At 67.5% G+C, this 57,483-nt stretch carries 52 protein-coding genes (2 of these 52 running past the window's edge); 28 read left to right on the forward strand and 24 right to left on the reverse strand.

The features are described 5' to 3' along the window. Positions 1–108, reverse strand: the 5' end (the start) of a protein-coding gene (locus tag GPY60_RS09565) for a cytochrome P450 (RefSeq protein ID WP_156687419.1). It extends 1,152 nt beyond the left edge of the window; 108 of the gene's 1,260 nt are visible here — the first part of the coding sequence; it begins with the start codon at positions 106–108; the stop codon falls past the left edge of the window. A gap of 179 nt (positions 109–287) precedes the next feature. Between GPY60_RS09565 and GPY60_RS09570 the strand changes: the two genes are divergently transcribed. The 4 genes from GPY60_RS09570 to GPY60_RS09585 all read left to right on the forward strand — a co-directional run bounded on the left by GPY60_RS09570 (position 288) and on the right by GPY60_RS09585 (position 3,499). Continuing rightward, on the forward strand, positions 288–1,070 hold the full coding sequence (locus tag GPY60_RS09570; protein WP_156687420.1) for an SDR family NAD(P)-dependent oxidoreductase: 783 nt from the start codon (positions 288–290) through the stop codon (positions 1,068–1,070). Further along, positions 1,067–1,798: a hypothetical protein gene (locus GPY60_RS09575; RefSeq protein ID WP_156687421.1), complete on the forward strand. Its 732-nt coding sequence runs from the start codon at positions 1,067–1,069 to the stop codon at positions 1,796–1,798. The genes GPY60_RS09570 and GPY60_RS09575 overlap by 4 nt, the downstream gene beginning before the upstream one ends. Before the next feature lie 90 nt (positions 1,799–1,888). Continuing rightward, the gene (locus GPY60_RS09580) at positions 1,889–2,380 is read left to right on the forward strand and encodes a lipoprotein LpqH (protein ID WP_156687422.1); all 492 of its coding nucleotides are present in this window, start codon (positions 1,889–1,891) and stop codon (positions 2,378–2,380) included. A 132-nt stretch (positions 2,381–2,512) separates the two neighbouring features. Beyond that, the gene (locus tag GPY60_RS09585; protein WP_156687423.1) at positions 2,513–3,499 is read left to right on the forward strand and encodes an alpha/beta fold hydrolase; all 987 of its coding nucleotides are present in this window, start codon (positions 2,513–2,515) and stop codon (positions 3,497–3,499) included. Here GPY60_RS09585 and GPY60_RS09590 read toward each other — a convergent pair. Continuing rightward, positions 3,496–4,143, reverse strand: a complete 648-nt coding sequence (locus GPY60_RS09590; RefSeq protein WP_156687424.1) for a TetR/AcrR family transcriptional regulator — start codon at positions 4,141–4,143, stop codon at positions 3,496–3,498. The two genes, GPY60_RS09585 and GPY60_RS09590, sit on opposite strands and share 4 nt — an antisense overlap. 160 nt (positions 4,144–4,303) lie before the next feature. Between GPY60_RS09590 and GPY60_RS09595 the strand changes: the two genes are divergently transcribed. Beyond that, positions 4,304–5,089 carry a spirocyclase AveC family protein gene (locus tag GPY60_RS09595; RefSeq protein WP_156687425.1) on the forward strand — a complete coding sequence of 262 codons (786 nt, stop codon included), beginning with the start codon at positions 4,304–4,306 and terminating at the stop codon, positions 5,087–5,089. A 71-nt stretch (positions 5,090–5,160) separates the two neighbouring features. Here the strand turns inward: GPY60_RS09595 and GPY60_RS09600 are convergent, their stop codons facing one another. Further along, positions 5,161–6,354, reverse strand: coding sequence for a cytochrome P450 (locus GPY60_RS09600; protein WP_156687426.1), 1,194 nt, complete (start codon positions 6,352–6,354; stop codon positions 5,161–5,163). 249 nt (positions 6,355–6,603) lie between these two features. On the opposite strand from GPY60_RS09600, the gene GPY60_RS09605 reads away from it, so the two are divergent. Together GPY60_RS09605 and GPY60_RS09610 are read left to right on the forward strand one after the other, a co-directional pair. Then, the gene (locus GPY60_RS09605) at positions 6,604–7,698 is read left to right on the forward strand and encodes an NAD(P)H-dependent amine dehydrogenase family protein (RefSeq protein ID WP_156687427.1); all 1,095 of its coding nucleotides are present in this window, start codon (positions 6,604–6,606) and stop codon (positions 7,696–7,698) included. Positions 7,699–7,774: 76 nt separating this feature from the next. Next, the gene (locus GPY60_RS09610; RefSeq protein ID WP_370462683.1) at positions 7,775–8,917 is read left to right on the forward strand and encodes a MalY/PatB family protein; all 1,143 of its coding nucleotides are present in this window, start codon (positions 7,775–7,777) and stop codon (positions 8,915–8,917) included. Between the two features lie 5 nt (positions 8,918–8,922). Here the strand turns inward: GPY60_RS09610 and GPY60_RS09615 are convergent, their stop codons facing one another. Beyond that, positions 8,923–9,648, reverse strand: a complete 726-nt coding sequence (locus GPY60_RS09615; RefSeq protein WP_156687429.1) for a DUF2652 domain-containing protein — start codon at positions 9,646–9,648, stop codon at positions 8,923–8,925. 115 nt (positions 9,649–9,763) lie between these two features. On the opposite strand from GPY60_RS09615, the gene GPY60_RS09620 reads away from it, so the two are divergent. Further along, entirely contained in the window at positions 9,764–10,672 is a 909-nt protein-coding gene (locus GPY60_RS09620) for a haloalkane dehalogenase (RefSeq protein ID WP_156687430.1), read from the forward strand. Between the two features lie 6 nt (positions 10,673–10,678). Here GPY60_RS09620 and GPY60_RS09625 read toward each other — a convergent pair whose 3' ends face one another. Beyond that, complete coding sequence (locus GPY60_RS09625) at positions 10,679–11,707, reverse strand: amidohydrolase family protein (protein ID WP_231639527.1); 1,029 nt, start codon at positions 11,705–11,707, stop codon at positions 10,679–10,681. A gap of 76 nt (positions 11,708–11,783) precedes the next feature. Between GPY60_RS09625 and GPY60_RS09630 the strand changes: the two genes are divergently transcribed. Further along, positions 11,784–12,236: a hypothetical protein gene (locus GPY60_RS09630; RefSeq protein ID WP_156687432.1), complete on the forward strand. Its 453-nt coding sequence runs from the start codon at positions 11,784–11,786 to the stop codon at positions 12,234–12,236. 73 nt (positions 12,237–12,309) lie between these two features. Here GPY60_RS09630 and GPY60_RS09635 read toward each other — a convergent pair whose 3' ends face one another. Continuing rightward, entirely contained in the window at positions 12,310–13,041 is a 732-nt protein-coding gene (locus tag GPY60_RS09635; protein WP_156687433.1) for a 3'(2'),5'-bisphosphate nucleotidase CysQ, read from the reverse strand. Between the two features lie 196 nt (positions 13,042–13,237). Here GPY60_RS09635 and GPY60_RS09640 point away from each other — a divergent pair, with 196 nt between their 5' ends. Continuing rightward, positions 13,238–13,789, forward strand: a complete 552-nt coding sequence (locus GPY60_RS09640) for a hypothetical protein (protein ID WP_156687470.1) — start codon at positions 13,238–13,240, stop codon at positions 13,787–13,789. Here the strand turns inward: GPY60_RS09640 and GPY60_RS09645 are convergent. Continuing rightward, entirely contained in the window at positions 13,786–14,961 is a 1,176-nt protein-coding gene (locus GPY60_RS09645) for a thiolase family protein (protein WP_156687434.1), read from the reverse strand. The genes GPY60_RS09640 and GPY60_RS09645 overlap by 4 nt on opposite strands. 126 nt (positions 14,962–15,087) lie before the next feature. Here GPY60_RS09645 and GPY60_RS09650 point away from each other — a divergent pair, with 126 nt between their 5' ends. From GPY60_RS09650 to GPY60_RS09660, 3 genes are all read left to right on the forward strand, one after another. Next, positions 15,088–15,480 (forward strand): DoxX family protein, encoded by a 393-nt coding sequence (locus GPY60_RS09650; protein ID WP_156687435.1) that lies wholly within the window; start codon positions 15,088–15,090, stop codon positions 15,478–15,480. A 16-nt stretch (positions 15,481–15,496) separates the two neighbouring features. After that, positions 15,497–15,955, forward strand: coding sequence for a nuclear transport factor 2 family protein (locus GPY60_RS09655; RefSeq protein WP_156687436.1), 459 nt, complete (start codon positions 15,497–15,499; stop codon positions 15,953–15,955). A gap of 132 nt (positions 15,956–16,087) precedes the next feature. After that, positions 16,088–17,014 (forward strand): DMT family transporter, encoded by a 927-nt coding sequence (locus GPY60_RS09660; protein ID WP_156687437.1) that lies wholly within the window; start codon positions 16,088–16,090, stop codon positions 17,012–17,014. Here GPY60_RS09660 and GPY60_RS09665 read toward each other — a convergent pair. After that, on the reverse strand, positions 16,949–17,308 hold the full coding sequence (locus GPY60_RS09665) for a bleomycin resistance protein (protein ID WP_156687471.1): 360 nt from the start codon (positions 17,306–17,308) through the stop codon (positions 16,949–16,951). The genes GPY60_RS09660 and GPY60_RS09665 overlap by 66 nt on opposite strands. A gap of 206 nt (positions 17,309–17,514) precedes the next feature. On the opposite strand from GPY60_RS09665, the gene GPY60_RS09670 reads away from it, so the two are divergent. Genes GPY60_RS09670 through GPY60_RS09680 form a run of 3 tightly spaced genes read left to right on the forward strand, consistent with a single transcriptional unit; the run spans position 17,515 to position 20,886 of the window. Continuing rightward, positions 17,515–18,795, forward strand: coding sequence for a magnesium transporter MgtE N-terminal domain-containing protein (locus GPY60_RS09670; RefSeq protein ID WP_156687472.1), 1,281 nt, complete (start codon positions 17,515–17,517; stop codon positions 18,793–18,795). After that, on the forward strand, positions 18,792–20,444 hold the full coding sequence (locus GPY60_RS09675; protein WP_156687438.1) for an NRAMP family divalent metal transporter: 1,653 nt from the start codon (positions 18,792–18,794) through the stop codon (positions 20,442–20,444). Before GPY60_RS09670 ends, GPY60_RS09675 begins: the two co-directional genes overlap by 4 nt. A 16-nt stretch (positions 20,445–20,460) precedes the next feature. Then, the gene (locus tag GPY60_RS09680) at positions 20,461–20,886 is read left to right on the forward strand and encodes a hypothetical protein (RefSeq protein WP_156687473.1); all 426 of its coding nucleotides are present in this window, start codon (positions 20,461–20,463) and stop codon (positions 20,884–20,886) included. Between the two features lie 6 nt (positions 20,887–20,892). Here the strand turns inward: GPY60_RS09680 and GPY60_RS09685 are convergent, their stop codons facing one another. Together GPY60_RS09685 and htpG are read right to left on the reverse strand one after the other, a co-directional pair. Further along, the gene (locus GPY60_RS09685) at positions 20,893–21,108 is read right to left on the reverse strand and encodes a hypothetical protein (RefSeq protein WP_156687439.1); all 216 of its coding nucleotides are present in this window, start codon (positions 21,106–21,108) and stop codon (positions 20,893–20,895) included. A gap of 48 nt (positions 21,109–21,156) precedes the next feature. Next, positions 21,157–23,091: a molecular chaperone HtpG gene (htpG, locus tag GPY60_RS09690; RefSeq protein WP_156687440.1), complete on the reverse strand. Its 1,935-nt coding sequence runs from the start codon at positions 23,089–23,091 to the stop codon at positions 21,157–21,159. 178 nt (positions 23,092–23,269) lie between these two features. Between htpG and GPY60_RS09695 the strand changes: the two genes are divergently transcribed. Continuing rightward, a complete protein-coding gene (locus GPY60_RS09695; protein ID WP_156687441.1) occupies positions 23,270–23,890 on the forward strand; it encodes a TIGR03085 family metal-binding protein in 621 nt (206 codons plus the stop codon). 120 nt (positions 23,891–24,010) lie between these two features. On the opposite strand, the gene GPY60_RS09700 is transcribed toward GPY60_RS09695, so the two are convergent. From GPY60_RS09700 to GPY60_RS09710, 3 genes are all read right to left on the reverse strand, one after another. Continuing rightward, the gene (locus GPY60_RS09700; protein WP_156687442.1) at positions 24,011–25,555 is read right to left on the reverse strand and encodes a class I adenylate-forming enzyme family protein; all 1,545 of its coding nucleotides are present in this window, start codon (positions 25,553–25,555) and stop codon (positions 24,011–24,013) included. 6 nt (positions 25,556–25,561) lie between these two features. Then, positions 25,562–26,350, reverse strand: coding sequence for a thioesterase family protein (locus GPY60_RS09705; RefSeq protein ID WP_156687474.1), 789 nt, complete (start codon positions 26,348–26,350; stop codon positions 25,562–25,564). A gap of 141 nt (positions 26,351–26,491) precedes the next feature. After that, positions 26,492–27,205: a VIT1/CCC1 transporter family protein gene (locus tag GPY60_RS09710; protein ID WP_156687443.1), complete on the reverse strand. Its 714-nt coding sequence runs from the start codon at positions 27,203–27,205 to the stop codon at positions 26,492–26,494. Positions 27,206–27,580: 375 nt separating this feature from the next. On the opposite strand from GPY60_RS09710, the gene GPY60_RS09715 reads away from it, so the two are divergent. Further along, positions 27,581–28,177, forward strand: coding sequence for a chitin-binding protein (locus tag GPY60_RS09715; protein WP_156687444.1), 597 nt, complete (start codon positions 27,581–27,583; stop codon positions 28,175–28,177). A gap of 81 nt (positions 28,178–28,258) precedes the next feature. On the opposite strand, the gene GPY60_RS09720 is transcribed toward GPY60_RS09715, so the two are convergent. The 4 genes from GPY60_RS09720 to GPY60_RS09735 form a co-directional block, all read right to left on the reverse strand. Then, positions 28,259–28,894, reverse strand: a complete 636-nt coding sequence (locus GPY60_RS09720) for a class I SAM-dependent methyltransferase (RefSeq protein WP_156687445.1) — start codon at positions 28,892–28,894, stop codon at positions 28,259–28,261. After that, on the reverse strand, positions 28,891–29,823 hold the full coding sequence (locus GPY60_RS09725) for an SAM-dependent methyltransferase (RefSeq protein WP_156687446.1): 933 nt from the start codon (positions 29,821–29,823) through the stop codon (positions 28,891–28,893). Before GPY60_RS09725 ends, GPY60_RS09720 begins: the two co-directional genes overlap by 4 nt. A 149-nt stretch (positions 29,824–29,972) precedes the next feature. Further along, positions 29,973–30,233, reverse strand: coding sequence for a hypothetical protein (locus GPY60_RS26580; protein WP_197283614.1), 261 nt, complete (start codon positions 30,231–30,233; stop codon positions 29,973–29,975). Positions 30,234–30,329: 96 nt separating this feature from the next. Next, positions 30,330–30,761, reverse strand: a complete 432-nt coding sequence (locus GPY60_RS09735) for a nitroreductase family deazaflavin-dependent oxidoreductase (RefSeq protein WP_156687448.1) — start codon at positions 30,759–30,761, stop codon at positions 30,330–30,332. A gap of 229 nt (positions 30,762–30,990) precedes the next feature. Between GPY60_RS09735 and GPY60_RS09740 the strand changes: the two genes are divergently transcribed. Both GPY60_RS09740 and GPY60_RS09745 read left to right on the forward strand, forming a co-directional pair. Continuing rightward, entirely contained in the window at positions 30,991–32,220 is a 1,230-nt protein-coding gene (locus GPY60_RS09740) for a mechanosensitive ion channel family protein (protein WP_156687449.1), read from the forward strand. A gap of 99 nt (positions 32,221–32,319) precedes the next feature. Then, positions 32,320–33,327, forward strand: coding sequence for a YihY/virulence factor BrkB family protein (locus GPY60_RS09745; protein ID WP_156687450.1), 1,008 nt, complete (start codon positions 32,320–32,322; stop codon positions 33,325–33,327). On the opposite strand, the gene GPY60_RS09750 is transcribed toward GPY60_RS09745, so the two are convergent. Both GPY60_RS09750 and GPY60_RS09755 read right to left on the reverse strand, forming a co-directional pair. Continuing rightward, a complete protein-coding gene (locus GPY60_RS09750) occupies positions 33,328–33,540 on the reverse strand; it encodes a DUF3072 domain-containing protein (RefSeq protein WP_156687451.1) in 213 nt (70 codons plus the stop codon). Positions 33,541–33,726: 186 nt separating this feature from the next. Beyond that, complete coding sequence (locus tag GPY60_RS09755) at positions 33,727–34,905, reverse strand: PE family protein (protein ID WP_156687452.1); 1,179 nt, start codon at positions 34,903–34,905, stop codon at positions 33,727–33,729. Positions 34,906–35,150: 245 nt separating this feature from the next. Between GPY60_RS09755 and GPY60_RS09760 the strand changes: the two genes are divergently transcribed. After that, the gene (locus GPY60_RS09760) at positions 35,151–35,540 is read left to right on the forward strand and encodes a heme-binding protein (protein ID WP_156687453.1); all 390 of its coding nucleotides are present in this window, start codon (positions 35,151–35,153) and stop codon (positions 35,538–35,540) included. An 8-nt stretch (positions 35,541–35,548) separates the two neighbouring features. Here the strand turns inward: GPY60_RS09760 and GPY60_RS09765 are convergent, their stop codons facing one another. After that, positions 35,549–35,749, reverse strand: a complete 201-nt coding sequence (locus tag GPY60_RS09765) for a hypothetical protein (protein WP_156687454.1) — start codon at positions 35,747–35,749, stop codon at positions 35,549–35,551. Between GPY60_RS09765 and GPY60_RS27020 the strand changes: the two genes are divergently transcribed. Both GPY60_RS27020 and GPY60_RS09770 read left to right on the forward strand, forming a co-directional pair. Beyond that, positions 35,658–35,882 carry a hypothetical protein gene (locus GPY60_RS27020; protein ID WP_231639537.1) on the forward strand — a complete coding sequence of 75 codons (225 nt, stop codon included), beginning with the start codon at positions 35,658–35,660 and terminating at the stop codon, positions 35,880–35,882. The two genes, GPY60_RS09765 and GPY60_RS27020, sit on opposite strands and share 92 nt — an antisense overlap. A gap of 100 nt (positions 35,883–35,982) precedes the next feature. Then, positions 35,983–48,792, forward strand: coding sequence for a BTAD domain-containing putative transcriptional regulator (locus GPY60_RS09770; protein ID WP_156687475.1), 12,810 nt, complete (start codon positions 35,983–35,985; stop codon positions 48,790–48,792). On the opposite strand, the gene GPY60_RS09775 is transcribed toward GPY60_RS09770, so the two are convergent. Continuing rightward, on the reverse strand, positions 48,789–51,731 hold the full coding sequence (locus GPY60_RS09775) for a DUF4349 domain-containing protein (protein ID WP_156687455.1): 2,943 nt from the start codon (positions 51,729–51,731) through the stop codon (positions 48,789–48,791). The genes GPY60_RS09770 and GPY60_RS09775 overlap by 4 nt on opposite strands. Then, entirely contained in the window at positions 51,728–52,363 is a 636-nt protein-coding gene (locus GPY60_RS09780; RefSeq protein WP_156687456.1) for a MerR family transcriptional regulator, read from the reverse strand. Before GPY60_RS09780 ends, GPY60_RS09775 begins: the two co-directional genes overlap by 4 nt. A gap of 143 nt (positions 52,364–52,506) precedes the next feature. Here GPY60_RS09780 and GPY60_RS26585 point away from each other — a divergent pair, with 143 nt between their 5' ends. The 4 genes from GPY60_RS26585 (at position 52,507) to GPY60_RS09800 (ending at position 55,074) form a co-directional block, all read left to right on the forward strand. Continuing rightward, positions 52,507–53,139, forward strand: coding sequence for a hypothetical protein (locus tag GPY60_RS26585; RefSeq protein ID WP_197283618.1), 633 nt, complete (start codon positions 52,507–52,509; stop codon positions 53,137–53,139). A gap of 97 nt (positions 53,140–53,236) precedes the next feature. After that, positions 53,237–54,001: a PE family protein gene (locus GPY60_RS27525; protein ID WP_156687457.1), complete on the forward strand. Its 765-nt coding sequence runs from the start codon at positions 53,237–53,239 to the stop codon at positions 53,999–54,001. 9 nt (positions 54,002–54,010) lie between these two features. After that, positions 54,011–54,214: a hypothetical protein gene (locus GPY60_RS09795; RefSeq protein ID WP_156687458.1), complete on the forward strand. Its 204-nt coding sequence runs from the start codon at positions 54,011–54,013 to the stop codon at positions 54,212–54,214. A gap of 41 nt (positions 54,215–54,255) precedes the next feature. Beyond that, positions 54,256–55,074 carry a hypothetical protein gene (locus GPY60_RS09800; RefSeq protein ID WP_156687459.1) on the forward strand — a complete coding sequence of 273 codons (819 nt, stop codon included), beginning with the start codon at positions 54,256–54,258 and terminating at the stop codon, positions 55,072–55,074. Here GPY60_RS09800 and GPY60_RS09805 read toward each other — a convergent pair whose 3' ends face one another. Both GPY60_RS09805 and GPY60_RS09810 read right to left on the reverse strand, forming a co-directional pair. Further along, positions 55,075–55,311: a hypothetical protein gene (locus tag GPY60_RS09805; protein WP_197283615.1), complete on the reverse strand. Its 237-nt coding sequence runs from the start codon at positions 55,309–55,311 to the stop codon at positions 55,075–55,077. 13 nt (positions 55,312–55,324) lie between these two features. Next, positions 55,325–55,975, reverse strand: a complete 651-nt coding sequence (locus GPY60_RS09810) for a TetR/AcrR family transcriptional regulator (protein ID WP_156687476.1) — start codon at positions 55,973–55,975, stop codon at positions 55,325–55,327. A 233-nt stretch (positions 55,976–56,208) separates the two neighbouring features. On the opposite strand from GPY60_RS09810, the gene GPY60_RS09815 reads away from it, so the two are divergent. Continuing rightward, positions 56,209–57,483 carry the 5' portion of an MMPL/RND family transporter gene (locus tag GPY60_RS09815; RefSeq protein WP_231639539.1) on the forward strand. Its footprint extends 1,641 nt past the window's final position, so only the first 1,275 of its 2,916 coding nucleotides appear in the window; its start codon is at positions 56,209–56,211; the stop codon falls past the right edge of the window.

A 57,483-nucleotide genomic window follows, 5' to 3' on the forward strand; every position in this document is an offset into this window, starting at 1 on the left:
GGCGACGAAGGTGTCGGGGTCAAGGACGGCGGCGGCGTCGCGGTCGGCCTCGCTCGCCTGGTTCTCGACAACCAGGGACCCCACCAACGTCGGCTTCGGGATGTTCATCGGCCCTCCCCGAACAGGGGCAGGCCCACGCGGAAGTGATTCCGCCCGTGCGCGTTTCCCGGCGCGGCGAGTCCCCTGCTTCCGGCGGTCATGTGCACTCCTGTGGGTTCGAGCGTCGTTCGAATCTACTCCGTCGCCGTTCCCCGGAAGTTTGCGGGCCTGCCGGTAACATTGCCGCAATGACAGGCCGGCTGGACGGCAAGGTCGCCATCATCACGGGCGCCAGTACGGGCCTGGGTCCGGTATTGGCGTCGCTGTTCGTCCGGGAAGGCGCCAGGGTGGTGCTGGCGGCCCGGCGCGAACAGCTGGTTCGGGACGCCGCCGCGGCGGCGGGCCCCGGCGCCATCGGGATGCGCGCCGACGTGACGGACGAGAAGGACGTCGCCGCCATGGTGGCGCGGGCGGTCGACGAGTTCGGTCAGGTCGACATCCTGTGCAACAACGCGGCGGCGCCCGGCCAGGACCGGTGGGTGTGGGAGCAGACGCTGGACAACTGGAACGCCACGTTCGCGATCGACGTCACCGCGGCCATGCTGTGCACCCGGGAGGTGCTCAACCGGTCGATGCTGCAGCGCCGGCGGGGCGTCATCCTGAACTTCTCGTCGACGGTGAGCTACACGGGCATGGTCCGCAAGACGCACTACGTCGCCGCGAAGGCTTCGCTGCGCGCGTTCACCAAGGCGGTCGCGCTCGAGGTCGGCCCGTACGGAATCCGCTGCAACTGCATCGTGCCCGGGGCCATCGACACCGACCTGTTTCGGCAGTGGGTGCAACGCACCGCCGACGAACAGGGTGTCGACGTCGCCACCGTACGCGCCCGGATGCTCAAAGGCATTGCCCTGCAGGATATCTCGTCGCCAGACGACGTCGCGAACCTCGCGCTGTTCCTCGCAAGCGACGAGAGCCGCACCATCACAGGCCAATCCATCCCCGTCGACGCCGGGGGGTACATGCAGGGATGAGCGCATTTCGGGTGAAGGCGGGCTTCTTCAGCCTCACGCCGCCGGCCGAGGCCGACGACGGCTACCTGCGCTGGCACCTGCTGGACCACATGCCCGAGCAGTACCAGCTGCCGGGCATCGTCTACGGGCTGCGCTGGATCGCCGACGGCGACTACCTGGACCGCCGCCTAGCGGCCGACGGGCCGCTGGGACGGATCGGGAACGTGGTGCACTACCTCATCGCCGATCCGGTCGAGGAGACCTTCTCCGATTTCGTCGCGCTCGGCCGCACGCTGCGGGAGAACGGCCGCTTCCCCATCACCCGGCCGTCACTGCAGGTGGCCGGGCTGCGCCTGTTGCAGTGGCACGCGTCGCCGCGCGCGCTCGTCTCGGCCGAGGCGGTGCCGTTCCGGCCGCACCGCGGCGTCCTGCTGCTCGTGGAGCGGCCGACCGGCGGGCGCCCCGACGCGTGGCTACAGTGGCTGCACGCCGAGCACTACCCCGCGCTGCTCGCTGTCCCCGGCACCGCCGGCGCGTGGACCTTCGGGTCCAGCACCGGATGGAGCCGCCTGCCCCCGGGATGGAGCACCGAGCACCAGTACGTCACCGTCGTGTACCTCGACGAGGATCCCCTGGCCACCACGGACGCGCTGGGCCCGCTGGTCGAGGAGCGGTGGCGCTCCGGCGCCGTGCGCCCCGTCTTCGCCGGACCGCTGCGCAGCATGGTCAGCTGGGAGGCGTGGCCGTGAACTCCTGGTTGACTCGTCGCCAGAAGAATGAGACCTTCCCGAAACGAACGGGACCTAGAGTCCCCCCGGCGTTCGAATGGCGGAGGTGAGATGACGAACCGGACGATTGTCGCGGCCGTCGGCATCGCGGTGCTGGCGTTGAGCGCTTGCTCGGGCAAATCCGCGCAGCCGGCCTCGCCGCCGAGTTCGAGTCCGGCGCCGGTCAGCACGACCGTCATGATCGAGGGCAACAAGCACACGATGATCGCCAACGTCGAGTGCACCAGCGCGGCGGCGCAACCGACCGCGACGCCGCCCGAGTCGGGCGACCTCACCACCCGCATCAGGGTCCAGGACGACACCGCGTCGGTGTCCCTGGCGGTGTCGGACGAGACGCCGCCCAGTGTGGACGGGTTCGCCATCGCCCTCAAGGTCGGCGGCGGCCAGTTCCAGCTGCCCTACCAGGCGCCGCAGTCCGCGACCCAGGTGCGGACCACCAAGGAGGGCAAGAGCTACACGGTGACGGGAACGGGCCAGGCGATCACGCCGGGACAGAGCGAGATGCGTCAGGTCACCTTCGGCATCCACGTCACCTGCCCCTGAACGAAAGCGCTTATGGCGCAACATCGGTCGTCGGCGGTTTTCGGGCAGCGATGCCGACGGTCCAGTGACTCGCATGGCGGGCGGCCGTCGCCGGTCGTTGTCTAACCCGGCCGCCTCTGCGATGCTGGCGGCTTGGACATCTTCGCGGAGTGGCAGCAAGGCGGGACCGAACTCCGGTGGCGGTCGACGACCGCCGCCAACGACGGCCGCGAAGTGGCGGTGTTCAGCCGCCGCTGCGGCACCCCCGGGGCACCGCCACTGGTGCTCGTGCACGGGTTTCCGACGTCGAGCATCGATTATTTCGCCCTGGCGAACGAGCTCGGCCCGGACTTCGACATCTACGTCCTGGACTTCCCGGGTTATGGGCTGTCCGACAAGCCGCCCGAGCCGTACGTGTACTCGCTCTACGACGACGCCCGCCTGCTGGTGTACGCCATCACGCAGGTGTGGAAGCTGACGGGCTACCGGATGCTCACCCACGACCGCGGCAGCAGCGTCGGCATGATCGCCCTGGGCATGCTCTCGGCTCTGGACCCACCCGCGGCGCCCCTGGACCTGATCCTGACCAACGCCAACATCTACCTGCCGCTGTCGAACCTCACCGCATTCCAGACCGCGCTGCTGGACCCCGCGACCGCGCGGCCGACGGCGGCGGCGACGACGCCGGAGCTGCTGGCGGCCGGCATGGGCGCCAGCACCTTCATGCCGCGGCGCACGCTCGAGGACCCGGAGATCGCCGCGCTGGCACAATGCTTCGCCCACAACGACGGGACCCGGGTGCTGCCGGACACGATCCAGTACCTGCATGAGCGCGCCGCCGACGAAACCGGTTGGCTGGAAGCGCTTTCCGAGAGCCACGTCAACACCACGGTGGTGTGGGGGCTGCACGACAACGTTTCGCCGTTGCGGGTCCCGAATCACGTGTGGCAGACGTACCTGAAGACCAAGCCCGGCACGAACCGCTACTGGGTGGTGCCGAACGCCGACCACTACCTCCAATGCGACGCCCCGGGGCAGTTGGCCCAGATCGTGCGCCTGACGGCCGGTGGTGGAGACCTCCCGTTACAGACGCTCGGCAACCAGCCTGACGGCGCCGTTCTGGTGGACCACAGCGCCTAATCGTTGCGGTGCAAGAACCCGTGCAGCACCGCCTGCACGAGTTCGTCGACGATGACGTCGCGCGGCGGCGGCTTCGAGCCGAAGTACGTGGAGCGCAACGCCGCCATGCCAGCGATCATCGCCACGGTCGAATCCGCCGGCAGGTCCGGGTGATCGGAGCGCAGCCCGCGCAGGTGCATTCCCTCGGCGCTGATCTGACGCAGCACCGTGAGTGCCCGCCTGACATCGGCGATCCCGGCGTCCGCCTTCTCCTCGTCGGTGAGGGAGTCGGACGCCATCAGGGTGAACAACAAACCCTGATTTTCGACGAACAGGTCGTAGAGCCGGCCGACGAACAGCCGCGCCAGTTCCTGCTCGTCGGTTTCCTCGGGCACGACCGACTGCCAGGTCTGGGCGAACTCGTCGACGAATTCCGTGAAGGGCGCAACGAGCGCCTCACGGAAAAGGGCTGCCTTGGAACCGAAGTGGCGGAACAGCAGGTGCTCCGTGACGCCCGCGGCCTGGGCGATCTCCCGGGTCGTGGTGCTGCGATAGTCCCGGCGGGCGAAGAGCGCCCGGCCGGCATCGAGCAGCAGCCCGCGCGGCGCGCCGCGGGGCCGCCGCCCCGCGACGGGCTTGTCTGCGGCGCTCTGCTTCGCGATCATCTTAGGATAGTATCCACTACCTCAATGATTGCTGAGCCGAAAGGGGTGCCGACGTGGGCGCGGTGATCATGCTGGGCACTCTATTCGGGCTCATCGTCCTGATCTTCGGGTTGGTGCTGCGCTTCGACCCGCAGGCACGCCGGAGCCCGGGAGAGCGCCGGTGAGCTCCCAGATGACGCCCGTGATGCGGGCGGCCAGCGACTTCGCGCTCATCGGGGGGATCGGGTTCACCGCCCTGGGCGTGTACCTGAGCGTTCGCCGGCGCCACCTGCATCCCCTGCTGCTGCTGTGCATCTCGGCGATGTCGTTCTCGTGGATCGAGGCGCCCTACGACTGGGCGATGTACGCGCAGTTTCCGCCGGCCATTCCCCGCATGCCGTCGTGGTGGCCCCTGAACGTGACCTGGGGCGGGCTCCCCTTGTTCGTTCCCGTCGGCTACATCTCCTACTTCGTGCTGCCGGCGGTGACGGGAACAGCGCTCGGAAGATGGCTGAGCGCGCGGTTCGGGTGGCGCAGCCCCCCGACGTTGTTGGTGGTCGGTCTCATCGTCGGCTTCTGCTGGGCACTCTTCTTCAACGGGTTCCTGGGCGCGAAGCTGGGCGTCTTCTATTACGGCCGGGTGATCCCCGGGCTCGCGATCCGCGAGGGGACCGTGCACCAGTACCCGCTTTACGACTCCCTCGCGATGGCCATCCAGATGATGGTCTTCACGTACCTGCTCGGCCGGACCGACGCGCAGGGACGCAATGTCATCGAGATGTTGGCGGACAGGAGGGCCAGGACACCGCTGCAATCCTCAGTACTGTCGGTCATCGCGGTCGTCGTCGTCGGAAACGTGCTCTATGCCTCGGTTTTCGCGCCCCACCTGGTTACGAAGCTCGGCGGGTGGGTGACCGCGGGGCCGACGCAACAACTGTTCCCCGGCGTACCCAACCAGCCACCGTAGGCGCCGAACGTCGAGCTGTTGCGCTCAAATCGCGGGTCTGGCGCAACAACTCGACGCTCGGCCGCAGAAAATCACGTGAAGACGGGGAGCTTCGCCCAGCCGCGCACGCTCGAGGTGTGCGCCTTGCGCGCGTTGGCGTAGTCGACCTCCCAGTCCGGCCAACGCTTGAGCACTTCCTCGAGCGCCACCCGTGCCTGCATGCGCGCCAGGGCGGAACCCATGCAGAAGTGCAGCCCGTGGCCGAAGCTTAGGTGCGTGTCGCCGCGGCGGATGTCGAACTTCTCGCCGTCGGGATAGCGACGCTCGTCGCGATTGGCGGACCCGTTGAGCAGCAACATGATCGAGCCCTCGGGAACCGTGGCCCCTCGGCACTGGACGTCCCGCGCGACGTAGCGTGCCTGCACCGGCGAGGGCGCCTCGTAGCGCAACACCTCCTCGATGGCGGCCGGAATCAACGAGGGATCGGCCACAACCTGCCGCCGCTGATCGGGATGCTCGGCCAACAGCTGACCGATGAAACCGATCAGGCGCGTGGTCGTCTCGTTACCCGCGCCGGCGATCATGCTGGTGTACATGAGCACCTCGGTGCGCTCCAGGCGCCGCGTCGACCCGCCCTCTTCGACCTCGGCGTTGAGCAGCTGGGTCATCAGGTCGTCCGCCGGATGGTCCACCCGCCAATCGATGTAGTCCGCGAACACCTCATAGCTCCGCTCGAACAGGTCCTCCGCGACCGGCCGGAACGCACCTTCGGAGAGGGTGAGGTGGCGGCCGCCGCGGTCGCGGATCGCCTCTTGGCCGTCCTCGGGGATTCCCAGCAAATAACCGATGGTGCGCATCGGAACCATTGCCCCGAGGTTCTCGATGAAGTCGAACCTGCCCGAGCCGACCAGGGGGTCGAGCGCACGCACGCAGAACGCCCGGGTCAGCGGCTCGATCGCCTCCATGCGCCGCGGGGTGAAAACCCTTGACAGCAAACGGCGGTGCAGGTCGTGTATCGGCGGGTCCTCGAAAAGAATGACCCCGGGCGGAACCTCGATACCGCTCATGATGATGTCCATGGTCGTGCCGCGGCCCGACCTGAAGTCGTCGAAGTTCATCAACCCCGGCGACACGTCCTCGTAGCGGCTCAGCGCGTAGAAGTTGTACTTCTCGTTGTGATACAGCGGCGCCTCGTCGCGCAGCCTCTTCCAGATGGGATACGGATCGTCGTCGATGTCGAAATCGAACGGGTCGTAGTAGACATCGGCCGCATTCGCACTCGTCATGGAGGCGCCTTCCTTCCCGATCCCGTCGCCGGCCACACCCGCGGCCCGAGCGCGCCACGGGTGCCCGTCAGCCTAACCTAAGATTTGTTCGCCAAGATAGTGCGCGCTTTCTTAAACCCTTGACCGCGCGCCGTCGCGGCTGTAGCTTCCGAATCGACCGTCAAGCCGCGACCAGATTCGTCCGGCGACGGAAGGGCAACGGCCGGATCGGCTTTCATGGTGTTCGCGACCTACCCGAGGAGAAGCACGATGACGACTCATCGCGTGGTGGTGTGGGCGACGGGCGGCATCGGGTCGATCGCCATCCGCACTATTGCGCACCGACCCGACCTGGAACTGGTCGGCGTGTGGGTGCACTCCCCCGAAAAGGATGGCAAGGACGCAGGCGAGCTAGCCAACGGCGAGCCCATCGGCCTGGCCGCCACCACCGATGCGGACGCGCTGGTCGCCCTGAAACCCGACTGCGTCGTCTACGCCGCAAGCGGTCCGGAGCGCGACGCACTGGCCATCCCCGACTACGTCCGACTGCTCGAGGCGGGCATCAACGTCGTCACGACGAGCACGACTCGGTTGGTCAATCCGCACGCCTACGAACCCGCGGAATGGCGCGATCAACTCGTCGCCGCGGCCAAGCAGGGGCAGGCATCGCTGTATGCATCCGGGATCGAACCGGGCTTCGCCGCCGACTACCTACCGCTCGTGCTGTCCACCCAGTCGTCGTCGATCGAAAAGATCCATTCGTTCGAGATCGGGCTGTACGACGATTACGGCGTCCCGGACATCATGAGCGACGCGTTGGGCTTCGGCCGTCCGCTCGAATATCAACCCTGGATCGGCTTTCCCGGGGCGATCGCCGGGGAGTGGCAGGGACAGCTCCGGCTGATCGCCGACGCGCTCGGAGTGGAGATCCAAGAGGTCCGCGAGAGCTTCGACCGCGCGGTCACCAACCGCACGTTGAACGTCGCGATGGGCACGGTCGAGGCCGGAACCTGCGGCGCGCTGCGCATGAAGGCGATCGGTGTGGTCGACGGACGGGAGGCCATCGTGATCGAACACGTCACCCGGCTCGCGCACGACGTCGCGCCCGACTGGCCGATGGGGGTCGGCGACCTGTCCTACCGCGTGGTGATCACCGGCGACCCCGACATCGACTGCACGCTGGCGGCGACGCTGAAGGACCCGCGGAAGGCCGGGGTCGCGGGGATGACCTCCGGCGCGGGCGCGATGGTTGCGACCGCGATGCGCGTCGTCAACGCCGTGCCGTATGTCGTTGCCGCCGAATCGGGACTGCTGAGTTCCGTTGATCTCCCGCTGACGATCCCGAAGCACGCGTTCGCCACGTGATGTCCCCTAATCTGCTCAGGTGACGTTTAATCCCCTCGAGGAACTGTCGCTGCAGCAACTCCGGCAGCGCACCAGCATGAAGTGGCGCGCCCATCCCGACGACGTGTTGCCGCTGTGGGTGGCCGAGATGGACGTCATGCTCGCCCCCACGATCGCCGAATGCCTGCGCAGGGCAATCGATCTGGGCGACACCGGCTACCCGTGCGGCACCGCTTTGGCCGAGGCGGTCGCCGGGTTCGCGTCCCGGCGGTGGCAGTGGCACGACCTCGAAGTGGCCCGCACCGCGATCGTCCCGGACGTCATGCTCGGTGTCGTCGAGACGCTGCGGCTGGTGACCGACCGCGGTGACGCCGTCGTCGTCAACCCGCCCGTCTACGCGCCGTTTTACGCGTTCGTGTCGCACGACGGCCGCCGCGTGGTCGAGGCGCCGCTCAGCGCGGACGGTCGCATCGACCTGGACGCCCTCGAGGAGGCCTTCACGCGGGCCAGTGCGTCGGCCGCCAAGGTGGCCTACCTGTTGTGCAATCCGCACAACCCCACCGGGTCGGTGCACACCGTCGACGAGTTGCGCGCCGTCGCGGCGCTGGCCCGCCGCTTCGGTGTGCGGGTGGTCTCCGACGAGATCCACGCGCCGGTCGTCCTGCCCGGGGCGCGGTTCGTCCCCTACCTGACCGTGCCCGGCGGGGAGGATGCCTTCGCGCTGATGTCGGCCTCCAAGGCGTGGAACCTCTCGGGCATCAAGGCGGCGCTCGCCATCGCCGGGCCGGAGGCGGCCGCCGACCTGCGCCGGATGCCCGAGGAGGTGAGCCACGGCCCGAGCCACCTCGGCATCATCGCGCACGCCGAGGCGTTCACGACCGGCGACGACTGGCTCGACGCGCTGCTACACGGGCTCGACGAGAATCGAACTCTACTGGGCGACCTGGTCGACCGGCACCTGCCCGGGGTGAAATGTCAACGGCCGCAGGGCACCTATCTCGCGTGGCTGGACTGCCGGGACCTGGGCATCGCGGAGGACGCCGCGGACGGCCTCGCCGTGGTCGCCGACCTCTCGGGGCCGGCGCGCTGGTTCCTGGACCACGCCCGCGTCGCGCTGAGTTCCGGCCACGTGTTCGGGGCCGGCGGGGCCGGCCATGTCCGGCTGAACTTCGCGACCTCCCGCGCGATTCTGGACGAGGCCGTCTCGCGCATGGGCCGGGCGCTCGCGCGGGCGCGGTAGGGACGTCAGCCGCCGACCTCGGCGCGACGCCCGAGGTTGCGGAATCCCTCGGCCGGTTCCTTGATGCGCATCAGGTAGGGCAGAGTGTTCAGCTCCAGCTTGGTCGTCATGCCCAGCCGGCGCAGGAAGCTGGGCGCGGGCGGAGCCGCCGGAATTTCGGATAACGAGAGGTCGATGTAGTGCGTCGACGTTTCCCCGATGCCCTCGAAGTGGTGGACCAGCGGCATGCACTGGCCGCGCATCGATTCCTCCAGGCAGGCAACCACGGGGTCGGTCATGAGCACGTATTCGACCACCGGAACGGTGTTTTTCAGCATGCGGTGCACCAAAATGACGTCGACACCGGCGAGTTCGACGTGGCGCTTCACCCGTTGCTCGGCCACCTCGCCCTGGTGCACGACGAATTTCAGCGAGAGGCTGTCCAGCTGCGAGCAACTCGCGCATTCGCACGCGATGTCTGTCTTGAAGCGTTCCCTCCGCTTGAGGAAGGACTGCCGCATCCGCGACAGCCGCTCGCAGACCAGCACTTTCGCATCGCCGTCGGGTGCCCAGAAGAACGCCGCGTCGCCCTCCAGCTTGGCGAGCTTGAGACCTTTCGCGCTGTCGATGACGGCCTCCAGCAACCCCGCCACCGTCATCTGCGCGTGGGCCAGGTGCGTCCGGTTCCAGCTCATGTAGTGCGTGTATCCACTGATGTCGGCTATGAGCAGGACAGCGCGGCGAATCGCCATGAGTAAACGAGTTTAACGGCGGCTCAAAATCTCCCACAAGACGAAATCTCCCACTAGACGAAATGCCCGCGGGGAGAGAGGCTTGCAGAGGCGCCCGCTCGTCGAAGGAGCTGATATGGATGTGCTGCGAACTCCAGACTCCCGGTTCGAAAACCTCGAGGACTACCCGTTCGTAGCGAACTATGTTGACGTGTCGGCGAGCGACACCCGGCCCCTGCGCATGCACTACCTCGACGAGGGGCCGATCGAAGGGCCGCCGATCGTGCTGCTGCACGGCGAGCCGACGTGGAGCTATCTGTACCGCACGATGATCCCGCCCCTAGCCGACGCGGGAAACCGCGTGCTCGCGCCCGACCTCATCGGCTTCGGGCGCTCCGACAAGCCGACGCGCATCCAGGACTACACCTACCTGCGGCACGTCGAGTGGGTGACGTCGTGGTTCGAGCGCCTCAACCTCAGGGACGTCACGCTGTTCGTGCAGGACTGGGGATCCCTCATCGGCCTGCGCATCGCCGCCGAACAGGGTGATCGCATCGCGCGGCTGGTGGTGGCCAACGGCGCGCTGCCCACGGCGCACCGCCCCATGTCCCCCGCCTTCTACGTGTGGCGGGCGTTCGCGCGCTATTCCCCGGTGCTGCCCGCCGGCCGCCTCGTGGCCACGGCCACCGTTCACCGCGTCCCGCCGAAGATCCGGGCCGGCTACGACGCGCCGTTTCCCGACAAGACTTACCAGGCCGGAGCGCGGGCGTTCCCGATGCTGGTGCCGACCTCGCCGGACGACCCGGCCGTCCCCGCCAACCGGGCCGCGTGGAAAGCCCTCGCCGAGTGGGACAAGCCCTTTCTGACCATTTTCGGCTACCGCGACCCGATCCTCGGCAAGGCCGACCGCTCCCTGATCCGGCACATCCCCGGCGCGGCGGGCCAACCGCACGCGCGCATCAACGCCGGTCACTTCATCCAGGAGGACGCCGGGCCCGAACTGGCCAAGCGCGTCGTGGCGTGGCAACAGGCGCGGCGGCGCTGACCCCGGTCAGCGCGTGTTGATCAGCCGTACGACGCCGCGCATGACGGCCCGGCTGATCGTGTGCCGTGCCCAGTCGACCCCCGAGGCCGAGGCCGGGCCCGGGGCCGCCCCGAGGCGGGGAAACAGCGCGAGCGCGTTGGAGCGCTCGATGCCCGCGCGTTGGTCGTCGTCAAGCCCCGCGTAAGCCTCGAGGCCGGCGGCGAAGAGTTTGCCGGCGGCGATCGGCGCGAAGGGCCAGTCGGAACCGAAGGTGACGTGTCCGGGCTTGGCGAAGGCAAGCAGGCTGGGCAGCGCCGCGGCGCTCGAGGACAACGCGGTGTCGAAGTAGAAGCCCGCAAAATCATCGAGGCTGTCGACCAGGCTGCGGCCCGTGTCGCCCATGATGGCGACCGCCATGCGGTGCGAGGCATACGGCACGAAGCCGCCGGCATGACTGAGGATGAACTTGATGTTCGGATAGGCGCGGCAAACGCCATTGCGCACAAGCAGATACGCGGCGCGGGTGGTGTCGAGCAGGAAGTCGGCGGCGAAGGGCGGTACGCCGTCGGCCGGGGGCCCGGGCAGTTCGGCGGGATGGATGAACGCCACCGCCGAGCGGGCGTCCAGCGCGGCGAACAGGTCGTCCTGTCCGGGCTGGCCGAGGTAGGTGCCGGCGCTGTTGGCGAACAGCACCACGCCGTCCGCCTGCAGGTCGTCGAGGGACCTGGCGACTTCGTCGACGGACGCCGCGACATGCGGCATGGGGATCGTTGCGAAGAACCCGAACCGTCCTGCTTGGCGCGACACCAGTGTCGCGAGGTAGTCGTTCACGTCGCGTGCGAGCGCGACGGCGTCGGCGCGCTCGGACAAGAAGGCGGTGCCAGGAGTCGACACCGACAGGATGGCGGTGTCGACGTCCAGCTGGCCCATAGCCGCCAGTGACGCCTCTGGGCTCCACTCCGGCAACTTTCGGCCGCCGCCCTCCTCAATCCCACTCTTGCGCAACGCGTCCCGGTAGAAGCCCGGGATGGCGTGATGGTGAGTGTCAATGCGCACGGGTCGCTCTCCTTTCGTCGGGCCCGGTAACTTCCCTCTCTGGCCACCGGCCGCTTCGGGATGCGACGATCGGGGCATGAACGGTGCGATGATGGGCCTCGCCGGCATGGTGGTGGGCGCGTCGGCCGTCGGCGTTGCCGGTGTGGCGCGTTCGATCACCGACACGGTGCTGCCACGGATGATGGGCAGCACCGACCACAAGCATCAGGTCAGTATGAGCCTGCAGGCTCAACGCTACGAAACCATCCAGCGCTGGCGGGCGGGCCTGGCCAACGCCCGGGACGCCTACCAGCAGTGGGCCCAGGGGTCGCGCCAGGGCGACCCGCCCAACGTGGTCGGCGACGAGTGGTTCGAGGGGCTACGCCCCCACCTGCCCACCACCGGCGAGGCTGCGGAGTATCGCACCGCGTGTGAATTGCATTGCGAAAACACGACACTCGTTCTGCTTTCGCTCGAGATCGGGCGAATCGAGAGGGAGTGGAACGAGGAGGCGATGGGCGGTGGGCGGCGGCGGGGCCGGCGAAACTAGTGCCCTGAGGTCGAGCGTCGAGTCGTTGCGGGATTCCGTCGCGAATGGCGCATCAACTCGACGTTCGGCGCGGTCAGCGGGCAGTGACGGCCAGCACCGCCTCCGCCAGCTCGGGCCGGCAGACCACCAGGTCCGGCAACTTCGGGTCCGGCTGGTTGTAGAGCAGGTCGGACCCGTCGATGCGCGACGTGTGCAGGCCCGCGGCGCGGGCCACCGCGACGGGTGCGGCCGAATCCCACTCGTACTGGCCGCCGGCATGCACGTAGACATCCGAGCGGCCCTGGACGATCGACGCCACCTTGGCTCCGGCCGAACCCAATTCCACCAGGATGCCGTCCAGCGCGTCTCGCACGGACAGCGCGATCGCGGGCGGGCGGGTCCGGGAGACCACGATCCGCGGCTTGTCGGGCGCTACAGGGGGCGGCGCGACGCGCGGGGTGGCCAGCGTGACGCCCTGCGCGGGCAGCGCGACGGCGCCCGCCACCAGCTCCCCCGCCTGCCACAGGGCGACGTGCACCGCCCAGTCCTCGCGGCCGAGCTCGGAGAACTCCCTCGTCCCGTCCAGCGGATCGACGATCCAGACCCGCTCCGAGCGCAGGCGCACGGGATCGTCGGCGCCCTCCTCGGACAACACCGCGTCGTCGGGCCGCTCGGCGCCCAGCGCCTCCATGAGGAAGTCATGGGATCGCTTGTCCCCCGCCGCTTTCCGCTCACTCGCGTCGGAGTCGGCGAACTCCGCGCGCACCCCGAGCAGCAATTGGCCCGCCTCGGTGGCCAACCGCGCGGCCAGTTCGTCATCGTTCATCGCATGTCCCAATCCCGGATATCTTGGTAGTTTGGCCAACTTACCTTCCCATCACGGGCCGTCAGATGCCACCCCCGCAGGTGAATTCTCGCGACAACAGGTAAACCTGTTGGATGTGAGTGGGGGCGACGGCGACATCCTTTCCAGGAACTCGGTGAGCCGGTTCCGGCATCTTCCCCGCGGGCGCCTGCTCGCGATCAGCGCCCTTCTGGCGGTGGTCGTGATTGGCGGGATCACGGTCTTGGCCGTCAAGCTGGTGCACGGCCACGGCGGCGCTCCGACGGCCGCCCAGCCACCCCCGCCGCCGCCGAGCTACGCCATCCCCGGCTGTTACAACCCCTCGGTCCCGCCGATCGAACGCCCGAAGCGCCTGAACGTCCTCGGCTGCGCCAGCGTTGCCGTTGCGCTGCAAGACATGTCGTGGAGTTCGTGGGGACCGCAGGGGGCGGACGGGACGGGCAACGCCGTATTCAAGATCTGCGACCCGAACTGCGCGGCGGGCTACCAACTGACCAGCCCCGTCGTGGTGCACGCGTGGAACGCCCAGCCGCCGCGGGCCGACGCGATCTGCCAGCCCGGACTGAAGATCTTCGCCGACATGATCCTGGCGTTCCCCAAGGGCCCGCCCCCGCCCACGGCCCAGAAGATGAACACGCAGTACAACGGGATGCCGGCCGTGCACTTCGCCAATTACTCGGGCGGCAACGCCCGTGACGCCCAGTTCATCGGCTACACGTTCTGCAACTAGACCTCGACGACTACCGCGCCGCCCTGGCCGCCGCCGGCGCACATGGCCGCGACGCCGATGCCGCCACCGCGCCTAGCCAGCTCGTAAACCAGAGTGGTGACCATGCGCGCGCCCGAGGCGGCGATCGGATGCCCGAGGCTGCAACCGCTCCCGGAGAAGTTGACCCTCTCCTCGTCGAGCGCGTACTCCCGGCAGGCCGCGATCGGCACCGAGGCGAACGCCTCGTTGATCTCCCACAGCGCAACGTCCTGAGGCGACAGGCCCGCCCGCTGAAGCACCTTGCCGATGACCTTGACCGCGCCCAGACCACAGTCGCGCGCCGGGACGCCCGCCGCCGCCCACGCCCTGACCGTGCCCATCACGTTGAGCTTCTCGGCGTCGGCGTATTCGCGGTCGACGAGCGCGACCGCCGCCGCGGCGTCGTTGGTGCCGCTGCTGTTGCCCGCCGTGATGGAGAAGCCCTCGATCTCGGGATGCAGCACCTTGAGACCGGCAAGTTTCTCCACGGTGGTGTCGCGGCGCGGATGCTCGTCGACCGAGAACTCGGTCACCGAGCCGTCGAGCTGGGTGATCTTCAGCGGGAGGATCTCGTCGACGAACTTGCCCGCATCCATGGCGGCGATCGCCCGCTGATGCGACCGCGCCGCCCAGGCGTCCATCTCTTCGCGCGTGATGCCGACGGCCTGCGCGGTGTTCCAGCCCACCGTGATCGACATGTCCCGCGCCGGGGCGTCGGGGGTCTCGACGTGAGTCGGTGGCATCCACTGCTCCTGGAACTTCAGCTCGGGGCCCGGGATGCGCCAGTTGGTCAGCGGCGTCATCGACAGCGACTGCACGCCGCCGGCGATCAGCACGCGCTCCATCCCGGATCCGATCTGCGCCGCCGCGTTGCCGATGGCGGTGAGGCTCCCGGCGCAGTGGCGGTTCACCGACTGACCGGGGATGTCCTCCAGGCCGGTGGCGGTCGCCGCGTAACGCGCCAGATCGCCTCCGCCGTAATGTGATTCGGCGAAGATGATGTCGTCGATGGCGGACGGATCCACGCCCGACCTACGCACCACCTCCGGAAGCACGGCGGTGATCAGCGTCTCGGGCGGGGTGTTGACCAGCGTCCCCTTGAACGAGCGGCCGATCGCCGTGCGGACGGCTCCGACGATCACGGGTGTAGCCATGTGTGTACCTCGAACTGTCGTGTGGGCTGTGCGCGATTTGACGGCCTGAGTTTACACGAAACGCCTCGAGCGTAACGCCGTGGCACCACATCCGACGGGCTGGCGCCGCGGCGTTACGCTCGCGCAATGACCACCACCCCCCTCGTGCAGCCTGACACCACCCAGACAGCCGCGTACCGGGTCGCGGCGATGCTGGTGGGCATCGGCACCGTGCACTTCCTGGCACCTAAGCCCTTCGACACGATCGTCCCCGCCGAACTGCCCGGAAGTCCGCGGTTCTACACCTACGCCTCCGGGGTCGCCGAGGTGGCGATCGGGGCGCTGCTGGTGCCCCGCCCCACGCGGCGCCTGGCCGCGCTGGCCGCCGTCGCGCTGTTCGTCGGCGTCTTCCCGGCGAACGTGAACATGGTGCGGCTGTGGTGGGACAAGCCCTGGCCGATGCGCATCGCCGCGCTGGCGCGGCTGCCGCTGCAGATTCCGATGATCACGACCGCGCTCAAGATCCGGCGCAACAGCTGACCGGTCGGGAACCGGCATGGACGCGGCACGGGCCAACATCGAACTGATCCAAGCGTGGTTGGACGCCCACAACCGCCAGGACATGGGCGCGCTCGACTTCATGGCCGACGACGTCGAGATCGTCGAAATGCCCACCGGCGTCACATGGCACGGCCGTGAGGACATGGAAAACCTTGCTCGCCTGGCCTATTCCCGCAACAGTCACAAGAGGCTCACGCACCTTTTCGCCACGGACACCCAGGCCTGCGTGGAGTATGTGACCACGGTCCCGACGGCCGGCGAGGTGACGACGTTCGAAAAGGACTGGGGCCTGCACGGCATCGACATCTCCGGCGCCGAGCCCACCACGGCCATGTTCGAGCTCGCGGTGTGCTTCGTGTGCGAGATCGAGGACGGCAAGATCCGGCGCGCTCGCGAGTACTGGGACGCGGCGAGCGTGGCGCGTCAACTGGGAGTTTCCGAACAACCGCGCTGACGTCCCGGCGCGAAATGGCACCACCTCCCGGGGTTGAGTACGCTTCGAGCGCCACCTTTCGGTCGCGCGCCCCCAATGCTGCAGCGTCGCAAGCCCAGAACGCCGCCGCGGCGGATCGCACAGGAGGTCCACGTGGGAAAGACCGGCCTTGCCGCAGTCCTCGCGGTGGCCGCCGCCCTGATGGTCGGCATCGGAGACGTCCTGCAACAGCGGTCGGCCCAGCAGGTGACCGACAAACCGGTCGGCACCCTCGGGTTGTTCCGCCGGCTACTGCACGACCGCCGGTGGTGGGTCGGCACCCTCGTGGCCGGCGCCGGGTTCGGGCTGCAGGCCGCCGCCCTCGGGCTCGGTTCGGTCGTGCTCGTCCAGGCGCTGCTGGTGACGTCGTTGCTGTTCGCGTTGGTGATCAACGCGAAGGTCAACCACCGCGGAATCACTCGCGCGCAAGCGATTTGGGCCGTCTTGCTGGCGGCGGCCGTCACGGTGGTGGTCACGGTCGGTGACCCGCAGGCCGGGAGTCCCCGCGCCTCACTCAAGACCTGGACCGTCGTCGCCGTCATCATGGTTCCGGCCTTGATCCTCTGCGTCATCGGCTCGCGCGTCTTCTCGGGTGCGGTCAGCGCGATGTTGCTCGGCCTGGTGTCCGGTTCGTTGTGGGGCCTGTTCTCCGTCTTGACCAAGGGGGTGGTCGACCAGCTCGGCCGCGGACTGCCGGCGCTGCTGCGGGCCCCGGAGGTGTATGTGTGGATTGCGCTGGCGCTCGCCGCGACCGCCTGGGAGCAGTCGGCGTTCCGTGCCGGTCCCCTCACCGCGTCGCTGCCCGCGACCACCGTCGCCGAACCGATCGTCGGGTCGGTGCTCGGCGTCGCGGTGCTCGGCGAGACGCTCAACACCAACGCCGTCGGGATCGTCGCGCTGAGTGTGTCGGTCGCCGTGATGATCGCCGCCACCGTGGCGCTCGCTCACAGCCAGGCCGCGGCGGGCCCGTCCCCCTCAGCTCGCCGGGGAGCCGACACGGTGGAGGGTGCCGTCGGGATCGACGTAGGCGAACTCCCTTAGGCCGTACGGTGTGTCGCACGGCGGGATGAGCCGCCCTTCCAGGCCGTCCAACGCCGCCCACTCCGCGTGCAGCGCATCGGCGTCGCTGACGTAGAGGTAGACGCTGGAGGCGGTGCTCAGCGGGTCGTGTTCGGCCCATTCCGTGAGGTGGATGGACACGGACCCGCGATCGACAAAACCGTAACGCTCCGGGCCTTCGTAGGCGCGGGCGTCGAATCCCATTCTGCGGTAACGGCTGAGGGCTGCATCCAGGTCGAGGACGGGGACGATCGGTGATACCGAGGTGAATTCGATTGCCGTCACGCGTCGAGTCTCTCACCTCGCGTCGCGCCGGGGCGCCTGTCGTGAATCGCCGCTCGCCGTTTACCTTCTAGGAGTGGCTAGCCGCGACGAGCGTGGCGTACGCTCTTGCGGCCGATCCGGGTCCCTGCCGCGCGGTGTGAGGAGGACAAGTGAGCCCACCAGAGACGGCGGCGAAAGTTGCCGGCGAACTTCCGGTGATACACCTTTCGCAGCTGCTCCGCGCTCAGGTGCTGGCCCGCTCGGGCGAGGCCATCGGACGGGTCGAGGACGTGATCGCGCGCCTGGGCGGCGCCGACGACTACCCGGCGGTCACGGGGATTGTGGCGGGGGTCGGCGGACGCCGTGTGTTCGTCGGCAGCAAGTCCATCGACCAGCTGGGTGCCGACCGAGTCCTGTTGGGCAAGAACAAGGTTGACCTCCGACGTTTCGAGCGCCGCGACGGAGAGGTGCTGCTGCGCACCGACGTGCTGGGGCACCGGCTGATCGACGTCGCCGCCGTGGAGCTGGTTCGCGCCTACGACGTCGAGCTCGAAGACACCGGCGCCGGCTGGGTGGTCGCGCGGCTGGACACCCGCCGTCCGCCGAGCTTGTTCGGGTTGATCAAGCACTCCGGCGGCCACGCCGCGCGCGACTGGAAGTCGTTCGAGCCGCTCATCGGTCACGCGCGCTCCGACGCGGTGCGACGCCTCTCGGACCGCTTCGGCGAGTTCAAGGCCGCCGAGATCGCCGACCTGCTCGAGGAGGCGGACAAGGCCGAAGGCGGCGAGATCCTCGATCGCGTGCACAGCGACCCGGAACTGGAAGCCGACGTTTTCGAGGAGCTGGACCCCGAGAAGGCGAGCCGGCTGCTCGACGGCATGCCCGATGCGGAGGTCGCGGCGCTGCTGGGCCGGATGCGCGCCGACGATGCCGCCGACGCTATCGCCGACCTGCGCCAGTCCCGCCGCCGCCCGGTGCTGGACCTGATGCCCGCGCCGCAGCGGACCAAGGTGATCACGCTGATGGGCTTCAACCCCGAAAGCGCCGGGGGGCTGATGAACGTCGACTTCGTCGCCTGCCCCGCCACCAGCACCGCGGCCGAGGCGCTCGGGTTGATCGCCTCCTCGCGCAGCATCCAGCCCGAGGCCCTCATCAAGGTCCATGTCGTCGACGCGGACAAACGACTCGACGGCGTGGTCTCCGTCATCGCCCTGCTGCAGGCCGATCCGGCGGAACGCCTTGAATCACTGATGGATTCGGACCCCGTGCGGGTCAGCGCCAGCGCCGACCTGACGGACATCGCGCTCTTGATGGCGGACTTCAACCTCTACTCCATCCCCGTCGTCGACGACCAGGACCGCGTGCTCGGTGTGGTCACCGTCGACGACGTGCTGGAGGCGACCATCCCCGAGGACTGGCGCCGCCGCGAACCCGCTCCGCGTCCGGTCCGCGAGGTGCCCCCGTCCGACGGTGACCGCACCGCGCCGGAGCCCTCGTGACGACGGGCGACGAAACCGCCACCACCCCCGCCCCCGAACGACGCTCGGCGGTGCTCGACACCGCGCACCTCGGCGACATCGAGGGGGCATTCGGGCGGATCAGCGTCGGCGAGACGGACCACCCCACGACGTGGAAGCGCCGGCTTTTGACGCTGCTGGCCATCGTCGGTCCCGGGATCATCGTGATGGTCGGCGACAACGACGCCGGCGGCGTGGCCACGTACGCCCAGGCCGGCCAGAACTACGGCTACTCCCTGCTGTGGGTGCTGCTGCTGCTCATTCCCGTGCTCATCGTCAACCAGGAAATGGTGGTCAGGCTCGGCGCCGTCACGGGCGTCGGCCACGCCCGGTTGATCAACGAACGCTTCGGGCGCGGGTGGGGCTGGTTCTCCGTCGGCGATCTGTTCCTCCTGAACTTCTTGACGATCGTCACCGAGTTCATCGGCATCAGCCTGGCCGCCGAGTACATCGGGATCTCCAAATACGTGGTGGTGCCCACCTCGGCGGTGGCGCTGATCGCGATCATGGCCAGCGGCAGCTTCCGGCGCTGGGAACGCGCGATGTTCGTCTTCATCGCCGTGACCCTGCTGCAGATCCCGATGCTGCTGATGTCGCACCCGGAGTGGGCGCACGCCGCGAAGTCGTTTGTGGTGCCCGGCATCTCGGGGGGCATCAGCTCGGATGCGGTGCTGTTGATCATCGCCATCGTCGGCACCACGGTCGCACCCTGGCAGCTGTTCTTCCAGCAATCCAACGTCGTCGACAAACGCATCACGCCCCGGTTCATGGCCTACGAGCGCGCCGACACCGTGCTGGGGGCGTTCGTTGTCGTCGTCGGCGCCGCGGCGCTGGTGATGACCGGCGAATGGGCGGCGCGCTCCACCAACACCGTCGGCGGATTCTCCGACGCCGGCTCCGTCGCGCACCTGCTCGGGCAGCACCGCCATGCGCTCGGCTGGATCTTCGCCATCGTGCTCATGGACGCCTCGATCATCGGCGCGGCCGCGGTGACGCTGGCCACCAGCTACGCCTTCGGCGACGTGTTCGGGCTCAAGCACTCGCTGCACCGCGGCTTCGCCGACGCCAAGCAGTTCTATTTCAGCTACACGGCGATGGTGGTGCTGGCGGCGGGAATCGTGCTGATTCCCGGCGCCCCGCTGGGTTTGATCACCACGGCCGTCCAGGCCCTCGCGGGCCTCCTGCTGCCCAGCGCAAGCGTCTTCCTGCTGTTGCTCTGCAACGATCGGGAAGTGTTGGGGCCCTGGGTCAATCGGCCCTGGCTCAACTGGGTCGCCGGGCTGATCGTCGGCGTCCTGCTGCTGTTGTCGGGAATCTTGATGGCCACCACCCTGTTTCCGGGCCTCAACGTCGTCGCCGTCGCCGGCTACCTGACCCTGACGCTGGTGCTCCTCGGTGCCGCCGCCCCGCCGATCCTGCGCTGGTTGAGCCGACGTCAGGTGGCACCGGCCGCACCGCCCCCACCGGCGCGGGATGTCGACCGCAATAGCTGGCGCATGCCGCCGCTGACCCTGCTCGAGCCGGTCACTTGGTCACCGGGCACCCGCCTCGCCATGATCGCCCTCCGCAGCTACCTGGTGATCGGCGCGCTGCTGCTCGTGGTCAAAGCCGTCCAGATCGGCCACGGATAGCGGGGGGGTGACGGCGATGGTCCGCAACGTGCTGATCGCATCGGCGGCGGCTTTGGCGCTTGCCGGTGCACCACCGGTCGGGGCCGCGCCGTCGACAACCGCTCCGGCGCCCACGCCGTGCGTCGGCTTGTCGATCTGTCCGCCGCCGCCACCGGATGCCGAGGGCAATCCGGGGTGCTACTACGCCGACGGCTGGCGGGCCACCACGTCGGGAGCCGGGATCGAGGTCTGGTACTTCCACGAGCCGCAGAACGTGGCGAAACCCGACAAGGTCACCGTCGCGGTGCGCACCAAAGACGGGACCAGCCCGTCCCAGACCGCCGACATCGCCGCCGGCCAGCAGGCCCATCGCTTCGAGTTTCCCGACGTCGCGGCGTCGTCGGTGAACGAAGTCCTGCTGACCAGCAGCACCGGGCGCTGCTTCGTGATCGGGCCGGGTTGACCCAGCTCACCTGCGGGTCTGTCGCCGGCTGACGGGAGCCGTGAATCCTTCGGTGTCGTCGAAGAAGGCCCACTGCCCCTCGTCGTTGACCTCCATCCGCCAGCCCAGTTCCGAGCTGCCGGCGATGTAGTCGACGAACCAGGCATACGCGGCCTCCGCGTCGGCAAAGTCCTTCGCCCCCACGACGAGGCCGCGTGGATCGATCACCCGAAACTCCGCCATGGGATGTGATTATCCCTGCTGAGCGGCTTTCAATCCACGAAATGCGTGCTAGATCGAGCGGGCCAGGCGGTCGGCGAGCAATTCGGCGAACCGCGCCGGGTCGTCGAGCGCCCCGCCCTCGGCGAGCAGCGCTGTGCCATAGAGCAATTCCGCGGTCTCGGCGACGGACGGATCGTCGGCTCGGTCCTGGTGCGCCTGGCGCAGGCCAGTGACGAGCGGGTGATCCGGATTCAGCTCGAGGATCCGCTTGCCGACCGGGACGTCCTGACCGGACGCACGATAGATGCGCGCGAGCGCCGGCGTGATCCCGAAGGCGTCGGTGATCAGGCAGGCCGGCGATTCGGTGAGGCGGGTCGACAGCCTGACCTCCTTGACGTGCTCGCTCAGGGTCTCCTTGAGCCAGGTGAGCAGGTCCGCGAACTCCTTTTGCCGCTCCTCCCGCTCGGCGTCGCTGTGGTCCTCCTCGGAGGTGAGGTCCACCTCGCCCTTGGCCACCGACTGCAGGGGCTTGCCGTCGAACTCGTTGACCACCCCGACCCACACCTCGTCCACCGGGTCGGTGAGGAGCAGCACCTCGTACCCCTTGGCCTTGAACGCCTCGAGGTGCGGCGACTTGAGGATCTGCTGACGCGTCTCGCCGGTGGCGTAGAAGATCTGCGTCTGGCCCTCCTTCATCCGCTCGACGTACTCGGCGAGCGTGGTGGGCTCCTCGTCGCTGTGCGTCGAGGCGAACGACGAGATTCCCAGCAGGGTCTCCTGGTTGTCGTGGTCCGACAGCAAACCCTCTTTGACGACCTTGCCGAACTGGGTCCAGAACGTGCGGTAATCCTCGGGCCGCTCGGACTGGATGTCTTTGATCGTCGAGAGAACCTTCTTGGTCAGGCGGCGGCGGATCGCCTTGATCTGCCGGTCCTGCTGCAGGATTTCCCGGGAGACGTTGAGCGACATGTCCTGTGCATCGACGACACCCTTGATGAAGCGCAGGTACTCGGGCATCAGTTCGTCGCAGTCACCCATGATGAACACGCGCTTGACGTACAACTGGATGCCCGTGTGGGCGTCGCGGTTGAAGAGATCGAACGGCGCGTGCGACGGGATGAACAGCAAAGCCTGGTACTCGAAGGTGCCCTCGGCCTTCATCGCGATGATTTCGAGCGGGTCGTCCCAGGCGTGCGCGATGTGCTTGTAGAACTCCCTGTACTCCTCCTCGGACACCTCGTCTTTGGGCCGGGCCCACAGCGCCTTCATGGAGTTGAGCGTGTCGGTCTCCCTGGTGACCTTTTCCTCGCCGCCCTCTTCGTCCGCCGGCGTGCGTCGCTCGACCTCCATCCGGATGGGCCAGGCGATGAAGTCCGAGTACTTCTTGACCAGGCTCCGGATCTTCCAGTCCGTGGTGTAGTCGTAGAGTTCGTCCTCGGCGTCCTCGGGCTTGAGGTGCAGGGTGACCGACGTGCCCGGCGGGGCGTCCTCGACGGATTCGATGGTGTAGGTACCCTCGCCGCTGGATTCCCAACGGGTCGCCTCACTCTCCCCCGCCTTGCGGGTCAGCAGTTCGACCTTGTCGGCGACCATGAAGCTCGAGTAGAAGCCGATGCCGAACTGCCCGATCAGCTCGTCAGAGGCGCCGGCATTCTTGGCGTCCTTGGCCTCCCGCAGCTGCTGGCGGAGCTCGGCGGTGCCCGACTTGGCCAGCGTCCCGATCAGATCCACGACCTCGTCGCGCGTCATCCCGATCCCGTTGTCGCGCACGGTCAGCGTCCGCGCTTCCCTGTCCACCTCGATCTGGATGTGCAGATCGGAGGTGTCGACGTTCAGGTCCTTATTGCGAAGGGCTTCCAGCCTGAGCTTGTCCAGCGCATCCGAGGCGTTCGAGATCAGCTCCCGCAGGAACGAATCCTTGTTGGAGTAGACGGAATGGACCATCAAATCCAGCAGCTGTCGCGCCTCAGCCTGGAACTCCAACTGCTCGACACGGGCGTTCATGGGATCCCCTAAGTCTCCTTTCATGAGGACATGACGCCCCAAATTTACCGAATACGCAGACGCGCGGTACCGGAGCCCATACGCCCGCGAGCGTGCGTGTTTGTCCGCGACACGCCGCCCGTTGCCGGCATTCTGCGCACCTTCGCGGCGCCGTCTGGCACCGGCCTACCCTGAACAGATGTCTATAGCTCAACGCGAACGCGCCGCCCTCGTCGACACCATGCGCACCGCCGGCCCCGACGCGCCGACCCTGTGCGAAGGCTGGAAGACGCGGGACCTCGCCGCTCACCTGGTCGTCCGCGAGTACCGCCCCGATGCGGCCCCGGGCATCCTGATCCCGTTCTTCGCCTCCCACACCGAGAAGGTGCAGAACGAGGTCGCCGAGCGGGCCGGCTGGGACGAGCTGCTGGACAAGGTGGCGTCCGGTCCGCCGGCCTACTCACCGCTCAAGCTGCTCGACCCGGTCGCCAACGTCGCCGAGATGTTCATCCACCACGAGGACGTGCGGCGCGCGCAGCCGGGCTGGCAGCCGCGGGCCCTAGAACCGGAGCTGGCCGCCCGGCTGCGCCGCACCGTCCCGCTGATGGCCCGGCTGACGCTGGCCAAGGTCCCCGGGCGCGTGGCGTTGCGCACCCCCGAGGGCAAGACGGTGCTGACCGCGGGGCGCGGGCCCGCGGTCACCGTGACCGGACCGCCCGAGGAACTGCTCCTGTTCGCCGTAGGGCGCGAGGCCAAGGTGGAGTTCGCCGGCGACGACTCGGCGGTGCAGGCGGTCCGCGACGCACCCAAAGGGCTATAGGCCGGTCGCGCTTTCGCCCAACGTGCACCTACCGCGAGAATCTCGACGAAGATTCGCACTGAGCGCACGTTGGGCGACGGGCGATGGCCGCGACCAGCTTCACCCCGCTCCCGATCGTCGCTAGCCGAACGCCTGCCGGAGGTCCTTTTTGAGCACCTTCCCGAATTGGTTGCGCGGCAGGGCATCGACGATCACGAGACGCTCGGGGTGTTTGTAGCGGCTCAATCCCCGCTCGCGGCAGTGCTCGACGAGAGATTCCAGTGACACCGCCCCGGTGGGCTCGGCCACGACGACGGCGCACACTCGTTCGCCGGTGTGGGCGTCGGGGACCCCGATGACCGCGACGTCGGCGATTCCGGGGTGGGTGGCCAGCACGTTCTCCACTTCCGAAGCCGAGACGTTCTCGGCGTTGCGGATGATCGCGTCCTTGATCCGGCCGGTGACGCGGACGTTGCCGTCGGCGTCGATCAGTCCCAAATCGCCGGTGCGCAGCCAGCCTTCGCCGTCGAACGCGTCGGCGTCGAGGGCCGCGTCAACATAGCCGAGGAAGCACTGGGGACCCTTGAGCCGCAGCTCACCCTCCTGGCCCGCGGGCAGTTCCGCCTCTCCGTCGCCGGCCACCCGCACGCTGACTCCCGGCACCGGCGGGCCGACGGTGTGGTCGATGACCTCGGGTGGGGCGGTGAGTGACGGCGATGTGGCGCAGGGGAATTCGGTCATTCCCCAGGCGTTGGCGATGCCCGCGACACCGAAGGTCTCGCGCATCTGCCGGCTCAGTTCGGCGGTGACGGGCGCGCCGCCGGCGAGACAGCCGCGCAGCGACGGGTAGAGCGGCCGATCCCCTTGTGCCCGTTGGGCTTCGAGGAAGGCAACGAAGAAGGGTGTGGCGGTGCCCAGGAACGTCGGGCGGTGCGCGGCGATCGCCAGCGGGGTGATCACCGGGTCGAACACCTCGAACAGCGCCAGCCGCATGCCGGTCAGCAGCGCGGCGGCCAGCATCGCCGCGCCACCGATGTGGGCGACCGGGAAGGCGATCGGGTCGACGTCGCCGCCCCTCGCGCCGACCATGCCGACCACCCCGGCCGAGCCGGCGATCACCGACGCGTCGGTGTGACGAACCCCTTTGGGGGAAGCCGTCGTTCCCGACGAGTAGTAGATCCAGCGTGGGTCGCGGCTCGGGTGTGGCGGTGGGCCGAGCGCCTCGACGTCCGCGCGCGGCAACCGGAGCCCGTCGCCGGCCGGTGGTGTCGCCAGGTCGAGGGTGATGACCTCGAAGCCCCTGTCCGCCGACAACGCGCGCGCGAGGCCACCGTGGTCGAACCCGCGCCAAAGTTCCGGGGCCACGAAGTATTCGGTGTCGAGCTGGCCGGTGATGAACCCGACCTCGCGCTCGCGCAGCAGCGGGATGATCGGGTTCTGCGTCGCGCCGAGCCGGGTCAGCGCGCCGATCACGACCATCGTTTCAAGCGTGGTCGGCAGTTGCCAGGACACGACCGTTCCCGCTGCTATCCCCCGCCGGGCGAACGCGGCGGCAGTGGCGCAGGCGGCGTCGCGGAACTGGCGCGTCGTGAGCTGGCGCCCGTGATCGTCGGCGAGCAGCACGCGCGTGGGCTCGCGCTGCGCCGCGTCGGCGATCAGCGCCCAGAACGTCTGTCCGTCAGGCACGCCGGGTCAACCGGTCGTCGAGGGGGCACCAAACCCCTTCTGCGCGATGGCAACCGACACGGCCGTGCCGATCGGACCCGCACCGTCAACCAGGACCGCGGAGCCGGTGGCGACGCCGTCGTGGCTCTGATGGGTCAGCGAGGCGAGCCCGAGATGGGGCCCGTCGGGCAGCCGGCTCAGTGTCAGCGTGTAGTCGACGTTGATGAATTGCAGCGCGTCGGTGCCCCAGTTGGCGATCGAGGCGGTGATGTCGGCGGCCATGGCGGCGCGGGTGAAGGGGCTCAGCGGTTCGGCGTCGATCAGCGACCGCGTCTCGTGCAACCAGGTGTATTTCTGCCCGGCGCCAACCCATGCCGGGTCGGGATTCTGGATCTCGGAGCCCCAGCCGTACGTGCGCATGAACAGCGTCGGGTGAGAACCGGACTGCTCGAGAGGGATCGGCGGCATCTGCACCGGCAGCGACCAGACGTCACCGCCGGGCTGCGGGCCACGCCGCAGGAACAGGGCGCTGGCCCGCGCCACGGCGGCGCCGCCCTGCGTGACGACGCCCTCGACGAGGCGCAGTCGGCGCCGGTCATGGTGGACCGTGGTGTGCACGTGCAACGGCTCCAATGCCGTTGGCCGCGGGAGGTCCACGGTCAACCGGGCGGGATGCAGTTGCGGGTCCTCGACCGCACGTTCGAGCGCCCAGCCCAGAAGGCCGCCCACGACGTGACCGCTGATCGACGGGCCCCAACCGCCCCGCGCGATCGCGGTCGGTACGAAATGGCTTCCGTCCCGGGTGAAGTAGGGCATGCCCTCCGCTGGGTCGGCTGCTTCAGCCAGGGTGTACGGCTCGGTCACTGCACGACTTTCTCCGCGGCGGGCTCCTCCTCGGAGGACGGCAACGGTAAATGTTACAGTTCCGCGTTCCGTCAGTGCGGCCGCGCTCCGCCGCTACGTGACCGCCGCACCCACCAGATGGCCGATCACATAGGTGATCGCCAGGGCCAGGCCACCGCCGATGACATTGCGCGCCACGGCCCGGCCCTTGGGCGCGCCGCCAAGACCCGCCGACACCGCTCCCGTAATCACCAGCGCCGCAAGCACCGCCGCGACCGTGACCGGAATTCGCCAGGCGGTGGGAGGGGTGAGAATGGCGACCAGAGGCAGCAACGCACCGATCGCGAAGGACAGGGCCGACGACATCGCCGCCAGTTGGGGATTGGTCAGCTCGTCGGGGTTGATCCCGAGCTCCACCTCGGCGTGCGCCAGCAGCGGATTGTGATCGGTGAGCTCCTCCGCGACCCTGCGGGCGGTCCCCGGCGTCAGGCCCTTCGCCTCGTAGAGCTCGGCGAGCTCGTCCAACTCCGCGCCAGGGTCGTCGCGCAATTCTTCGCGTTCCTTGGTCAGCAGCGCCTTCTCGGTGTCGCGCTGCGTGCTGACCGACACGTACTCTCCCAGCGCCATGGACACCGCTCCCGCGACCAGGCCGGCGCTTCCGGCGGTGAGGATCGGACCGCGCTGCACCGTCGCCGCCGCCACGCCGACGACAATGCCGGCCGTCGACACGATCCCGTCGTTGGCGCCCAGAACCCCGGCGCGCAGCCAGTTCAACTTCGACGACACCGAACCGACATGGGGTTCGGCGGGATGGGACGTGTTGGTCACGATGGCAACCCTATCTATCGCGACCGCGGTGTTCCAGCCAACCTAGGCTTGCCAAACCCGCAGCGAGCTGGGGTTATTCGTGTGGGTGTGGGCGCTTGCCACAAGAGGGGCCGGCGGGTCACGGGACGGGGTGTGTAATCAGGGCGTCCCGTGTGCACTGGTGTAGCTCCCGATCAGCGTGTCGCCTACCGGAAATCACACTGAACGCCCAGATTCCACAGTCGAGGCGGACCAGTTGTGACTGCTTTCACGGTTTAGCGGCGGCCCAAAAGTTGTGCTTGGGCCTCTCAAAGCTGATCCATAGGAAGCCTATCTAGCGTCGGATGCGTGGGGGGGTCACGTGTCCAAACGTTTCCTAGTAGATAGGTGTGGACCATGAAATTCAAGCAACTGGTCGGGGGAGCCGCGATTGCCGGCGCCCTCGGCGCGGCGGCACTGGGTGCCGGCGCGGGCTCGGCCCTGGCCGCGCCCGGAGGAGCACCCGGCGGACCCGCGGGCGGCCATGGTGCGGCGCCCGCCGGCAGCCACGGCGGGCCGGCCCCGCAGGCGCCGGGCGGACCCGGCGGACCAGGGGGACCCGGCGGACCCGGCGGACCCGGCGGTCCGGGACACGGGCCGGACGGTCCAGGCGGACCGGGCGGACCGGGGCACGGGCCCGATGGTCCCGGCGGACCGGGTGGGCCAGGACACTGGCCCAACGGACCTGGCGGTCCGGGCGGACCCGGCGCGCCTGGGGTGTGGCACGGCGATGACCACCGCGGCTACTTCCACGGCGCCCCGTGGGGCGACGGACCTGCACCGTGGGGGCCGGGACTGCCCCCGCGGCCGGATTGGGACAGGCCGCTGCCGCCTCCCGGCGGGCAATGGGGATATGGCCCGATCAACTACTACGGCTACCCCGAAACCCCCGTCTGGGATCCCGGATTCAACCAGTGGGGCTTCTGGTTCTTCGGCGTCTGGATTCCGCTGTAAGAACTAGCCCGCATGACGGCCGCTTCGCCACCTGGCGGGGCGGCCGTCGTGTTTGCCTCCCAAACTCTGGTTGCGCAGAACCTAGCTTCTGGTGCCGACGGTGATCAGATCGGAGATCACCCGCGTCCAGAGCGGTCGCGGGATACGGTGCTGGTCGGTGATCCGAAAACCGGCCTCTTCGAACAACTTCCGCATCTCGGTCGGTGACGCGTTGTGTTGCGGTTTCCATGTGTTGTCCGAGAAGGCTTGCAGCCGGGGCTGACGCGCGCTCAGAGCCGCGACGGCCACAAGTCCACCGGGCGCCAAAACGCGATGGAACTCGCGCAGCGCCGCAGGCTGATCGAAGAAGTGGAATGCCGACGTTGTGACGACGGCGTCGAGCGCCCCGTCACCGAAGGGCAACTGCTCGGCCGGTCCACGGATCCACCGCACGCGGCCGGATCGGGCACGGGCCTGGTTGAGCATCCCGTCGGACATGTCGACGCCGTAGATCTCGTCGGGGGCGAGTTCCCGCTCGATGCGATCGCTGAGTATCCCCGTGCCGCAGGCGATGTCGGCGATCCGACGCGCCCCGTGGGTACGCAGCGCGGCGATCACCTCGTCGTGCGGCGGACGGTACACCCACTGCTGCAGAAACGGCAGATCGTAGGCCGGCGCCAGGAAGCCCCACAGTCGTGTAACCGCGTCGTTGAGCCCCCGGCGAGGAGCCGTGGTCATGCGCCCAGAACTGCGTCGTAATAGATCGTGTCGGCCATCGACACCGAGTCGTGGTGCTGCGGAATGGCATCCAGATCGTTGTCCGCGAGCAGCTCGGTCATCTGCGTACCGGCCGACCGCCACCCCAGGTTCTGCAGATAGGCGCCGACGTCGTTGCGTTCCCCCTCATAGCCCAGATCGGCGAACTCGAGGTCGAAGCCGTGTTCACGCCACTTGTCGCTGGCCTTCCGCATCATCTCCCTGGACCGTTCGCGCTCGGCCTCGGGGATGTCGGGAACGGCTTCGCACGCCAGCCGGCTGCCCGCGGCGCTGAGTCCGGTGATGTTGTCCAACAGGCGGTTCTGAGCGTCCGGCGGCAGATACCCGAAGAGTCCCTCGGCGATCCACGCCGTCGGTTGGCTCGGGTCGAACCCGCTGTCCAGTAACGCCTTTGGCCAGTCATTGCGAAGATCGACGGCGACGGTACGCAGCTCGGCGCGCGGTTCGGCGCCGAGCCCCGACAGGGTGGCCGTCTTGAACTCGATCACCTGGGGCTGGTCGACCTCGAACACCGTCGTACCGGCCGGCCATGCGAGCCGGTAGGCGCGGGCGTCCAGGCCCGACGCGAGAATCACCGCCTGACGTATTCCGGCCCCCGTCGCCGCTTCGAAGAACGCGTCGAAGAACCGCGTCCGCGCGGCCATCGCGTCGGGCATGTGTTCGAGCTTGAACGGCGAGTCCTCCAGGTCGACGTCGGCGGCGACGAGTTCGCCGGTGGCCCAACGCGTGAAGAAGTCGACGCCGACGGCGCGCACCAGCGGCTCGGCAAACCGGTCCTCGATCACCGGGTTGTCGGCATTGGTGGCGATCGCGCGCGCCGCCGCGACCATCGTGGCCGTCGCGCCGACGCTGGTCGCCAGGTCCCACGTGTCGTTGTCTGTGCGTGGCATGCGCCTGCTCTCCAAGTCGCTCGAGGTGATTACTTAGCAAGTATAACGAACGAGCGCGCCACAAGTTCCCGCCGGTCCCTGGCCGCCGCGGCGAAAGCGCCGCGGGCTCCGGCGAGCGATTCAGTGCTGCAAAGGAAACGAATTGCCGCCTATCGCGGCCCCGGGCCGCCCGGTCCCCCCGGGCCGCCGGGTCCGCCCGGTCCACCGGGGCCACCCGGTCCGCCGGGACCACCCGGCCCGTTGGCGGCCGGCGCCCAGAACACGCACTGATTCGTGTTGGGATTCCACACCCAGCCGGGAGCGCAGTCGTCGGCCCGGCTGACCGGCGCTGCCGCGAGGCCGACCACCGGTGACATCACCAGGGCCGAAAAGACCGCGCCGATGAGGCAATGCCGTAAGTAACGCACCATCGCCGCCCCTCACTTTCTCGCATTCGGCCAGACCATTGTCCTCCGCACGGCGCGCTCGCGTGCCGAAAACCGCGAGAGGGCGGCATGCGCCCAGGGTCAGTCGAGAACCAACTCGAAGATGGGGATGATGCGGTCGGTGCGCTCCTGGTATTCGCCGAACCCGGGGGCGCGTTCGACGACGACGGGATAGATCGAGTCCCGCTCGGTCCGGGACAGTTCGCGAGCGGTGGCCGGCTTCGCGGCGTCCGAACCGATTTCGACCGTCACGCCGGGATGCGCGCGCAGGTTGTGTACCCACGCCGGATTCTTGTCCCGGCCGGCCGCCGAGCCGACGACATAGATCTTGCCGTCGATGTCGAAATACGCGACGGGATTGACCCGTTGGGCTCCGCTTCGGGCGCCAGTCGAGGTCAATAGCAGCAGGGGAAAGCCCTCGAACTGGCCGCCCACCTTGCCGCCGTTGCGGCGGAACTCGTCGATATTGCGCTCGTTGAATTCGCGTTCCGATTCCATGGCGTCGTCGCTCATTGCGACATCGTGTCACGCCCCACATAGCCAGGCAATGCCGTTGCACACCATACGGACTGGCCGGTTAACAATACAAAGACTTTGAGTGTCAAGTGCGCACCACCGATCGGCGCTGTGAGACGAGTCTCATCGCGAATTGGCTTTGTTCACAGGTTTTTTCGCGCCGGGTCCGGGGAAGGCCTACAGGCGCCATCCCCTCTATCCCATAATTCAGGAGCAGAACTTCTTCATGCCTAAAGCGATACCGCTTCAAGCCGCCTCGCACGTAGCCCTCAACGTTGTCTGGGTGGTGGTCGCCGTGGCCGCCGCGTACGCGGCCGGCATGGCCTTGTCCTGGATCCTGCAGCGGACCAAGGGCCGCAGCGCGCTCATCAACGACGTCGATGTGCTGACGCGGCGCCCGGTGCGCGCGACGCTGATGGTCATCGCCACCACCAGCGCGGCCCATCACACGTCGGCCGAGACATCGGGCCGCGGATGGCTGGATCACCTGCTGCTCATCGCGCTGATGGCCACCGGCACCTGGCTGGCGGCCAGCTTGGTCTTCGTCGCCGAACGCCGCGCGGTGGCGAGGTTCGCGGGCGGCGACACGGACGTCACCGACGCCGACCGGCACCGGCGAAAGGTACGGACGCAGATCACCGTGCTGCGCCGGCTTGTTGTGGCCATCGTCGTCGTGTTCGGTCTGGGCGCCGCCTTGATGACGTTCCCCGCCTTCACCAATATCGGCAGAACCCTGTTCGCCTCGGCCGGCGTGTTGTCGGTGGTGGCCGGCCTGGCCGCCCAGACGTCGCTCGGCGCCGTCTTCGCCGGGATCCAGATCGCCTTCTCGGACGCCATCCGCGTCGGCGACGTCGTCGTGCTGGAGAAGGAGTGGGGCCGCATCGAGGAGATCACGCTGACCTACGTCGTCGTCCACCTGTGGGACGAGCGGCGGCTCGTGCTCCCCTGCACCTACTTCACCAAGACCCCCTATCAGAACTGGACGCGCAACGCGACCGCGCTGCTCGGCACGGTCGAACTCGACGTGGACTTCAGCGTGCCCGTCGACGCGATGCGCCCCGAACTGGACCGGCTGCTGCGGTCGAATCCGCTGTGGGACGGCCGCGTGGGCATCCTGCAGGTGACCGACGCGGTGGACGGTTACGTGCGGGTGCGGCTGCTCGTGAGCGCCCCCAACGCCGGAGCGCTGTTCGACCTGCGCTGCGACGTCCGCGAGGGAATGGTCAAGTGGCTCCAGCGCACGCAGCCCGGCGCATTGCCGCGTCAGCGCATCGAGTCGGCCGAGCCCAGTCGCGATGACGACGTCGCCCGCCCGCTCGGTGGCCCGCAGGCGAAATCCACGCTGTTCAGCGGCACGCCGGACGCCGACGAGCGGGGGCGGGCGTTCGGCGGGGCGGACGGGGACGCCGAGCGCGACGACGCACGGGAGTTCGCGCGCGTGCGCTCTGGCCGGTGATCACCGAGCCGGCCTGCAAGGTTGGTGACCGGCGAATCTGGGTATGACCTGGCCAGCCCATCGCATGGGTGTCCGGTTCCTCAAAAGAAGTGGTTGCCGATGGTTGGCTGGCTGGACAGACTGCAGCGACGGAATCGGTGCGTCGGCGTCGTCATCGCGGTCATCTACAAGTACCTCGACGACCAGGGCGGCTACCTGTCGGCCCTGATCACCTACTACGGCTTCGTGTCGCTGTTCCCGCTCCTACTGCTGCTGACGACCGGCCTGGGCGTGGTGCTCGCCGGACGGCCCGATCTGCAGCATCAGGTGTTACAGAGCACGTTGAGCCAATTCCCGGTCATCGGCGACCAACTTCACCAACCTCAGGGTCTCAGCGGTGGGACGGTCGCCGTGGTTGTCGGCATCGTGGGCGCGCTCTACGGCGGATTGGGAGTCGGCCAGGCGGTGCAGAACGCCATGGATTCGGTGTGGGCGGTCCCGAGGAACAAGCGGCCCAACGTGGTTCGATCTCGCGTGCGCAGCTTGCTGCTGCTGTTCGTGCTCGGCTCGGCGGCGATCGCGGCCACAGTTATCTCGGGGCTGGGACACGCGACCGGGTCGCTCGGCCTCCCCTCGAAGATCGGGCTGGTCTTCATCGCCGTGGTCATCAACGGCCTCATCTGTTTGGTGGCGTTTCGCGTGACCACCGCCCGCGAGCTCACCTACCGGCAGGTCATGCCCGGAGCGCTTGCGGCGGCGATCGTTTGGCAGATTCTGCAGTGGTTCGGCGCCGGCTACGTCCAGCACACGGTGAAGAGCGCCAGCGCGACCAACAGCGTCTTCGCGCTCGTGCTCGGCTTGCTGGCGTTCCTATATCTCGTGTCGTCGACGCTGGTGCTGTGCGCCGAGATCAACGTCGTCCTGGTCGAGCGGCTCTACCCGCGGGCGTTGCTCACGCCGTTCAGCGACAACGCCGACCTCACCACGGCCGACCGCAAGACCTACACCAAGAAGGCCAAAGCCGAACGCGTCAAAGGCAATCAGCGCGTCAGTGTCTGGTTCCGCGACCACGGTCGCGGAGGCGACCGGGAGCAGAAACCCACCACCGGCGCCCGGCCAACCGGCTGATCAGCCCCGTCCGGTCTGCTGCTGCAACTCGTCGATCAGCGCCGACGCTTCGGCCTTGGTCATCTCGTCGGAAACCTCGCGGCCCGCCTCTTGGGCCAGCGTGTGCACGTAGCTGCGTTGCGAGCCGGTCATCGGCTCATCCCCCGTCACCCAGTCCGAGGGGTCCTTCTCGGGATTTTCCCTGGGCGCCTGGCGGGTGTCGTCGTTCGTCATGGGTATCACCTCCGAGGCCAGGGATATCCATCGCACGCATGTTCGAAACATCGCAGTCGGAATCAGGGGAACGACGCAGACGCGATGGCCGAGATGCGTTCGTGGTTCGAAGCGGAGCTCTCGGCCACGCTGCCGGCGGCCCGCACGCTGTATTGGACGTGACCCGTTGGCCGGCAGTACTTTTCGTCAGCCGAGCAGGCTCAGCAACAGGCTGGTGCCGATCGGCTGGACGGTCACTTGGCCACCGCCCAGGCTCGACGGCAGCGTCAACACGCCGCCGGTGATGATCGACGGAACGCCGACATCCCCACCGCCGACGCTCGACGGCAGGGTGAGCACGCCACCGGTCAGGATCGACGGCACGTTCACGCTCCCGCCCCCGGCAATGGGAGGCAGGCCGAGCACTCCACCGGTCAGGACCGACGGCAGATTCAACTCGCCGCCGCCCAAGGCGGGGGGAAGGCTGAACGCTCCCCCGTTGATGATCGGGCTCAGGACGGTGGTGATGGGCGGCACCGTCACCACACCCCCACCGACGCTCGAGGGCAGGCTCAGCAGGCCGCCGGTCAGGATCGACGGCAGCCCCAGCACGCCACCACCGAGGCTGTCCGGCAGGTTCAGGAGGCCACCGGTGAGTATCGACGGCACGGTCAGCAGGCCACCGCCGACGAACGGGGGCAGGACCTCGACGCCGCCGTAGCGCCACGGGCTGACGACGCTCATGATCGTGGGCTCGACGCTGGAGATCGGAGGCACTACAAGTTGCCCACCCCCCAGAGTCGGCGGCAGGCTGAGCACCCCGCCGCTGACAATCGACGGCACGGTCACCGCGCCGCCGCCCACAATCGGGGGCAGGTCGAGCACACCACCGGAGAGAAGCGACGGCACTGTCACCGCGCCGCCGCCCAGGATGGGGGGCAACGTCACCACGCCACCGTCGAGGGACAGGCTGACGCTGCCGCCCAGGAACGACGAGACGCTGAGGTCGCCGGCGGCTGCCTGGGCTTCGGCCGCCGCGCCGGCGAGCGACTGCCCGAGCAAGCCCTGGACGGGGGCGTTGACGGCGCCCAGCACGGCCTGTGCGTTCGCCACCTCGGTGGCGAGGTAGGCGCCCGCACCCGCGTTCATCAAGCCGACGAACTGCTCGTGGAACAAGTCCGCTTGGGCGCTGAGGACTTGGAAGTCCAGGCCGAAATCGTTGAACATCGTTGCGACCAAGGCGGATACCTGGTCCTGGGCCGCGGCCGCGACCGCCGTGGTCGGCGCCGCGGCCGAGGCGGCCGACTCGGCAAGCAGTGACCTGATGCCCGATAGGCCCTGGGCGGCCGATCCCAGTTGATCCGGAATTGTGACGAGATAGGACATTGCCGCCTCCCGGGAGCCATCGTGGCGGTCGCCCGATGACCTAAGAAACGCGAGTTTAATAACCGGCGGTCGAAAATGCGTAAGAAAACGTGATTTTCAATTCGGGCGGTTGCGGAATTGGCATGGACGGCGTTTCCCGGATTCGGGTAGCTCAGGCGATGCCCGTTGGCGCGGTGACGGTCGACCGTCACGTTAGGGACTTTCGGCCCGAGCGATGTCGCCCGATTCCGGCCGAGAATCACAAAATGTTCTTCGCACAGTTCACTTGGCGACGGCTCGCTATCGGCGCGGTTGGCACGGGCGCGATCGTGGGCGCGCTGTTGTCCGCGGCGGGGACCGCCGCGCCCGACCCCCCCCCCCGCCCACCCAACTGCACCGCCGCGGACGTGGCCAGCGTCGCGACGGGAGTGGCGGCGGCACTGTCGACCTACCTGGTCACGCACCCGGACGTGAATGGGTTCTACACCGGCCTCCAGGATGTGCCGAAGGATCAGGTCCGCAACGACGTGCAGAACTACTTCAACGCCAACCCCCAGGAGCAGGCCGACCTCGAGAACATCCGGCAGCCGCTGACCGACATCAGGGAGCGTTGCCACTGGACGCCGCTTGTCGGGGAAGCCGGCGCGACGCCGTAGGCGATGGATTACCGGCATTCCCGCCGAAAGGGGCTTCCTGTGACGATGAAATTGCGCTCCTGCGCTGCCGGGGCGGCCGCAATATTGGCGCTCACGGCCATTCCGGAAATGTTCGCCATTTTCCAGCCCCCGGGAGTGGCCACTGCGGACGTCTGCGCGAGCGTCGGCAGGCGGATTTCGGTGAGCGGGTGCACCAACGTCGCCGACACGGTCGGCACGTATGTGCCGCCGCCGGCGGACTACGCGCCGCTGCCGCAGGACTATCCCCCGCCACCGCCGCCCCCGCCGGTGAACGTGTGCGTCAATGCCGGGCGTCGAATTAATGTCAGCGGGTGTTTTTAAAGGCGCTGCTCAAGGGCGGCGCTCAAACGGTCTTTACCCGATCTTGACCGCTTGTTGAATTGTCCTAACGACCATTGCGGACGTGACTACGCTTCATCAGGTGGAGCTAGGGGTTCTGGGACCTCTGCAAGTCCGGCAGAATGGCGTGCCGGTCTCGATTCCGGGCGCCAAACCTCGCGCCATCCTCACGATGCTCGGGCTGCACGGCGGTTCCGTCGTGTCGGCCGACACGCTCGTCGAGCTGCTCTGGGGTGACGACCCGCCGCGCACCGCCGCCAAGGCGCTGCAGACCCACATCTCCCTGCTGCGCCGCACCCTGGGCGACGGCTTCGTGTTGACGGAGGGCGCGGGGTGGGCGCTGGCCGGCGCCGACATCGACGCCCTGCGGTACAAGTCGGCCGCTCGGCTGGGACGCGACGCCGTTGCCGCCGGCGACACGAGCGAGGCGGTAGCCCGCTTCGAGGAGGCGCTGGCCTTCTGGCGCGGCGCCCCCGAACTCCCCGACGGCCGGCGCGGCATCTCCGAAAAGACGCGGTGGGTCGAGGGCCATGCCGCGCTGGTCGAGGATCGGGCCGACGCACTGCTCGCCACGGGACGCGCCGCCGAGATCATCGGTGAGCTCGAGGCCGCCGTGGCCGACGCGCCGCTGCGCGAGAGGCGGTGGGGGCAGCTCATGCTCGCCCTTTACCGCGCCGGGCGGCAGGGTGAAGCCCTCGGCGCCTATCAACGGGCGCGGGCGCTCCTCGCCGACGAACTCGGCGTCGATCCGGGACCGGAACTCCGCCGGCTCGAGGCCGCGATCGTCGCGCAGGATCCATCACTGGATGGGCCAGTGGCGCAGCAGGTTTCGTCGGTGACTCGTGCCGTTACGTTCCTGTTGACGGACATCGAGGGGTCGACGGCCGCGTGGGAGGCTGACGCCGCGGCCATGGGCGTGGCGCTCGCGAGGCACGACGAGCTCGTCGAGCAGGTCGTCACCTCACGCGGGGGTCGGCTGATCAAGACGCGCGGCGAGGGCGACGCCACGTTCTCGGTATTCGACCGGCCGTCGGCCGGCGCGGCCGCCGCCATTGAACTGCAGGAAGCGATCGCCCAGGAGCCCTGGGCGCTACGGGATCCCATGCGAGTCCGCGTCGCACTGCACACCGGCGAGGTCGAGCTGCGCGACGGCGACTACTTCGGGCGGGCGGTCAACCGCGCCGCCCGCCTGAGGTCGCTGGCCAACGGCGGGCAGATCCTGTGCTCCGGCGCGACCGCGGAACTCGTCATCGACTCCCTGTCCGACGACGTCGTGCTCGTCGACCTCGGCACGCGTCAGCTGCGCAACCTTCCGCGCCCCGAGCACGTCTTCGAGCTCCGACTCGACCGGGTCGAAGAGGCGGTGGTCATCGATGTGCCGCTGGAGCGCCCGGGGCTGCCGGCGGTGTTTTCCGGCCCGGGACCGTTCGTCGGTCGCGGGGACGAGCTCGAGCGGCTGTCGTCCGCATGGCAGACGGTGCTTGCCGGCGGCACGAACGCCATATTGATCGCCGGCGAGCCGGGAGTTGGGAAGACGCGTCTGGCCGGGGAGTGGTCGCGGCAGGCGTATGACCAAGGCGCGCTGGTGATTTACGGCCGGTGCGACGAAGACCTCGGCGCGCCGTACCAGCCCTTCGCGGAAGCCTTGCGTTCTCTGGTGCCCTGCGTCGGGGCGAAGACGCTTCGGGGGCTGCGCGGCCTGGAGGCGCTCCTCCCCCTCGTTCCCGGGCTGACCGATGTCCTTCCCGACCTGGCGGCGCCCACCCCCGCCGACCCGGACACCGAGCGCTACGCGCTGTTCGACGCGGTGGTCGCGCTGTTGGGGCTCACGTCCACAAGCGTGCCCATCGTCCTCGTCCTGGACGACCTGCACTGGGCGGCCAAACCCACGCTGCTGCTGCTGCGGCATCTGCTGCGCTTCGGCGAGCACGCCCGCGTCCAGGTCATCGGGACATACCGGAGCACCGACCTCGACCGCTCTCACCCGCTCGCGGCGATGCTCGCCGACCTGCACCGTGACGGCACCGCCCACCGGCTCCAGTTGAGCGGTCTGGCCGAGGAGGATGTGAGCGCCTACGTCGCCGAGGCCGGGTACAACGACGACGATCTGGCCCGGGCGTTGGCGTCGGTCACGGGCGGCAACCCGTTCTTCCTGATCGAGGCCCTGCGCCACGTCGACGAGAGCGGCGGCCGTTGGGACCAAACCACCCTGCCGCAGGGGGTCCGCGAAGCCGTGACCCGCCGACTCACCCGGCTTGCGCCCGAGACTAATAAAGCCCTCGCCGCCGCGGCGGTCGTCGGCAGCCGGTTCGGTCTGGAGCTGGTCGAACGGGTGGTCGGCGACGATCTCGTCGACGCGTTCGACGAGGCGGCCAAGGCGGGCATCGTCATCGAGGAGCCTGGCGGTCGGTACCGGTTCAACCATGCCCTCGTCCGGCAGTCGCTGCTCGCCGAACTGCCATCGGTGCGGCGCATGCGGCTGCACCAGCGCATCGCCACGACGCTCGAGAACGAGCCTGGCGCCGACGACGAACTCCTTGCCGAGTTGGCCTACCACTACTTCGAATGTGCGTGGGCGGGCAACGCGGCCAAGGCCGTCGAGTATTGCCGTCGTGCGGCCGACCAGGCGATGGTCCGATTGGCGTACGAGGGCGCGGCCGAACTCTATGATCGGGCCCTGCACGCGCTGGAGGAGATCGACGAGGATCTGCCCGACCGCGGCGACCAAACGGCCGCGTTGCTCATTGCGCGCTGCGAAGCCCTGCTGGCCGCCGGCGACGTCGCATCGGCGGCGGGAGCCGTTTCCCAATTGCAGTCCCAGACGGCAGGTTCCGCGCGGCTGGCGGCGTGGGCCACGTCCTTCGACGGCCAGCTCTCGATGCTGGTCCACCCCGAAAGACTCGACGAGATCCTGGCCGCGGTGAGCTCGGCCGCCGCCACGCTGGCCGAACTCGACGACCCGGCCGGCGAAGCCAAGGCGCACACCGTGCGCGCCGGGTGCCTCGCGCGCCTGGGCAGAGTCGGCGACTGCGAGGTCGCGCTGGACGACGCGCTGACCGCGGCCCGGTGCGCCCGTGACCACCGCCTGGTGAACGCTGTGTTGGCGAACGCGCCACTCGCGGCGTTGTGGGGCCCGAACCCCGTTCCGCGGGCGGGCGGTCGGTGCCTGGATGTGGTGCGGCTCCTGCGGATCACGACCGACTCGCCCTCGGTGGAGGCGACGTCGACGCGGTGCCAGGCGGTGTTGGAGGCCTTCCGCGGCCGCGCCGCCGCGGCACGGCGAATGATCGACTCGGCGCGGCGCACGGTCAGCGAGTTGGGCCTGCGCCATGCGCTGATGGAGGTCGAGCAGTTCGCCGGCATCGTCGAGTTGGTGGTCGACGAACCCGCCGCGGCCGAGGAACATCTCCGCAAGGCCTACAACGGCTTTCGCCGCATGGGCCTGGATGCCGACACCGCCGAGACGGCCGCTCTGCTAGGGCGCGCGTGTCTCGTACTGGACAGGGTGGCCGAGGCCGACGAATTGTGTTCGGAGAGCGAGCGTCTGGCCGGCCACGCGCTGAAGCCGTCGATGGGTTGGCGAACACTTCGGGCCCTGCTGCTTTCCCGCGCGGGTGAGCACGTTGAGGCGCGGAGGGTCGCCGAAGCCGCCGTCGCCCTCGCCGAGCGCACCGACGCCCTCGTGGATCACGCCGAAGCATGTTCGGCGTTGGCGACGGTTCTGGGCGCCGCCGGCGACGCGGCGGGTGCGCGGGCGGCGGCCGAACGAGCGGCCAATTTATACGAGCGCAAAGGGGCCGCGGCGCTTGCCGAGAGGGCTCGCAACGTGATCGGCAAGAGCAACGCTTCACGGGTAACACCGAAGACGCCGCTCGCTGAACCGACGAACGCGTGCGCGGAGGCGGGTGGCCGATTGGTGGATGCCGTCAATCGCGAGAGCTGGGATGAGGTGACCCGCCTCCTTGCCCAACACGTGACCGTCGAAAACCGACGGAAGATCGTCGGCTTCCCGCCGATCGACGTGCCATCAAGCCAGTGGCCCGAGGATATGAGGCGATATCTGGAGACGGGCCTGGTTCGCTACCGCGCTATACCTCTCGCCGCATGCGGCGAGCGTCACGCGCTGTTCCGGCTGGAGATAGGCACCACAGACTCGAGTTCTGGAGCGCCGCAGGACGAGGAGCTCCAGCTAGTCGGCCTTGACGAGGACGGCCGCATAGCGCTGCAAGTGAAATTCGACATTGAAGACGTCGATGCCGCGCTCGCCGAACTCGAGGCTACGTTTGCACGATTCGAGCGGCACCGTAATCGGCTTACGCAAGCACCTGAAACCCCGACCGCCGAATTGGACAACGCGTGCGTGCGAGCAGGTGAACGACTACTTGCCGCCATTGCACGCCGGGCGTGGGACGAAGTGCCGCATTTTTATTCACCTGAAGCGTTCATCGAAAGCCGCCGGAAGATAGTCGGATTCGCGCAGATGTCGGCGGACCACTGGGTGCGAGCGAACAGGCACCTGGTTGAGTCGGGCGATGTCCGGATGACCCAAGGGGTCATCGCGGTGCGAGGCGAGCGCCTTGCGCTATCTCGACTGAGAGTGGACAGTCCCGACGTCACGCCTGGAGCGCCATACGACGAGTTCCTGGTGCTCTACGGCATCGACGACGAGCTTCGATTCACGCTGCAGGTGTGGTTTGACATCGACGACATCGACGCCGCTCTCGCCGAGCTCGACGCTCAGTATTCGCGGTTCGAGGAAGGACTACCGCCGGAAAGGCGACTTGGAAACGCTGCAAGTCATGTGGATAAACGTCTATGGCAGTACTTCGCCGCTGGTGACTGGGACGCCGTCGGAGAAGTCTTTGCCGACGATTTCTTGCTCGACGATCGTCGTCAGGTGGTCAGCGCCGGACTCCGCCGAGGTCGCGACATCGAAATCGAAAACCTCAGGGCCATGGCGAATCTCGCGGAGCGCGTGAACATAACCTCGACCGTCATTGCGACCCGCGGCGAGCGCCTTGCTCTGCGTCGTCTGCGATTTTCGGACCAACATGACCAGTCCGACGCCTTCTACAACGAAATGATCGGGGTCGTCGAGGTCGACGCCAATCAGCGGATTTTGACGCATGTCGTATTCAGTGCCGACGATTTCGAGGCCGCCGTCGCGGAGCTTGACGCGCGATACCCGGCCGGCGAAGCGGCTGCGCATGCGCGCACGTGGGCCGTCGTGTCGGGGGCATACACCGCAATCAACCGGCAAGAGCTCTTCGCCACAACCTCGGACTGGACCAATCTCGATCACCGTCCGGCAGCGGCATTCGCGATCGGCGACGCGCACGCATACATCCGCGCGTCGCTGGATGACGGCGCGGGCATCGTCTACGTAGAGGCGGTGCATCGACTGTCCGACCTCGGAGCCGTCGTCACCTGGGCTGCGAAAGGGACCACCCACGAAGGCTTCGACGCCGAATGGCGCGGGATCCACTTGCTCACGGCCGACGGCGACCTGATCAGTCGCTTCGAGGTGTTCGACGAGGCCGACCTTGATGCCGCAATCGCCCGCTTCGATCAGCTGGCGCGTCCGGCGGGCCGGCTTGGAAACGCGGCCAGCCGGGTGGCGGAGCGTTTCGGCGCGGAAATCGCGGCGAAGGACTGGCCTGCCATTGCGGAGACACTCGCCGGCGACGTCTCTTTCGAGGACCGGCGGCGAGTCGTCAATGCCGGAATCCGACACGGCCGAGACGCCGAGATCGAAGATTTACAGACGGTCGCCGAGGTCGGCTTTACGACTGGGACTTCCGTCCTCATCGCGACGCGAGGCGAGCGACTCGCCCTCGCACGTAGCCGCTACTCCGTTGCCGACGAGCGGCACGATGCGTTCCAGAATGAAGTCCTCAACGTCATAGAGATTGACGACAGTGAGCGAATCGCGGCCGTAGTAATACTCGATCCCAACGACTTCGAGGCCGCCATCGCGGAGCTCGACGCGCGGTATATCGCCGGCGAAGCCGCCGCCCATGCGCGCACCTGGAAGGCAATTACGGGTGCTTATGCTGCACACAACCGGCGCGAGGTGGCACCGACGACCTCGAACGTGATTAGCGTCGATCACCGCAGGGTCGCAAGATTTGCTCCGGGCGAAGGCATCGAATACATCCGGGCGGGATGGGAAATCGACCAAGAGCTCAAGATCTACGCGACGACCGTGCATCGGCTAAATGACCGTGGAGCACTTTTGTCTTGGGCAGGACGTGGAGCCTCGCATCAGGGCTTTGCCGCCGAGTGGCGAGGCCTCAACCTGTTCACGGTCGACGACGAACTCATTAGTCGTGCCGAAGTATTCGACGAGGCCGACCTAGACACCGCTCTAGCGCAATTCGATGAGCTCAGCCGGTCGGTTCCGCGGCTCGAAAACGCTGCAAGCCAAGCCACCGAACGCTTTTTGGGATACTTCGCGGCTCGTGAATGGGACGCCATGGCCGATGCGCTTGCCGATGACCTTCAAAGTGATGATCGCCGTCGAGTCGTGAACGCAGGCGACCACCGGGGCCGGGACGCCGAGCTCGAGAACTTCCGGCTGGGCGCCGCCCTCGGCACGACGCATGCAGAGATGTCCACGATTGCCACCCGCGGCGAGCGCCTCGCACTTGCTCACGCCATCTACTTTCGCGGCGACGAGCAACCTGACGCTTTCAGCGTCCATGTGTTGCAGATTTCAGAGATTGACGCCGACGACCGGATCTCGGCGTTCATTGCTTTCGACCCCGACGACTTCGACGCCGCCATCGCGGAGCTCGACGCACGCTATCTCGCCGGCGAAGCGGCCACCTTCGCGAGTACGTGGTCGGCGATCGCGCGAGCCTACGCGTCGATCAGTGAGCGCAAGCCCCCGGCGACTACGCCGGACTGGATCAACATCGACCACCGCCGGGCGGCAGCATTTGCGCCCGGTGACGCCAACGCATACGTCCGCGCAATCTGGGACCTGACACCGGACGTCAACATCTACGTCGAAAGCGTGCTGATGCTGGGTGAAACCGGAGCAGTCATCAGCCATGCATCGCACGGGACGTCGCGCGGCGGTTTCGACGCCGAATGGCGGGCGGTCAACCTTTTTACGGTAGAAGGGGACACGATCAACCGCTGCGAGATCTTCGACGAAGCGGACATCGACGCCGCCACCGCGAGGTTTGCTCAATTAAGCCAGCCGGTGAGGCAGTTGGAGAACACGGCCGCGCGCGTATTCGGACACGTCTGGTCGTATTACGCGGCTCGCAACTGGGACGCAATGGCGCAAACCGTGGCGGACGACTATCTGGGCATCGACCGACGACTGGCCGTGAACGCCGAGATTCAACGCAGTCGAGACGAAGTGATCCGGGACCTGCAGGCGGCCGCTGGCGTCGGCTTCTCAATAACGATGGTGAGCGCCATCGCCATCCGCGGCGAGCGTCTCGTCCTCGCACGTGTTCGCGCGTCGGGCTCGGACCCCGAGGCGATTCAAAACGATGCCCTCATCGTCGTCGAGATCGATACCGCTGACCGGATCGCAACCGTCGTCACATTCGACCTCGAAGACTTCGACGCCGCTATCGCGGAGCTCGACACCCGCTACCTCGCCGGTGAAGCGACCGCTCATTCGCGCAGGTGGGTGGCGGTGTTAGAGGCTTACGCCGCAATCAACAGGCACGAACTCCCCCCCACGACGCCCGACTTCGTAAATGAAGATCATCGACGGGGCGCAGCATTCGCGGCTGGTGACATGATCGAATATTTGCGCGCCGGTTGGGATCTCGATCAAGACATCTGCTTCTACGTGGAGGCCGTGCATCGGCTGGACGATCTCGGAACGGTCGTCTCGCACATGGGCCGTGGCACCTCAGGCGAGGGCTTCGATGCCGAGTGGCGAGAGGTCATTCTCTTAACTATCAGCGGCGACGCGTTCAACCGCTGCGAGGTGTTCGACGTGACGGACGTCGACGCCGCGACCAACAGATTCGAGGAGTTGCACCCGCTAACGCGGCAACTGAAAAACGGCGCAAGCCGAGCCGATGATCGGGTCAATGCGCTCTTTGCCGAACGGCGTTGGGACGAAATCGACGCGCTACTAGCCAAGGATGTTCAGATTGACGACCGGAGGCGAGGACTCCGCCGTGACAGCGACGGCCGCGCCGCAGAGGTCGCAAATGCGCGTGTGATCGCGGACATCGGCGTCAGAACCATCACGTCACACGTTCTCGGGGTTCGCGGCGCGCGCCTTGCACTCACGCGTACGGTCTTCTCGGGTCGAGACCAGCGCCCAGACGCATTCCATACCGAGCTACTCCGCATCGCGGAAATCGACACCGACGACCGGATCGTGGCGTACCTTGCGTTCGACCCCGACGACTTCGACGGCGCGACTGCAGAACTGGACGCGCGCTATCTCGCCGGCGAGGCGGCCGCTTACTCGCATACCTGGTCTGTCATCAAAGACAACTACGCCGCGCTGAACCGGCATGAATCTTCGTTGACGACCTCCGACTGGGTTCTCTTTGACCACAGACGAGGCACATTGTTTGGCACCGCCAACTCGAATCAGGTCAGCAACATCTGGGACACGACGCCAGATCTCAGCATCAAAGTCGAGGTGGTGCATCGGCTCAGCGATCTGGGTGCGGTCGTCACTCACGTTGCGCACGGAACTTCGCCCGAAGGATTCGACGCGGAGTGGCGTGAGGTTGCCGTATCGACGGTTCGAGGCGACAAGGTGGACCGTTGCGAGTTGTTCGACGAGACCGACCTAGACGTCGCGCTTGCGCGCTTCGATGAGTTGGCTCGGCCGGCGTTGCGGCAAGAGAATTCGGCAAGCCAAGCGGGCAAGGGCTTCGTGACGCACTTCGCAGCGGGCAACTGGGACGCGATGGCGGAGATGCTGGCCGACAACTTCACCAACGAGGATCGACGCCGAACGGTAGGCGTAGGAGTCCGACATGGCCGAGACGCCCAGATCGCGGACATGCGCCAGATCGCCGATCTTTTCAGCACCGAGGTGACGACGACCACGATCGCGACTCGAGGGACCCTCCTTGCCCTCATCCATCTGCACTTCGCCGGCCGCGATCGCGGGCCTGAGGAATTTCTCCTGGAAACGGTTTGCGTCCTCGAGATCGATGACGAACAAAGGCTCGCCGCTGCCGTCTTCTTCGATCCCGACGAGATCGGCGCCGCGATAGGCGAGCTCGACGCGCGATACCTCGCCGGAGAGGCGGCCGCGCACGCACACACGTGGTCGGTCGTCATGGAGGGGCACGCTGTACTCAACAGGCATGAGGTGCCCCCCATGACGCCCGACTGCGTCAGCATCGACCACCGCCGTGGTCCAGCGTTCACGCCCGGAGAAGTGATCGCATATTTCCGCTCCGGGTGGGAAGACGGCGAATTCCTGACCTACGTCGAGTGTGTGCACAGTCTCACGGCTCGCGGTGCGGTCGGAACGTATGTGGGAAGCGGGATTTCGCACGAAGGCTTCGATGCGGAATGGCGCGGGGTCGAACTCGTGACCGTCGACGGTAACGCCATCGACCGCCTGGAAATCTTCGACGAGTCCGACTTGGAAGCCGCTATCGCAACGTTGGATCAGCTCAGCCGGCGGCCACCGCGACGGGAAAACGCCGCGAGCCGGGCTGATTTCCGCTTCAACAACCTATTCGCCAGCAAGAGCTGGGACGCCTTGGGCGCGTTACTCGCCGAGGACATCCGGGTGGACGACCGACGTCGAGGACTTCGCCGAGAGAGCAACGACCGCGCCACAGAGCTCAGGGAGTTGCAGGCGATCGCCGAGCTGGGCGTCAAGACGATGACATCGCGCGTGCTCGCCATTCGTGGGGAGCGTCTCGCTCTGGTTAGCACCCTCTACGAGGGTCGAGATCAGCGACCCGAGGCGTTCCGCACGGAAGTGTTGCGCGTCGCGGAAATCGATACCGACGAGCGCATCGTGGCGTACGTGGCGTTCGATCCGGACAACCTCGACGCCGCCATCGCCGAACTCGAGGATCGATACCGCGCCGGTGAAGCGGCCGGCCACGCGCACACGTGGTCGCTCGTGACGGATGCCTTCGCCGCAATCAATAGACACGAACTGCCCAAGCTGGCGCCGGATTGGGTCAACATCGACCACCGGCGCGGCGCAGCGCATGCGACCGGCGAGATGACCTCTTACCTCCACGCCCTGTTTCACGACGTGCCCGACATCAGCGTCGTCATCGAAATCGTGCATCGCCTCAGCGATCTCGGAGCCGTCGTCACCCAAGCGGCGCGCGGCACATCGCAGGACGGCTTCGAGGCTGAGTGGCGGGAGGTAGGGATCCTCCAGTTCGACTGCGATCTGATCAGCCGTTTCGAGTTGTTCGAAGAGGCAGACCTCGACACAGCGCTCGCACGCTTCGAGGAGCTCGCCCTAGCGCCAGCGCGGCTGGAGAACTCGGCAACTCGACTGGAGCAGCGGCTGTTTGCGCACTGGGCCGCTCGCGAGTGGGACTCAATGGCCGAGCTGCTGACAGATGACAGTTACGTCGACGACCGCCGGCGCACCGTGAACGCAGGATTTTGGCGAGGACGCGATGTCGTAGTCACCAATCTGCGCGCCCTCGCCGAGGGCGGCGCCAACTTGACGCGGGCCGTCATCGCCACCCGTGGGGAGCGTCTCGCCCTCTTCCGCCTCTGTTCCTTGAGTGCCGACCCGAAGGGTGGGGGATTCGGGGTCGAAATGCTAGACGTCGTGGAGATCGACCCCGCCAGCCAGATTTCGGCGCACGTCCTGTTCGACATCGACGACATCGATGCGGCGTTCGCGGAACTCGAGTCACGCTATCTCGCCGGCGAAGCGGCCGAGCACGCGCACGCTTGGTCGATCGTCTCGTCCGCTTACGCAGCGATGAACCGGCACGAGCTGTTCTCGACAACGCCGAACTGGATCAACATCGATCACCGACGGCCGGGCATCATCGAGGAAGGCGGTCTCAACGCATCCCTGCGTTCGCTGTGGGACCTGATCCCGGACATCACTTTCCGTGTCGAGGCTGTTCATCGTCTCTCCGAGCGTGGTGCCGTCTGCTCCCACGTGGCGCAGGGTGTTTCGCGCGACGGTTTCAACGCCGAATGGCGAGGGATCGAGGTCATGACGGTCGACGGTGACCAAATCGACCGCTGCGAGATTTTCGACGAGGCCGACCTCGACGCCGCGCTCGCGCACTTCCAAGGACTGGATCAGCAAGCGCAGCGACCGAACAACGCGGCGGGGCGGGTGCACGAGCGTCTGCAAGCGCTCATGCTGTCCCGCGACTGGGATTCAATCGCCGAGAGCCTGGCCGACGGCGTCATCCATGACGATCGTCGACGGATGGTCAACGCGGTAATTCAAGAGGGTCGCGGTGCCGTCACAGCCGAGATGGCAGCACTGTTCGACGTGGGGGTGCGCAACCACACCTCCGAGGTGATCGCGACTCGTGGTGAGTACCTGGTCCTCAGTCGTTCACGAACGTGGGGACGCGGTGATTCCGCCGACGCATTCCAGATCGGAGTCCTCGACATCGTAGAGATCGACGCTGAAGAACGATTGTTGAGGCGCATCACGTTCGACCCCGAGGACATGGACGCCGCGTTCGCAGAGCTCGAGTCGCGATACATAGCCGGCGAGGCGGCCACCCATGCGCACATGTGGGCGCTTGTGACGAGCGCCTATGAAGCGCTGAACAGGCGTCAACTTCCCGCGACCAGCGCAGACTGGGTAAACATCGATCATCGGCGACTCACTCCTATACCAACCGGTGACCTGGACGCTTACCTGCTTGCGACATGGGCGCTCTCGCCAAGATCCGGCATCCGTATCGAAGCCGTTCATCGATTGAGCAACCTCGGGGCGGTCGTCACCCAGGTGGTGGAAGGGACATCGCACCAAGGCTTCGACGCCGAGTGGCGCACCATCGACCTTTCCATGTACGAGGGTGACAAGCTCATTCGCACCGAACTCTTCGACGAGGCAGACCTCAACGCCGCACTCGCGAGGTTCGATGAACTCAATCGACCTGCGGCAGTGGCGAACTTGGCGACACAAGCCCGGACGCGGCTTGCCGATGCCTTCAACCGCCGCGACCTGAAAGGCTTTCTCGAGCTCACCAACCCCGGCGGAGCGTATGAGGACCGCCGCAGAGGGTTTCATGACGAAGGCCCCATCGATGCAAAGATCGCGCGAGCACTGTTTGAGGTTGCGCCGGAGGCATGGCGTACGGAAGTCGAGACCGTCGCCGTCCGGGGTGACCGCCTCGCACTTACCCGCGATCGGTATCGCGACAGTGAGGCGGACAAGACTGTCGTCGCCGAGCACTTGACGCTCACACGTGTCGGTGAGGACGGGCTGGTCCACGACACAGTGCTCTTCGATCCCGATGACATCACCGGCGCCATGGCGGAACTCACGGATCGCTGGGTCGCTTCGGGGGAAGTGTTGCACCCGAATGTCATACGCGCCATACATCGACTTCAAGAGAGCAGCAACCGTCATGACTGGGACACGATCGCCGCGCGAATCGCCGGAGCCGCCTACGTCAACCACCGGCAATTATCCAACCCCGCTGCCGACACGATCCAGGATTTCCTGTCCGGCATCCGCATGTGGGCCTCGCTGATACCCGACTTCCGCGTTGAACTTGCCGAGGTCATCACGCATTCGCGGGCAGGTCTGGTGGCGCAGACGTCGTTGCGGGGCACGTCGACGGAAGGTTCGGCGGTCGAAATCCCCTTGATTGAGCTGGTCCTCTTCGACGGTGACCGTGTCACGCGTTTCGAAGCGTTCGACTACGCACAGCGCGCGTTGGCCTTGGCCCGCTTCGAGGAGCTCAACCGGTCCGTCTAGCTCTTCTCTCGCCGAAATGGCCTGCGGCGAACGACGAACAGAACGACAAGCGCAATCACCGCCGCCACCGGTATCCAGGGGATGAGGAACCCGACCGCCAACACCACCCCGTGGACCGCCGACAGCAACGACTCCCAGCCGTGTCGCAGTGCCCCGAGGAAACCGCCTTGAGTCACGGTCGGTTTGGGCGAGAGGTTGACATTGATGGTCGCGTAGGAGACCTGGTCGCCCAGTGTGGCGCGCTGCGCCCGCAGCGAGTCCAGCTCGGCCTGCCGCTGGGTGAGCGACGATTCCGCCGAGAGCAGGTCGCCCACGCTCCCCGCGCGGCCCATCAGGTCCAGGAGCCGATTGACCGAGGTCTGCAACGCCCCGATCCGGGCATCGAGGTCGACGCGCTGCGACGTGACGTCGGTGTGATTGATCGCCATCGACTCCACGGTCCCGAGCTTCTTCGCGGAAGCAAGCACACCGTCCAGTTTGACCGCCGGGATGCGCACAACGAGATCGACCGTCGGAGAGGAGGATCCGGATCGCTCCGAGCGCGAATCCACCCGTCCGCCGGCATCGGTGACCGCCGCAACGAGCCGGTCGGCCACCTGGGCGGGCTCGGCCACGACCATCTGCAGTGAACCCGTGGTGACGATGTCACGATTGACGGTCCCGTCCTGGGGGGCCTGGGGCGGCGCCGGCGGTGCCTCGGGCACTGAGACCGTGCCCTGCGGGACGCCGGCCTTAGTCTCAGTCGCAATCCCATTGCCGCCGGGCGCCGGGAGTTTCCCGGCCACCACACCGTCACGCAGAGGCGCGCTCTCACGATTGATCGACCAGATCCAGCCGCCCCCGAGGAGCACCGCAGCGACCACGGCCAGGGTAATCACGTTGCGCAGCTTGACCATTCGGGCTTGTGAGGCGATCGCTTGCGGCACGGGTTGGCTCGGTGCCGGTTGGCTCGGTGCCAGCGTCGCGGCGCTGACCGGTGCGGACGCCACCGGCCCGGCCATGGAGTACCTTTCGGCGACTCCGTCGGGGGACCTGACGGCCTTGCGGAGCATGCCGGCATGGTAGGGCCCGGGCTGCGGCTTCCATCCGGCCGGCGCCTCCACGGGCTGCATCACGCGGTGCGGCGCCCCACCGTCGGCAACCGTCCGGCTGTCGACGGCGACAAAAGCGGTGAACCTGCACAGCACGCCGAACCGCAGCGACGTGTCGATGATCCGCTTCTCCAAGTCCTCGCCGGGACCGACGGCATAGCGGTCCTCGAGGTCGCGCACGTGGGCGCGGGCCCACTGTGCGGTCACGGCCGGGGCCTCGCGCCGCTGCCCGGCGACGGTCACCGACCAGTTGCCTTTGCCCGTCGTCCCCTGCAGGGCAAGCGAACCGGCCGCGCTCCCCCGGTACCGCCCCGACAGCACGAACGGCACGCCCGGGAACAGGTCGGGCAGCCGGGCCGGGCTAATCGTGTCCGGGATGATCTCCAAACCCTCGCCGCGCAATGCGATCGAATGGACGAGAGGCGCGCCGACGCGCCGGTGGATGTCCTCCATGGCCTCGTCGAGGCGGTCCTCGCTTTCCACCAATTCGCAACGGCCGCCGCCGATACCGGCGAGCCGGCCGAGGAAGCCGGCGTTGACGGCCTGGTCGATGCCGACCGCATGCACCCGCACCCGGCGCATGTCACCCGTCAGCTCGCGCAGGATCTGATCCTCGTTGCCGACCTGCCCGTCGGTCACCAGGATGACGACGGCGTCGCGGCCGGGCGCCCCGCGCAGCATGGTGAGGGCCTGGCGTAGCGGGGTGAGCAATTCGGTGCCGCCGCGGGCATCCACTCGCGCCAGGTGCTCGACGGCGCGAAACCGGTTGCGGTCGTTCGCCTCCACGAGCGCCTCGGGAAGGCCTTCCGGACGGTCGATGTGGTCGTCGAACGTGAGCACCGCGAACCGGTCACCGCTCGTGAGCGTGTCGATGATGCGCGCCGCGGCGCGGCGCGCGGCCACCATCTTCCACCCGGCCATGCTGCCCGAGCGGTCGAGCACGAGCACCAGGTCGCGGGGCCGCGGCGGCGCGCCGGAGACCGGCGGCAGCACCGTCAACTGATATGTCCCCTCGTCGCCCTCGGGATCGGACACCAATACCAGCGCGTCGCTGATGGCCTCGGTGCCGTAACGCAGCCGCAGCACGAAATCCCGGTTGGCCCGCTCGCCGGGGTGCACCCGTATCCGCCCGTCTTCGGTGGACACGGCGTGCAGGCTGGAACGCACCTCGGACAGCGCCAGACCGGCGGGGTCGATGCCAACGTCGATCGACAGCGCGACCGGGTGCGGGAAGCCGGGCAGTAGCACGGGCGGGGTGATGCGCGACGCGTCGGGAACCGCATCGGTGTCGTCGGCATAGCCGTCGCCGGCCGCGATGTCGGACAGGGGTTCGCCCGGGATATAGCGCGGTGCAACGACGAGGGGGAACCGGAATGTGGCGTCGCCGTCTTCGTAAGCCAAGGGTGAGACGAGCGTGATCGTGACGCTGACTCGTTCGCCGGGCATGATGTTGCCGACCCTCATCGTGAAGACGTCGGGTCGCTCCTCTTCCGCGATGGACGCTCGCCGGCCCGACGCGATGGCGTCGTCGTACTCCTGCCGTGCGGCTTCCCGCTCGCGCAGATCGGCTTCGACGACGCGTCCGTCGGCGATCATCCGCATCCCGGTGACCGCACCGCGATCCGGCAGCGGGAAGACGTAAGTGGCTTCCAGCGGCACGTCGAAGCCGTTGCGAAAGGTTTGCGTCAGCTCGACCTGACTGGTGAGTCCGGTGATGTCCGCCCGAACATCGAGACGCTCCAGCGGCAGGTTGCCCCGGTCGGTGTGCAGGGCGCCAACACCGGCCTCGTCGCCGGCGGCCACGCGACCCGCATCGGCGTCGCTCATCGAGGTGATGCGGACGGTCATGATGGGCTCCGTTCATCGAGGGGTAGCAGACCGCGTTCGGCCAGCAGGTCGAGCAGCGGCCGGGCGGCAAGGTGAATGGCGGCAATGTCTTCGTCGTCGGGACGGGAAGGCAGCACGAGCAACGCCCCGCCCGGCAGGCGTAGCGCGGCCAGGTGCGTGACAGTGACATCAGCGTCATCAGCGCCATCGAGGCCCCGGCCGTTCGGCGATTTCGCCGGCGCCGGCGGCTCGGCCCAGAATCGCCTGCGGCGGGCGGCGGTCGCCGCAATCGGCTCGCGGGGCTCTTCCCCGTCGACGACACCGTCGGGAATGCCCGCGACCCGCCGCAGCGTCTTGTCCGTCGCACCGGCCAGTTCGGCCTGAATCTCAGCGAGCGAAAGCCCTTCGGCCTGAAGACGTTTGACGGCGACTATCTGTAGAAGGTGCCGGGGTCCGTATGCGGCCGTGCGGCCCCGCATGTCCGGGCGGTCGACGAGACCCGTCGTCGTGTACCACCGGACAGCGCGCCGATTGGGCAGCTCGCGTATCCGTCCATTGGGCGCCCCGGGGTACGCGGGATCCTCCAGCGCGGCGGCAACCCGCCGCACCAGTTCGTCCAGCGTCCACGACGCCCGTTCGGCCACGGCTCCCATACTGACACTGTCATATAACACTGTCAACGTTACTTTCTGGCGCCACTGATCATCACCGCTTCTACAAGTCGCGGTCTGGGGCGGAGAAAAAAGGGTATTCCCTGGTGCAATCTGCTACATGACACCGTGCAACGGGAGGCGACATGACGACATCGAAGGCCGACAGCGGCACTTCCCTGCAGCTGCGAGCCGTCGAACTCCTCATCGCCGCAGCGACCCGCCTGGCGCGGTTAGCCCGCCAGGCGATCCAGCAGATCGGTCTTCCCGGCCGGCGACAGGACGACCAGCCAAAGGAACTCCGCAGCGGCGACACTGCCAGGAAGAACGGAACCGCGGGGCGACCGGTAGCCATAGCGGCGGTGAAGAGTGCGGACGCCCCGCCGGCAAAGAAGGCACCGGCGAAAAAGGCACCGGCGAAAAAGGCACCGGCGAAAAAGGCACCGGCGAAAAAGACTGCGCCGATGAAAGCGCCCGCGAAGAAGGTACCGGCCAAAAAGGCCCCGGCAAAGAAGGCGCCCGCCAAGGCCGCACCGGCCAAGAAGGACGGAGCAGTCAAAGCCGACGGCGCCCCCACCGTCAAAAGCGTTCCGAGGAAGCAGGAAGCCGCCGAACCCGCCCGAAAGGTGCCCGCTCCCAAGGCGTCCGGCACGACCGGAAAGGCGACCGCAAGCCGCGCCGGGTCCCGGAACGGGTCATCGAAGCCCAGCACTCCCCGCCCGACCGGCAACGGTGCACAGAAGTCGACGCCCGAAAGCGTCAAGGATCAGCCACAGTAGCCGTGAACTGAGGCGCCGTATCCAAAACGCCCACGCCGCGGCGCGACGCGCATAGGCTTCATGCTCACGCGCATCGACGATTGTGGCGGAGGAAGGCGTGTCACTTGTGGTGGTGGCTCCCGACGCGTTGACGGCGACCGCAGCGGAAGTCGAGACCATCGGTTCGTCGCTGGCCGCGGCGCAGCAGACGGCCGCCGGCCCGACGACCGGACTCGCGGCGGCGGCCGCCGACGAAGTGTCCGAGGGGGTGGCGACGTTGTTCGCCGCCTATGGTCAGGAGTATCAGGCGCAAATCGCCCAGGCCGACGCGTTTCACCAACGCTTTCTGCAAGCCCTGAGCTCGGCCGCCGGATCCTATGCGGCCGCCGAGGAGGCGAGCGCGTTGCTTTTGCAGGCGCAGCAGAATGTCGTGGGCGCGGTCAACGTACCCGCACAGGCGCTGCTGGCGCATCCGTTCATCGGCACGGGAAGCGCAGCCGGCACCGGCGTCGCGGACGCAGCGCTCAACAACGCCAACCTGCTTGTCGCTCGCGAATTAAGCATCTACGACTTCCGCGACTGGCGCGGGTGGGCCGCCTTCCTGCTGGATTACTCGTGGGGGCTGCCGGGCACCGCGCTCGGCTACGGCGTGAAAGCCATCAATGCGACGTACCCGAACGCCGGCTACGACCCCGCGCTCAGCCAGCTCGTGGGCTCCCAGGTCTACCGCGGCGGCATCGGGTTGCCGGGCTTTGCGACCACGATGGGCAACGTCACCACTCATCTGGGATACGGCGCGGGCGCCAATGACGTCATGATCAATCACGAAGAGGTCCACGTCTGGCAGAGCAGGATCTTCGGCCCGCTGTTCCAAACCAGTTAGGTCGCGTGGATGGCCGGCGGTTCGGTGGTGGGTACGGGCTACTGGTTGCTTCATCCGAACGAGGACTGGTTCAGTCTGGTCGAAACCGCGGCGTACTACGACAATCCATGGGAGGTGTGGGCCTACGCCAACGACCACAACTGGCCGCCACCGGGTGCCAACCCGGCGCTGCTGTGGCCGAGCTGGCCGAACCCGCTGGCACGGTACCTGTAGGCGCCTTCCTCCCAGCAATGCGAAGACCGACGACGAAACCCATGACCGCTGATGACGATTCGAGCGCGGCGAACGATGCCTCGTGTGCGGTGAGGGTCGTGCGAATGGCAGACACCAGCGGCCGGGCCGAGCGGATCGACGGATTCTTGACTCCAGAACTGGCGCGTGAGTACGCGCATCGGCGCACCCGTGCGTCGCTGGAGGAACTCCGCGATGCCGATAACGACGCGGCCGAATCAAGAAGGCGGTGGTCGCTTCTCGGCGAGGACTGCAACGTCAGCGACGGCAGCTATTGCGGCAGTTCTGAGCTCGACGCATTCATCGCCGAGCCGGCTCACGGCTACGAATGTGACTGGTGGTCAATCGATCCGACGCTACCGCGCCGCTATTTCATCAGGGCTTCCATCCAAGACGACGAAGGCCACTCGGCGTGGGTGGAGGTCTTCCGCACGGCGTCTGGCGAGCCCACGGACGACGACGTGTTGCGCCTGTGCGCCGGCGAGGCGGCGGCGGAATTCGCCAAACTCGGTCATGACAACGCCCGGCCGATAAAGGCCACCATCAGTTCGCTCTTCCATGTGCCATCCGTGCCGCGCCCGCCGACGCCGGAGAGCTGTCCGCATTGGCGCGTCGATCTCGATTTTCACTGCGGTGATGTGAAATTCGGCGGCCGGGCGTCCGGCGTCTTCGCCTGGCCCCGCCAGCCCGCCGGCGCCTTCCTGGACAACTTCATGTGGCTGTTGATCGACGACACGCTATCCGTCCGCGGCGACGGGCCAGGCTTTTCGGCCTGGTCGGAGATTGGCTACCACCAAGTCGTGGAGACCTCCGAGCCGCTGACGCATGTGCCCGCGCCCTGATTACTGATCGCTGTCGTGCATCATGGCCCAGAAGAGCCCGACCGCCGTCAGGACGCCGAGCGAAAGAACCAGTCCCACGACGATGCCGACCACGAGTCCGCTTCTGCCGAACAGCCACCAGCCCAACAGCATCGGGCCGAGGCCGTAGACGAGCCAGCCGACAGCAAGAAATGCTGCAACGACCCGCCGCCGCTGTCCCCGATCCACGGCTCCAACATCTTCGTTGAAGCCGCACAAGTCAACAGCATCCCTACAGCTCAGCACCTTCAGGTGGTTCGAGCCGGCGTGCGAGCGCGCCCGGGATATCCGTTGTGGTCACGACCAGAGCGGTCGTGAAGTCGATGAATTCCGATCGGCCGACGTCGATCTGGTGTCGATACCACTGTGCGGCCACCTCGAGGAGCCCACTTACCACCGTCAGCGCTGTCAGCATGATGGTGCCCTCGGCTCCCGCCTCGTGGCCGAGGAGCTCGCGTACCTGCGCGACCATGAGCTGAGTCAGCACGCTGATCATGTCGTGGCGGCGGCCGGCGAGGGCTTCCGCCGTCTGCAGCTCGACCAACAGCCGCGATCGGCGTGGGTCGTCGTCGATGAATTCCAACGCGAACACGATGATGGCCCGTACTCGCAATCGCAGATCGCGGGGAGAGTCGGCAAGTGTTGCCATGATTCCCGTCAATACGCGACCGAATTGGTCGTCGAACGTGGCGAGGAGCAGCTCGTGGCAGTCCGCGAAACTCTCATAGAAGTAGCGGTCGTTGAGTCGCGCGCGGGTGCTGACAGCCCGAACGCGCAGGTTGCTTACCCCGTGCTCGGCGATGGTATCGAGTGCCGCCTCGATGAGCTGTCGGCGGCGCTGCTCGCGCCGTTGCTCAGCGGTGAGCCCGCGATGCATGGCCATCGAAGCGTCGGACCTCCCAGTTTCGGCAGAACTTGCGCCACCCACCCACTTTGGTGAAGAGTATCACCAATCATATTTTGGTGAAGCTCTTCACCAGTGTCGAGGGGGCGAGGATGCGGGGATTGGCCGGATGCGTCGGATCGCTGCGACGACGGAAGCTGTGCGGCAGCGACCGGGACGACAAGCGCGCCGGCGAGTACAGCCACCGCCTTGCGAAGTTGGGTGGATTTGCCATGCGACATAAGGCATTGGTGATCGGTGGGTGGATCGGCGTGGCGGTGGTCCTGGCCATGGCCTTCCCGCAACTCGAGACTGTTGTGCGCCAGCAGTCGGTACAGCTCATCCCCAACGACGCGACGTCATTCCATGCCGCCGATGACATGGCGGCGGCTTTCGGCGAGCAGGGCGCGAAGACAACGATCGTCATCGCGATGGAAGATCCGGGTGGACTGAATCCTGCGTCACGCCAACGCTATAACGCGCTCGTGGGCGCGCTGCGGGCCGACAAAACGCATGTCCTGTTGATACAGGATCTCCTTGCCGACGCCACCACGGAGGCGCAGGCGGTCAGCAAGGACGGCAAAGCCTGGTTCCTTCCGATCGGAATCGCGGGCACACTCGGTGATCCCAAGTCGGCCGAATCGGTCGATGCGGTGCGCGCAACCGTGGCCCGAGCGTTCGCGGGGTCCTCGACGACGGCGGACGTCACCGGGCCGGCCACGACGTTTCGTGATCAGATTGCGGCCGGTGAGCACGACGCGCTCATCGTGTCGGTTGTCGCGGCCGCTCTCATCGCACTCATCTTGCTGCTCGTGTACCGGTCGGTGTTCACCGCGCTGCTGCCACTACTGGTCATCGGTGTCAGCGTGGCCGTCGCCCGTGGTGTGCTGTCAGCGCTGGGCGAATTCGGAGTTCCGGTCTCACAATTCACCATCACCTTCCTTGCCGCCATACTGCTCGGCGCCGGCACCGACTACAGCGTGTTTTTCATCAGCCGCTACCACGAGCAACGGCGCAACGGCGTCGCACCGGAGGTGGCCATCACCCGGGCCACCGGTAGCGTCGGGCGCGTCATCGTGGCCTCGGCGGCCACCGTCGCCTTGGCCTTTGCCGCCATGGTCTTCGCCCGCCTCAACGCCTTCAAGGGCCTTGGCCCCGCCTGCGCGATCGCCGTGCTCATCGGGTTTCTCGCCACCGTCACACTGCTCCCGCCGCTGTTGGCGATAGCCGCGAAGCGGGGCATCGCGGAACCCCGCCACGACCTGACGCGCCGGTATTGGAACAAGGTGGCAGTGGCCGTGGTGCGGCGGCCGGTTTCGCTGCTGGTCGCCAGCCTGGTGGTGCTGCTCGGCCTGACCGGGGCCGTCGCCACAATGCGGATCACCTATGACGACCGCGCCGGACAACCCACCACCACCGCGAGCAATCAGGGTTACCTGCTGTTGAATCGCCACTTTCCCAAAGACAGCGTCTTCAGTGAATTCCTACTGGTCAGATCCGGCACGGAT

Source organism: Mycobacterium sp. Marseille-P9652, from assembly GCF_902652685.1.
In the GTDB taxonomy this organism is placed as follows: Bacteria; Actinomycetota; Actinomycetes; order Mycobacteriales; family Mycobacteriaceae; genus Mycobacterium.

Coding starts and splice junctions, on each gene's coding strand:
- GPY60_RS09630 (WP_156687432.1), top strand. CDS start 11,784: ATGAACGGTGCGATGATGGGCCTCGCCGGCATGGTGGTGGGCGCGTCG.
- GPY60_RS09795 (WP_156687458.1), top strand. CDS start 54,011: ATGGCCGGCGGTTCGGTGGTGGGTACGGGCTACTGGTTGCTTCATCCG.
- GPY60_RS09740 (WP_156687449.1), top strand. CDS start 30,991: ATGCCTAAAGCGATACCGCTTCAAGCCGCCTCGCACGTAGCCCTCAAC.
- GPY60_RS09715 (WP_156687444.1), top strand. CDS start 27,581: ATGAAATTCAAGCAACTGGTCGGGGGAGCCGCGATTGCCGGCGCCCTC.
- GPY60_RS09600 (WP_156687426.1), bottom strand. CDS start 6,354: ATGACGAGTGCGAATGCGGCCGATGTCTACTACGACCCGTTCGATTTC.
- GPY60_RS09605 (WP_156687427.1), top strand. CDS start 6,604: ATGACGACTCATCGCGTGGTGGTGTGGGCGACGGGCGGCATCGGGTCG.
- GPY60_RS26580 (WP_197283614.1), bottom strand. CDS start 30,233: ATGGTGCGTTACTTACGGCATTGCCTCATCGGCGCGGTCTTTTCGGCC.
- GPY60_RS09575 (WP_156687421.1), top strand. CDS start 1,067: ATGAGCGCATTTCGGGTGAAGGCGGGCTTCTTCAGCCTCACGCCGCCG.
- GPY60_RS09720 (WP_156687445.1), bottom strand. CDS start 28,894: ATGACCACGGCTCCTCGCCGGGGGCTCAACGACGCGGTTACACGACTG.
- GPY60_RS09800 (WP_156687459.1), top strand. CDS start 54,256: ATGACCGCTGATGACGATTCGAGCGCGGCGAACGATGCCTCGTGTGCG.
- GPY60_RS09695 (WP_156687441.1), top strand. CDS start 23,270: ATGTCTATAGCTCAACGCGAACGCGCCGCCCTCGTCGACACCATGCGC.
- GPY60_RS09685 (WP_156687439.1), bottom strand. CDS start 21,108: ATGGCGGAGTTTCGGGTGATCGATCCACGCGGCCTCGTCGTGGGGGCG.
- htpG (WP_156687440.1), bottom strand. CDS start 23,091: ATGAACGCCCGTGTCGAGCAGTTGGAGTTCCAGGCTGAGGCGCGACAG.
- GPY60_RS09590 (WP_156687424.1), bottom strand. CDS start 4,143: ATGATCGCGAAGCAGAGCGCCGCAGACAAGCCCGTCGCGGGGCGGCGG.
- GPY60_RS26585 (WP_197283618.1), top strand. CDS start 52,507: ATGACGACATCGAAGGCCGACAGCGGCACTTCCCTGCAGCTGCGAGCC.
- GPY60_RS09680 (WP_156687473.1), top strand. CDS start 20,461: ATGGTCCGCAACGTGCTGATCGCATCGGCGGCGGCTTTGGCGCTTGCC.
- GPY60_RS09725 (WP_156687446.1), bottom strand. CDS start 29,823: ATGCCACGCACAGACAACGACACGTGGGACCTGGCGACCAGCGTCGGC.
- GPY60_RS09760 (WP_156687453.1), top strand. CDS start 35,151: ATGTTCTTCGCACAGTTCACTTGGCGACGGCTCGCTATCGGCGCGGTT.
- GPY60_RS09610 (WP_370462683.1), top strand. CDS start 7,775: ATGAAGTGGCGCGCCCATCCCGACGACGTGTTGCCGCTGTGGGTGGCC.
- GPY60_RS09735 (WP_156687448.1), bottom strand. CDS start 30,761: ATGAGCGACGACGCCATGGAATCGGAACGCGAATTCAACGAGCGCAAT.
- GPY60_RS09705 (WP_156687474.1), bottom strand. CDS start 26,350: ATGCCCTACTTCACCCGGGACGGAAGCCATTTCGTACCGACCGCGATC.
- GPY60_RS09745 (WP_156687450.1), top strand. CDS start 32,320: ATGGTTGGCTGGCTGGACAGACTGCAGCGACGGAATCGGTGCGTCGGC.
- GPY60_RS09620 (WP_156687430.1), top strand. CDS start 9,764: ATGGATGTGCTGCGAACTCCAGACTCCCGGTTCGAAAACCTCGAGGAC.
- GPY60_RS09650 (WP_156687435.1), top strand. CDS start 15,088: ATGACCACCACCCCCCTCGTGCAGCCTGACACCACCCAGACAGCCGCG.
- GPY60_RS09780 (WP_156687456.1), bottom strand. CDS start 52,363: ATGGGAGCCGTGGCCGAACGGGCGTCGTGGACGCTGGACGAACTGGTG.
- GPY60_RS09810 (WP_156687476.1), bottom strand. CDS start 55,975: ATGGCCATGCATCGCGGGCTCACCGCTGAGCAACGGCGCGAGCAGCGC.
- GPY60_RS09755 (WP_156687452.1), bottom strand. CDS start 34,905: ATGTCCTATCTCGTCACAATTCCGGATCAACTGGGATCGGCCGCCCAG.
- GPY60_RS09750 (WP_156687451.1), bottom strand. CDS start 33,540: ATGACGAACGACGACACCCGCCAGGCGCCCAGGGAAAATCCCGAGAAG.
- GPY60_RS09570 (WP_156687420.1), top strand. CDS start 288: ATGACAGGCCGGCTGGACGGCAAGGTCGCCATCATCACGGGCGCCAGT.
- GPY60_RS09615 (WP_156687429.1), bottom strand. CDS start 9,648: ATGGCGATTCGCCGCGCTGTCCTGCTCATAGCCGACATCAGTGGATAC.
- GPY60_RS09635 (WP_156687433.1), bottom strand. CDS start 13,041: ATGAACGATGACGAACTGGCCGCGCGGTTGGCCACCGAGGCGGGCCAA.
- GPY60_RS09580 (WP_156687422.1), top strand. CDS start 1,889: ATGACGAACCGGACGATTGTCGCGGCCGTCGGCATCGCGGTGCTGGCG.
- GPY60_RS09645 (WP_156687434.1), bottom strand. CDS start 14,961: ATGGCTACACCCGTGATCGTCGGAGCCGTCCGCACGGCGATCGGCCGC.
- GPY60_RS09655 (WP_156687436.1), top strand. CDS start 15,497: ATGGACGCGGCACGGGCCAACATCGAACTGATCCAAGCGTGGTTGGAC.
- GPY60_RS09775 (WP_156687455.1), bottom strand. CDS start 51,731: ATGACCGTCCGCATCACCTCGATGAGCGACGCCGATGCGGGTCGCGTG.